Here is a 57,671-nt window from a genome sequence, read left to right on the forward strand (position 1 = left end):
GCGCTGCGCAGTTGAGAGCCCGGCCAACAGCTGATGCTCATTCTCCACGTGGCTTTCCACCGCTTTATCGATCAACGTTCTCCCTTCGGGCGTAAGCGCGACCAGCAGACTGCGCGCATCCTCCGGGTTTGGCTGGCGGCTGATAAAACCCCGTTTTTCCAGCGCCTTAAGGCGGTGCGTCATGGTGCCGGAAGTGATCATCAACGTTGAAAACAGTTGCGTTGGCGACAGCACAAACGGCTCTCCTGCTCGCCGCAGGGTCGCGAGCATATCAAACTCCCAACGCACCAGGTCGTGACGAATAAAGGCCGCTTCAATACGTGGCTCCAGCAGCATCGCGCAGCGTTTCAGCCGGCCGATTGGCCCCATTGGGCTGCAATCGAGATCGGGGCGTTCCCGTTGCCACTGTTCAAGAATGCGATCCACGGCGTCGGTCTGTGGTGATTTGTCCATTAATGCCCACCTGTCTTGATATCAAGATAATTATCGATACATACTTACGCCACAATTTACCTTGATGTGAAGATAAAATCATGGCCTTTGTTTCGCGTAACCTCGTTGTTGATTTGCTGCTGACCGCGCTGGCCCCCGCCATCTGGGGCAGCACTTATATTGTGACCTCGCAGTTTCTACCGCCGGACAGGCCGTTTATCGCCGCGCTGCTGCGGGTTCTGCCTGCCGGGATCGCTCTGCTTCTCTGGAGCCGCCGCTTTCCGCTGCTCAGCGAATGGTGGAAGCTGATCATCACCGGGATCCTCAACATCGGTGCGTTCCAGGCCTTGCTATTTATAGCCGCTTATCGTTTACCCGGTGGGCTGGCGGCGGTGATTGGCGCTATTCAGCCGCTACTGGTGATGCTATTGGCCTGGTGCGTCGATCGCCAACGATCGCCCTGGGTGGCGGTGTTGTCGGCCTGCGCCGGGATCGTGGGGATGGCGATGTTGCTGCTGTCACCGCAAACGGCGCTCGATCCGCTGGGGATCGCGGCTGCGTTCCTCGGGGCGATCAGTATGGCGCTGGGGACCTGGCTGTCGCGGCGCTGGGCGATCTCTTTGCCCGTTATTGCGCTGACCGGCTGGCAGCTGCTGATCGGCGGCATTGTTCTGGCACCGATTGCGTTGCTGGTCGATCCGCCGCTGCATCAGGTGACGCTGACTCAGGCTGCGGGTTATTTGTGGCTGTGTCTTGCCGGGGCAATGCTGGCGTATGGCCTGTGGTTTCGCGGAATCGGTCGTCTTTCTCCGGTGGCGGTATCGGCGATGAGTTTGTTGAGTCCGGTAACGGCGGTGATATTGGGCTGGATTTTCCTCGGACAGAAAATAGAGGGAATGGCGCTGGTGGGGTTGGTGATTGTGTTGTTAAGCGTGTTGTCGATTCAAAGGGCGTTATCGAATAAGAGAACGGTTGTTGGTCGGTAACCTCCCCGGAGGCGGCGCGTCGCGCCTGTCCGGGCTACCGTCCTGCAGACGGCTGGGCACTTGTAGCCCGGTCAGCGCAGCGCCACCGGGAGCTTTTCCAGATCGACAAAAACAAAAAAGCCCCATCAGGGGCTCGACATTGCTCTGTGCTTATTATGTGGCGGGAGCCAGACTTAGCCGCCTTCAGGCGACCTGTCCGGCAGCTCCCTCTGCAACCATTTGGTTATTTAGACAGCTCAGCGGTCATATGAACCTGGTTACCAGTATAAGCTTCGGTAATGTGGTAGGACGCGCCCTGGTCTTTAGCGATGGTCGCGATTTTAGCTTCTGCGTTATCCAGCGTATCTGAAGTCACGCTAACCGGCTGAGCGAAGCTAGCGAAAGAGACCAGAGACAGCATACCGGCAGCGGCAAGTAATTTTACGTTTTTCATGGTGTTTATCCTTTTAACTTTTATGGTGGAAAGCGTTGTTGCTTTCGATGGATGTATAATAAGTCTGCTAACTATAACGCGCGTTGCAAAAAGTGCGATTTAGATCACACTTTCATGACCGTAAGATGACGGTGTAATGCGCTATTTGGTTTTTATTTTCAATAAAAACAATGTGATAAATAATTTTTATGCGGTTTTTTCAGTGAGTGAAAATTTGCGTTAACGGCGAGGGTTTTCTCGATTTAGGTTATTGATTATTGTTTTTGTGAATGTATTGGCCGTTTTTTGCGCGCAACAGGGAGCCATACTTCGCCCGCCGACGAAGCATTAACCTCTGGTGCAAGCTACAGTGGCGTTCACACTGATCAAGCGAGGATGACACCATGATTGCAGTACTCTTTGAAGCCGAAGTCACGCCTGCAAAGCAGGAACGCTACTTAGCGCTGGCGGCTGAACTGAAGCCTCTGCTTTGCACCATCGACGGCTTCATCGCTATTGAACGTTTTCAAAGCCTGACGAAGACGGGGAAAATTCTGTCGCTCTCCTGGTGGCGGGATGAAGAAGCGGTGCTGGCCTGGAAACGCAACCTTTGCCATCAGGCGGCGCAGAAAGAGGGGCGGGAGAATATCTTCTCGGGCTATCAGATTCGGGTGGCTCAGGTGCTGCGCGAGTACCGCTCAGAGAATCCCGATCTTCTATAATAAAGTTGCGGTTTACCGTTGGGGAAACCAGATGAGGCGATATGTTAAAACCGGTTGAGGTAATTGAAGACGATGAGTCGCTCGCTATTGCCATGGCGGCACTGGCCTCGGCGATGGCGGATGCTTCGCGGCTGAAAATGCTCTGTGCCTTGATGGATGGTCGGGCGTGGACGGCGACCGAACTCTCCAGCGTTGCTGACATTTCCCCCTCAACCGCCAGCGCCCATCTTAGCCGTCTGGTCAGTAGCCGCTTGTTGGTATGCCTTGCTCAGGGTCGCCACCGCTACTATCGCCTCGCCGGGAGCGATGTCGCCGGACTGCTGGAGAATATGATGACTATGGCTGGCAAGCAGGCCGTGATGTTGTCCACCCGCACGCCGGTCAGTTTACGTGTCGCACGCACCTGTTACGATCATCTGGCCGGGGAGGTGGCGGTATCGCTGTATGATTTTCTCCTGCGCGAAGGTTGGATAACGCCTGATGGAACGGCCTTGACGTCCATTGGGGAGGCGCACTTTGCACGCCTGGGGATTGTGGTGACGTTGGGATCGCGGCGCAAAGCATGCTGCGGCTGCCTGGACTGGAGCGAACGGCGCTTTCACCTCGGCGGTGCGGCTGGGGCGGCGCTGTTACTGCATGGTCAGCAAAAAGGATGGTTTACCACCACGGCAGGATTTCGCGAAGTGACGATAACACCAGAAGGATGGCGTGCCTTGCACCTGCATTTTCAACTGGTGGGAAGACCGTAGCGGCAGATTTATTCAGATTGTTCTCTATGTAGATAAATAGCCTTTTATGACAAGATAAATAGCTATTTTGTTAATTCCATATCGCTTTCTCCCCTTCAATGTAAATAACAATGACTTTGTTTTTTACTATCAATTTTCGTTCATTAATAGTTGCAATCTATCTGTTACATTGATTAACACCTCATGAACAAATGTATATTTATCAGCGAAAAATAGCATTCTTTGACGCCGACAGCATCGACGAATTCTTTTATAGAATCCGTTTCTGACGCCTTAAATATTGCGGCTTCCGGTCAGTCGAAGTTTCTATTAACAGTTGCACAAGTGAGCATCGCATATCGCTTCTGACTTTTGTGCGAATTAACTGTTTGCTCATTGATACTTAATTCACTCTGACAAGGAAATGGCAATGAAAAAGGTTCTTCTCTCTGCTGCAATGGCGACTGCGTTTTTTGGTATGGCTGCGGCAAATGCTGCTGATACCAATGTAGGCGGCGGTCAGGTTAATTTCTTCGGTAAAGTTACCGACGTCTCTTGTACTGTTTCCGTAAACGGCCAGGGCAGCGATGCTAACGTTTATCTGTCTCCGGTGACTTTAACGGAAGTTAAAGCAGCTGCCGCAGATACCTACCTGAAACCAAAATCGTTCACTATCGACGTTTCTGACTGCCAGGCTGCTGATAAAACTGCACTGGATGACGTGAGCAAACTGGGTGTGAACTGGACTGGTGGTAACCTGCTGGCTGGCGCAACCGCCAAACAACAGGGCTACCTGGCGAACACCGAAGCGGCTGGCGCGCAGGATATCCAGCTGGTTCTGTCTACCGACAACGCCACCGCACTGACCAACAAAATCATCCCGGGCAGCGGTGATCAACAACCGAAAGCTGTTGGCGATGCTGCTGCCGTAGCGGATGGCGCACGTTTCACTTACTACGTTGGTTACGCCACCAGTACTCCGGATACCGTCACTACCGGCGTGGTTAACAGCTATGCGACTTACGAAATTACCTACCAGTAATATCGACTGAAAAATAAGACCGCCTCGCGCCGGGGCGGTATATACCCGTCATACTTCAAATTGCATATGCGTTGGCTACTTTCGCTCACCCCAGTCACTTACTGGAGTAAGCTCCCGGGGATTCACTCTCTTGCCGCCTTTCTGCAATTCGAATTACTTAGGGTATACAACAAATTATAAAGCGGCCACTGCTGCCGCTTATTTTTTATTCTGAGGTCAGCATGAAGCGTATTGCCCTTTTTTTCTGTTTCATTTTTAGTTTTGCGGCCCATGCCAATAATATTATTGTTAACGGCACCCGCTTTATTTATCCAGGAAATGAAAAAGAAATAACGGTGCAGCTCTCCAACACCGCCGACCGTCCGGCGCTGGCGCAAGCCTGGCTGGATAACGGTAATGCCGACGCGACGCCGGATACTATTACGACGCCATTTATTATCACCCCACCTATTTCCCGCGTTGACGCGAAAAGCGGCCAGACCCTGCGTATTAAGCTCGGCAGCAACGCGGGACTCGCTAAAGATAAAGAAACGCTGTGGTGGCTAAACCTTCTGGAAATACCGCCGGTCGAGGCGAGCCAGAAAAATGAAGGGCAAAATATTCTGCAACTGGCGATTCGTTCGCGCTTTAAATTTATTTATCGTCCCAACGGATTAGGCAACCGCGACGCGGCAGCAGAGAAATTAGTTCTTTCCGCAAATGGCAACAATTTATCCGTCAGTAATCCGACGCCTTTTTATGTCACCGTAAGCCGTATTTCCCGTGACGGCGGCAAAGCGCTAAACAGCAAAACGGTGATGTTTGCCCCGCAGTCTAGCCAGACCATCGCTCTCTCTTCCGCGGTGAACAGAGGCGAGACCCTGACCGTTAACAACATTAATGACTATGGCGCAGATGTCGCAGTGAAAGTTGCCGTCAAATAAGGGAAACGATCATGAAGCAGAGGTCAATCTGCCCGGGAAGATTAAGCACGGCCATTGCGGTTGCGCTGTGCTGCTTTCCGCCATTTTCCAGCGGAGAGGAAAACCCGGGAACGGTCTATCAGTTTAACGATGGTTTTATCGTCGGCAGCCGCGAAAAGGTCGATCTGTCGCGCTTCTCGACCAGCGCCATCTCCGAGGGCGTCTATTCACTGGACGTGTACACCAACGGCGAGTGGAAAGGTCGCTACGACCTGAAAGTCACCGCAGGTAAAGACGGCAAAATGGGCGTCTGTTACACCAAAGCGATGCTGATGCAATACGGTATCTCGCCGGAGAAGTTCAACCCGCAACTGAGCGAAAAAGAGGGCTTCTGCGGCCGTCTGCAAGAGTGGCGTAACGAAGAAAACGTCAAAGATAGCCTGATTCAGTCCTCCCTGAGACTGGATATTTCCGTACCACAAATTTACGAAGATCAGCGCCTTAAAAACTTTGTCAGCCCGGAGTTCTGGGATAAAGGCGTTGCGGCACTGAATTTAGGCTGGATGGCCAACGCCTGGAACAGCCACAGCTCATCGGCAAACAGCTCGGATAACAACAGCGCGTATCTTGGCGTCAACGCGGGTTTTTCCTGGGATGGGTGGCTGCTTAAGCACATCGGTAACCTGAACTGGCAGCAGCAGCAGGGGAAAGCACACTGGAACAGCAACCAGACCTACCTGCAAAGGCCGATTCCACAGATTAACTCGATTGTCAGCGGCGGGCAGATTTTCACCAACGGCGAGTTCTTCGACACCATCGGCCTGCGTGGGGTAAACCTGGCGACCGATGACAATATGTTCCCGGACGGCATGCGTTCCTACGCGCCAGAAATCCGCGGCGTGGCGCAAAGTAACGCCCTGGTGACGGTACGCCAGGGCAGCAATATTATCTATCAGACCACCGTGCCGCCGGGGCCGTTTACTCTGCAGGATGTTTATCCCTCTGGTTACGGTAGCGACCTGGAAGTTTCGGTTAAAGAGGCCGATGGTTCGGTCGAGGTGTTTAGCGTACCTTACGCTTCGGTGGCGCAATTGCTGCGTCCCGGGATGACCCGCTATGCGCTCTCCGCCGGTAAGGTCGATGATAGTTCGCTGCGCAATAAACCGATGCTCTACCAGGGAACCTGGCAGCACGGTTTAAATAACCTGTTTACCGGCTATACCGGCGTGACCGGCTTTGATGACTATCAGGCGTTCCTGCTGGGTACCGGGATGAACACCGGCATCGGCGCGCTGTCATTCGACGTTACTCATTCACGCCTGAAGAGCGACACCCTCGACGAGCAGGGGCAAAGCTATCGCGCCACTTTTAACCGCATGTTTACCGAAACCCAGACCAGCATCGTGCTGGCGGCTTATCGCTACTCCACCAAAGGCTATTACAACCTGAACGACGCGCTGTATGCGGTCGATCAGGAAAAGAACCGTAACAGCAACTACACCGTGTGGCGGCAGAAAAACGGTATGACCTTCACGGTTAACCAGAACCTGCCGGACGGCTGGGGCGGTTTTTATCTGAGCGGCCGGGTGGCAGATTACTGGAACCGTTCCGGAACCGAGAAGCAGTACCAGTTTAGTTACAACAACATGTACGGCCGTCTCTCGTGGTCGGTCAGCGCGCAGCGCGTCTATACCCCGGATAGCTCCGGTCATCGCCGCGACGATCGCGTTTCGCTCAACTTTAGCTATCCGTTATGGTTTGGTGAAAATCGCACCGCCAACCTGACGTCAAATACCTCGTTTAATAATTCGCGCTTCGCCAGCTCGCAGATTGGCGTCAACGGTTCGCTGGATAGCGAAAACAACCTCAACTACGGCGTGTCGACAACCACGGCGACCGGCGGTCAGCACGATGTGGCGCTGAACGGCAGCTATCGTACCCCGTGGACCACGTTGAACGGCAGCTATAGCCAGGGCGAGGGTTATCGCCAGAGCGGTCTGGGCGCTAGCGGGACGCTGATTGCTCACCAGCATGGCGTGGTGTTCTCGCCGGAAAGCGGCACCACCATGGCGCTGATCGAAGCGAAGGATGCCGCAGGCGCGATGTTGCCGGGTTCGCCGGGGACCCGCATTGACAGCAACGGCTACGCCATTCTGCCGTATCTGCGACCTTACCGGATTAACTCCGTTGAAATTGACCCGAAAGGCAGCAACGACGATGTCGCCTTTGACCGTACCGTGGCGCAGGTGGTGCCGTGGGAAGGCAGCGTGGTCAAGGTCTCTTTCGATACCACGGTGCAAAACAACATTACGTTGCAGGTGCGTCAGGCGAATGGTCAGCCTCTACCGTTCGGCGCCACGATATTTGACGCTACCGGGAAGGAAATCGGCGTGGTAGGACAGGGCAGCATGATGTTTATCAGCGACGCCAGCGCACCGAAGGCCACGGTTAAGTGGAGCGGCGGACAATGTTCGGTGGATTTGAGTCAGGAAAAAACAAAGGAAACGCTATGTCGCTAAGTAAAAAACTGACGCTTTTTATTGGCTTAATGGCGCTGGGGACGACATCGGCATGGGCATCCTGTTCGCGCCTTTCGCAGCCGACGGTGAGCCTGGATATGGTCGTCGGGCGAGTCGTTGTTCCACCGGATTTACCGGTGGGGTCAGTTATCGTTTCCCGCGACTGGACGATGTCGGCGCCGGGTGGGGCAAGCTATAGCTGTACCACCGGCAATAACCGCTTTGTGGCAAAAATCGTTGCGACCGGGGCGACCGATCTGGGGAATAAAATCTATTCCACCAACGTGCCGGGCATTGGCCTGCGTTTTAGCCGCGGCGGCGCGACGGTGAATATTATCTACCCTGATGTCTTCTCCAACTACGCCAGCAGGACCACCAGTTATTCACTGGAAGGCTCTCGCTTTACCCTTGAAGTGATTAAAACCGCCGCCGTCACCGGCAGCGGTACTCTGGCGGCGGGTAAATATACCTCTTACGACTGGGAGAGCGGCAACAACCCAATCCTGGAAACGCGCCTCAGCGCCAACGCCATCACCGTGGTTTCGCCCTCGTGTACCATTCTGAGCGGCAAAAACATGAACGTTGATGTCGGCACCATCAAGCGCAGCGATCTCAACGGCGTGGGCACTACCGCCGGGGGCAAAGATTTTAATATTGAGCTGCAGTGCAGCGGTGGCTTAAGCGAGTCGGGATACGCCAATATCCAGACTTCGTTCTCCGGCTCCCTGGCGACCGGTACGAGCTTAACCCGTGGGGCGCTGCTGAATGAAAAAGCCGGTACATCGCTTGCGAAAGGGATTGGGATTCAGGTCCTGAAGGATGGCGCGCCGCTGGAATTCAATAAGAAATACAGTACCGGGTCGCTGCGCACGCAGGAGACACGCTATATCACCCTGCCTCTCCATGCGCGGTTCTATCAATATGGGCCGACCACCAGTACCGGTGAGGTGGAGTCGCACATGATCTTTAACCTGACGTACGATTAATTCGGGAGGCGGGAATGAGTGATTCAGCACAGTATAAAAATAGCAAAAGACTCATCCAACTGACTCTGATGGGCGGGGCGCTTGTGGCCTCTTCGGCGTGGGGATTTGAGACGAATTATGAACAAGGGCGGGTAGATTTTGCCGGTCGGGTGACCGATATCTCCTGTAGCGTGGCGCTCAACGGCGGCAACAATGCGGGCAGCGGTAGCGTCTGGCTGGCGCCGGTAAGCCTTGCGGAAGTGCACGATCGCGGCGCGGGGGCATTTATGAAGCCGCAGCCCTTCACCCTGGAGTTATCGAACTGCCAGTTACGCCATGATGGCGGCGCGGCAGATGAAAATGAAATCCGCATGGTGAACGTGCGCTGGATTGACGGATTTATGGTCAATTCCGTCAGCAATGAAAATGCCGGTTATCTGGCTAATACGCGGGCGGATGGGGCCAGTCATATTTTTCTGGCGCTGGCGACCAACGATAATAATACGCTGGATAAGAGCAATAAAATTGTCCCGGCCGATCCACAGCAAAACCGGGTGCCGCTGGTGGAGAAAGCAGTCAATGGCGGCGTGTTTACGTATTATATCGGCTACGTGACGCCCGCACCCGAAAAAGCGACCAGTGGTTTGCTAACCAGTTGGGCGACCTGGGAGCTGGTTTATAATTAATTCTGCAAGTAAAAGTCGGACTGGTTTTCTCCCTCTCCCTGTGGGAGAGGGCCGGGGTGAGGGAAATACGTCTGTGCATTTTTTATAGCGTAATATCTTCTTTAACCAGTTGCTCAATGCTGACCTCTTTCCAGTAATGTCCCTGAATAGCAAACCATTCCATCCCTTGTAGCCACTTTTTATGAGCCTCAGTTTCGACACCTTCAATAATGACATTATGGTGATTACGCGAAAGAAAGGTCACCAGCGCATCCATTAAAGGCCGACCAGAATCTTTTTGCATTAAATGCCAGAAAAAGTTTTTATCAATTTTGACATAATCAAAATGATAACCGCGGATAGCGTTAATGCCGGCATAGCCAGAGCCGAAGTCATCAAGCCATAGCGAGGTGCTTTGTGGATCGCTCCAGGAGGCGAGGGCATTATTCAACAGTTTGTTGGAGTTTTCCGTGACTTCGAAATGAACGCAGCCGAGTTGTTCGACAATTTCTTTAATCTCCGGTCTTAGTAAAACGTTGAGAATATGATCATCGACATTAATTGTGGCTGAAATACCATTTTTGAGAAACCACTGCTTATGTTTTTCGATTAGTGCCAGTTGCTCCATAAATATGCTTTCTCGTAATCCCGAATTGGCATAGCGAAAGAAATTTTCAGGAGAAATAGGGATATGATCAAAACGGCTCAGACACTCAACGGCGACAAGTACGCCTTGTGGGGAGAACATTTTCTGAAAGACATAACGAACTGCTATATCGCTACGTGATAAATTATGGTCGGAAAACAGAGTTGCGTTCATTATCTCTCGTTAGAAATCAGGTCAGAGGTAAAGAGAGGATCAGATTATTATAGGTGACCTTTCTACCGATGGGAATGATTATTAAAGGCTGATTGCCAATGAATTATCGGATTTTGATTGGTCACCTGCATATTTTGTTCTCAACAATGATACATGTTGACTATTCTGGCATGCATTATCCGTGAGCTATTCATTCCGAGTTTTTTCATAATGTGAACCTTATGGCTATGCACCGTTTTATGGTCAATATTGAGAAGTACGGCGATTCTTTTATTGTTGTTGCAGGCAATAATTAACTCCAGAACCTGAAGTTCCCTGGCTGTCAGCTTTCGCTGAGTGCATAAACCCTGGCTGTCGCTGGCAGTTACAGGACGATTGATGATGGCTGAGAAATCCGATAAAGATGATTTTTCCGTCAAAATCAATAAGTTTTCCAGGTCAATAAGCTCACGACATAAGCTGGCGAGTTCGTTTTTTACAATCAGAACCCGCATTGCGCAGTGTGCAAGGTGCACGCGTAGCGTGTTGAGTAATGCGACCGTCGTGGCCACAGAGATATCCTTATGGATGAGGTTAACAATAACAGTACCCCCCAGAGGGAGATGGGCACCCGTAACAATATCCTGGAGGCTTAGGGGGGTGACATATTTCTCATTATCAACCAGGTAATCCTGGATTGATCGCCCGATAATATTGTCATCGGTGTAAAGTAATATACTTTCCAATGTCTTTAGACTCTCTTTTTTCTCTTGGCTTCCATAATCAAGTCGAGCAGCATTTTCTCTATTCTCTTCTTGTTATCAAGATGGCGAAATGTAAATTGGCAAGAAATCTGGTAGTAGCTTTCCCGCTCCTCGTTATCATCTAAAGTCACCATAACGACATTCTTTATAACCAAATCTACGGTAATCTCACCATATTCGGCGAGTGCCAGAATGGCGTTCTTGAGAACGGCATTGTGGCTGAGGAATTTCAGATTGGGGTTTTTAGTCATTAATGCGCAACCGCCGTCTGAAATGTCTTTGATCTCGAAAAGATAGTTTTCGCCATTCTTATGTCGGCCATGGCAGAAAAACTCATGTTCGTGGCGAAGACGGAACCGGGGATCGCGGCGGCGTTGCACCACCTGGATACATTCGGGTAAGGTAAATGCGACCTTATTGCATTTTCCCTCGCTATACGCATAATTTTTCTTTAACACCGCGCTGAATTCGATTTTTCCTGAATCACTATGCAAAATAAATTTAACTTTATGCCCTGGAGGGATTTTGCTGGTGGTTGAGATATGGAATTCGGCAAAATCCACGCGCGTTAGCTGAGTAATAGTACTTTTGTTATTAACAAATACTTCTATCTCTGCTTGCTTTCGGAGTTCTTCCCTGAAAATAGCAATAATTTCATACTTACTGGTCTTTATCGTTCCCTCTATCATGTGAAATCCTTGTGAAAGTTATTGTGTCTGGTTGATTTTTTTATATGGCAATACAAACATTCTGATTGTGTTAATCAGATGTTTTTATGAGCATTTGATGTTATTAGCTATCTTTATCGCTAAATTGATTTGTATAAACTTTGAATGAGATGTTGTTTTTCCTGTAATCAAGAGTTCGAAAAATTTGATGAGACAAAAACGACAGAAGCCTCCAATAAGGAGGCTTGTCAAAAAAGTATGAAACTATGCTGTATATAGGGTTATCCGTCAGAGAATAACGCTAATTTGTAGGATGTATAGTGCCTGTGGCTTTAAGGTAATTCCAGGCAAATATTAAGGAGCAGGCATCGGCAAATTTTCATTTGCCGATGCCTGAAAATCAGGATTGCGGTTGGAGGTTATCCAGAGTGGCCAGGGCATCGGCCGGCAGGATTAATTCAGCAGCGGCAAGGTTTTCCCGCAGATGTTGTAGCGAAGAGGTACCGGGGATGAGCAGGATATTCGGTGAGCGTTGTAGCAGCCAGGCCAGTGCAACCTGCATTGGCGTGGCGTCCAGAGCGGCGGCGACGTCATTAAGCTCTTGCGCCTGCAGCGGCGTGAAACCGCCGAGCGGGAAGAACGGCACCCAGGCGATATTCTGCGCTGCAAGCGCATCGATAAGCGGGTCATCCTGACGATTTGCGACATTATATTGGTTCTGCACGCAGACGATGGGCGTGAGTTTTTGGGCATCCGCCACCTGTTTGGCGGTGACGTTACTTAGCCCGATATGGCGAATTAACCCGCGCTCTTTAAGCTCCAGCAGCGTGGTTAATGGCCCTTCCAGCGAACCTTCAACCGGGCCATGAGCGCTGAGCATACTGCGCAGATTCACCACCTCCAGAACGTCAAGGCCCAGATTGCGCAGGTTATCTTCCACCGCCTGGGTCAGTTCTGCGGGGGACATCGCAGGCAACCAATTGCCTTTTTCATCACGGCGAGCGCTGACTTTGGTGACGATGCATAGCTCGTCAGAATAGGGATGTAGCGCTTTGCGAATCAGTTGATTAGTGACATGCGGGCCGTAAAAATCGGAGGTATCGATGTGATTAACCCCCGAGGCGACGGCTTCTTGCAGCACGCGGATAGCCGTCTCAGGATCTTTTGGCGGACCAAAGACGCCCGGTCCTGCAAGCTGCATTGCCCCGTATCCCAGGCGATAAACCTGACGATCGCCTAAGGTGCCGGTTCCGGATAATTTTACGCTGGACATAGAAACTCCCCCTGATGGTGTGCAGGCTCTAAGTGTATGCCCGTCAGGAGGATTGGGGAGATAAGAATATTGGCAGAAAGTGCGGCGAAAGAGAGCCTTCGCCGCACGGAGGATCAACTGAAGAACATCACCGAAACGCACAGCAAACCGATGACCAGGGTAATAAAGTTACCCACTGAGCGGTAAGGCTTTAGCGCTGGAATAAGATAGGTCGACAGGGTCGGCATGATAAACAGAATCATCGCAATGAGCGGACCGCTGATGGCATAAATCATCGAGATAGCGTTGGGATTGATAAAGCAGACGACAAAGGTCAGCGTCGAAACCAGCAGGATCGACATCGCCCGATTAAACGCGCGGCTTTTACGAATGCCAATCTGGCCGAGCGACGTCTTGACGATTTCACTGGCCCCTTCAATCACCCCAAAATAAGTGCCGAGGAACGACTTCGACATTGCCACTACCGCCACGATAATCCCGGTGACCGCCAGCCATGCCGGGGAGCCCGGCATCATCGATAACGCGGAGAGAATGGTTACCCCTTCGTTACGAGCGGTTTCAATATAGGTTGTCGGTATCGACAGCAGGCAGCTAAAAACGAAAAACAGTACGCTGGCGCAGATGAGGGTGTAGGCCACCTTCATGATTTTTTTGCATTTACCCATGGCCTGCTCGCCATATTTCTCCTGCTGGTCGATAGCAAAAGTCGAAATAATTGGCGTATGGCTAAAAGCGAAAACCATCACGGGAATGGAGATCCAGATTTGGTGGAACGTGTGCGAGGTCAGTTGCATTTGACTGGTCAGATACTCCGGCTGCCAGCTGCCAATCAGATAGATGGAGAGGAACAGGAAGCAGGCGATCAGCGGGAACACTAAAAAACCCATCACTTTGATAGTGATATGGCGGCCCATCAAAAAGATCAGATTGAGCACCAGCACCACGCTCAGGCTGAGCAGCGCGCGCACGCCTGGCGTAATGGGCACATGCCTGGCTAACTGCTCGGCCAGCGAGTTAGTGATGGCGACGGCATAGATCAGGATGACCACGAAAAAGGCGAGGAAATAGAGCCCGGTAATCAGGTTACCGATCTTTTTTCCGTAATAGTGATTAACGGCCCCGGTAATGCCAGCGCCTGGCGCGATTTTGGCGGAGAGAATGAACTGGCTCAGAGCTTTATGCGGCCAGTAAGTTAGCGGCCAGGCGACCAGTGCGGTGATGAACAGAACGATAGCGCCAGCGGATCCCAGTTGGATCGGCAAGAATAACGTGCCAGCGCCTACAGCAGTGCCATATAAGGCAAAACTCCAAAGAGTTTCTTCTTTAGACCAAATTTTAGACATTATGCGACTTTATCAACCAGAAAACGAACAAAAAGGAGTGCAATTTATCACATTTATGATTCGTCTGCGGCGATAGTTTCTGGTGGATAAATGAAGCGGCGGATCGTCGGTTAAGGTACCGGCGATCCGCCAAAAGGTTAGCTACGGGCGATAATGCGTTGCTGGCGATGCTTGAAGACGCGCTCGCGCAGCGTATCCCAGGCCCAGTTAAACGCCATGGTGTAGGGCAGGAAGAACAGCATAAAGCCGATTTCCAGCATAAATGCCTGCAACAGCGAGACGCCGAGCACCAGCGCGACGAGGGTTACACCGATGATGATAAAACCCGACTCAAAGCCGATAGCGTGTAGTGCACGGACGCGCAGGTTACGCACCACGCGCGACACCGGCCACAGGCGGTCGAAAATGGCGTTATAGATGATGTTCCAGATCATCGCGACGGTCGCCAGCAGAATACTCAGTCCGCCCATCTCAACGACCGAACGCTGCATCAGCCATGCGGCAGTAGGGGCGAGAATCAGGGTCGCGAGACCTTCAAAGCTGATCGCGTGGATGACGCGTTCCGTCAGCGTTTTACGCTGTACGTTATGTTGTTGCATGGCTTGTTACCTCTGGCCTTAATAAGAATTTACCCGGCATTTTATGGAAAAATATGATAAACAAAAGATAGTATCCATCGATAAAGTAGATAGTTCATGCGCTATTCTCCCGAAGCCTTAACCGCTTTTGTCGAAACCGTCGCCTGCGGTTCGTTTTCTGCTGCGGCGCGGCGGCTGCGGAAAAGTCAGTCCACCATCAGTACGGCGATTGCCAACCTGGAAGCCGATCTTGGCGTGACGCTCTTCGATCGCAGCTCCCGGCAACCGACGCTCACGCCGCAGGGTGAACAGGTACTGAGCTATGTCAAAGCCATTCTGGCGGCCAGCGACAGGCTGGATGAGCTGGCGATTTCGCTCTCCGGTAAAACGGAGGCACGGCTGACTTTTGTGCTTTCCGATACGCTGCATCCCGATGTGCTTGAAGATCTGCTGGCGCAGTTTGACCGCCGTTTTCCACATACCGAATTTGAGTGCCTGATTGGTGAAGATGAGGATGTTGTCGACCTGCTGCAAAAAGAGCGGGCGCAGGTGGGACTGATTGAGGCCAGGGATAGCTATCCGACGGAGATCGGCAGTATCCGCCTGCCGATGCGAACCGAAATGGCTATTTATGTCGCTCCCGATCACGCGCTGGCGGCCCGGGGCAGAGTGAGCTGGGATGAACTGCATAGCTGGCGGGAGCTGCGCTTAAGTACCTATCTGGAAAGTACTCCGGAACCGGCGCGGGGGCAGGTCTGGTCGGCCCCGAACTATCTGCTGCTGTTCAGCATGGCGGCGCAGGGGCTGGGATGGTGCATTTTGCCCTGTGCGCTGGTGGAGGAGTTTGCCGGCAGCGGCACCCTGGTGACGCTGGACGTTGCCGGCTGGCCGCGAGCGATTTCTATTGATTTACTGTGGAACAAGAAAGCGCCGCCGGGAGAAGCGGGAAGCTGGCTGCGTCAGCATCTGCAGGGGCACGGGAGCGAATAGAAAGCCTCCTTCGTAATTGCCCGGTGGCGGATTGACGTATTGTCGGTCGGGTAGGAAGCTGGGCTGGGTTTTCGTAGGTCAGGTAAGGCGCTAGCCGCCACCTGACAGAAAAGCGGGCACGATGCGTAAAACAGGTTTGTCAGCGACCCCTGGCGCTAAAATCGCCCATGATCTTTGTGATTCTCCTCACTTTTTTTAAACAATTACGAAATTTTTTGATAACAATTCACTACTATGATGCTGTTTCTTTGCGCAGGGGCGGAGCAGAGGTAGAGGATGAAAGATGTCGTAATCGTCGGCGCGTTGCGAACGCCAATAGGCTGTTTTCAGGGCACATTATCGCGCCACTCGGCGGTGGAACTGGGCAGCGTGGTGGTGAAAGCGTTAGTCGAGCGCAGCGGTGTCGATCCCCAAAGTATTGATGAGGTGATCCTCGGTCAGGTCCTGACTGCGGGCACCGGGCAAAACCCGGCGCGTCAGTCGGCTATTCGCGGTGGGCTGCCGAATACCGTTTCTGCTATTACCATCAATGACGTCTGCGGCTCCGGACTGAAGGCGTTGCACCTCGCAACTCAGGCGATTCAGTGCGGTGAAGCGGATGTGGTGATTGCTGGCGGCCAGGAGAATATGAGCCGCGCCCCGCACGTATTGACCGACAGCCGGACCGGCGCGCAGTTAGGCAATAGCCAGCTTATTGACAGCTTGGTCCACGACGGCCTGTGGGATGCGTTTAACGATTATCATATGGGCGTCACGGCAGAGAATCTGGCGCGAGAGTACGGCATCAGCCGTGAGTTGCAGGATGCATGGGCGCTCAGCTCCCAGCATAAAGCGCGGCGGGCGATTGATTCTGGCCGCTTTCGTGATGAAATTGTGCCGATAGCGACCGAGCTCAACGGCACCCCGCGGCTGGTGGATACCGATGAACAGCCACGGGTTGATGCCAGCGCCGAAGGGCTGGCCAGCCTGCTCCCGACCTTCGATCGACTGGGATCGGTCACCGCAGGCAATGCGTCGAGTATTAATGATGGCGCGGCGGCGGTGATGATGATGAGCGAAGCCAAAGCCGAGGAGCTTGGGCTGCCGATTCTGGCGCGGATCCGCGCCTTTGCCAGCGTCGGCGTCGATCCGGCGCTGATGGGGATAGCTCCGGTACATGCGACCCGCCGCTGTCTGGAGCGTGCGGGCTGGAGGCTCGATGAGGTCGATCTTATCGAAGCCAATGAAGCTTTTGCCGCCCAGGCCATTTCGGTAGGTAGGGTGCTGGAGTGGGATGAACGACGGGTAAATGTGAACGGCGGCGCGATTGCTCTCGGCCACCCGATTGGCGCATCTGGTTGTCGCATCCTGGTTTCCCTGGTACACGAGATGATTAAACGCGATGCCCGCAAAGGGCTTGCCACGCTGTGTATTGGCGGCGGTCAGGGCGTAGCGTTGGCAGTTGAACGCTAATATACCCGTCATACTTCAAGTTGCTTATGTGTTGGCTACGTGCGCTCACCCCAGTCACATAGTTATCTATGCTCCTGGGGACTTACGCCCTTGCCGCCTTTAGGCAACTCGAATTATTTAGGGTATAAGCCCATTCTGATGTGATTTTTCTAAGCCTCCCTGCGGAGGCTTTTTTGTTTTTATTATCGAGCACTTTTCCCCGCAAATTCCCTCGTAACCCTCTATTTTGTTGAGCTCGGTCACGTCTTGCTGTGCCATCTTTTTTGAAACAAATAATTACGATCTCGATCACTAAAACATTATTACTTAAAAAATAAAATGCAGTTTCATAAAAAAGAAACGATATTTTAAATTATAAGGGGTACCTCATGTTTGCAAAATCTCTGGCCCTTGCTGCACTCTGTGGCATGTCTTTCGCGGCTTCAGCTGTCACCGTCGATTTACGTCATGAATTTATCGATGGGGGGAAGTCGGACAAGAGCAACGCTGACCGCGTTTCCGTCTCCCATCGTTTCGCTAATGGTTTTGGCTTCTCCGTCGAGGCGAAGTGGAAATCAGGTGGTGATAGCGCCAGCCAGCCTTATTCTGATGTCATTGGTAATGGTCATGAAGAGACTATTAGCTGGCAGTGGAAGGCGGATAAAAACTTCTCAGTAACGCCCGGGTTTGCGATTGAAAGTAACGATAGCCGCTCAATCTATAAACCGAACCTGCGCGTACAGTACAGCTTCGATAACGGCTTCTACGTTGCTGCCCGCTACCGTTATGACTACACCCGTTATCCGGCGAATGCAGGTAAAGACGATGATAAGGTAAACCGTGGCGATGCATGGGCCGGTTACGTCCTGGGCGACTGGCGCGCTGAGCTGAACTACGTTTATGCGCGCAGTACGGAAGGTGTGAAACGTAACGACAATAAACCGTACTCTCAGGAATACAACCTCAAGGTTGCCTATAAGCTGGATAAAAACTGGGCGCCGTACGGCGAACTCGGCAACGTCGGCGTCAACGACCGCAGCGACCGCCAGACCCGTTTCCGCGTCGGTGTTGCCTACTCGTTCTAAATTAAAAAAACCTCCTCATCGTTTTCCCCGGAGCAGTCAGCCGGGGTTTTCTGTTTGTATTAACCTATCTTCCCGGAGGCGGTACTGCGCATCTGTCCGGGCTACCCCATTGGCACATAATGTAGCCCGGACAGGCGCATTGCGCCGCCTCCGGGAAGACCGCGTCTGGAAGGACCCGGGGAAAACTCCGGACATAAAAAAGCCCTCCAAAAGGAGGGCAAGGCCAGTTACAGAAACACTAACTCAAACTAAACAGTGGCTAATTCTATGCTTTCAGCATCTCAGGCTGCGACGGTAGCTTCGCGATATAAACAGCAGGCTTGCCGTCTTTATCGGAACTAAACAGAATTGCGCTATCGTCCGGCGTAAAGGATGGATGCGGATGAGTAACCTGGCGGCTATTCGCCACCGTTGCCCAGGAGGTGTCGTGGCGTGCGACGCGGAAATATGCCTGCTTCGCGACATCAAACGCGTACAGATAGGGGTCGTTATCGATAGTGTAGCCGCTGGTATCTTTCACATCGACCGGCGTACCGGAACCATCGCCCACCAGCATCGTGCCATCGAAGTTACTCATCAGATGCGAACATGCTGGCATCTGCATCACCGCTTCATTGACGCCGGTATCCGGGTTGAAGCTATAAATTGTCCGGCCCTGCTGGCCCTTCAGATAAGAAACATACATCAGCGAAGAACCGTTCGGTACCCAGAATTCATGAGTGCAGCTTTCACCTTGTGCATGCTCTTTGACTTTGCGCACGTTGCTGCCGTCTTCATTAACCATCCACATCCGCGCATCGACCAGGTCGTGCGGGCCTTCGTGGCAGAAGGCGACCGTGTTGTCATCGAAAGGACGATAAATCGGGTGACCCAGCCATTTTTTCTCTTCGTGAATCACGCTACTTTCGCCGGTTTGCAGGTCGACGCGCAGCAGGCGGCAATGGGGGCCTTTATGGAAGAAGTCGTGGAAAATCTGCCAGTCGTTGAGCGGCGTCCAGTCGCTTTTGGCAATCTCGATCCCAACCAGTTTGGTGCAATCGCTGTTTGCCACCCAGGTACCGTAGCCAACCCAATCATCGGCGACGCGATAAACTTCGCGCTCTTGCAGCGTGGTGAGATTGACTTCCAGCAGCGTGCGGTCGTTCTTCACATAATAGAGGGATTTATCATCCGGAGAGAGGAAACCACCAAAGGTGTTATCACCTGCGCCTTCCGTTAACTGTACCGCCTCGGCTTTCGCCAGATTCAACAGATAGTAGTTCCAGTGGCCATCGAACTCACCAGCAAACAGCAAATGGCTGCCATCATTGAAAAAACACTTCTGATAGAAATAGTTACGATGACAGGTTACTTCCGGTGGGGTTAAGCGGGTGATTTCTGCGCCGGTGTCCGGATCGCGGCTGACTTCATAATTCAATTTAACCCGCATGCCTTTAGCCATGATGTACTCCTTTTCCTTCCTGAGATGTCGCCAGCCTGCGTGAGCTGGTCAGTGGAAGTTGATTTAAAAGATAGGTGTCAATTTATCAAAACATCGTTTCATTATTTGTGATGGTGGACGCAATTCGCAACAACTTCCCGCGGTGGATCGCACTTTTTTGTCGCCTGTCCAGCAGATGCCGGGATCACCTTTGTTTTATGGTCGTTTTTTTATGATCTACCGTCATTTTTCAAAGGTGTTGTAACTTATTGTATTTTATTGATTTAAATTGATTTTGTTTTGCCGGTGGCGCAACGCTTCGTGATCTGTTTTGCATTTTCATGATTTACTTATCTTAAAATTGAAACAACGTTTTAATAATAATTGAAAATGACTTTAGCCAGGGCTAAGATGTGCTCACTGTAAAACGGAACTCTGTTTTATTTTTATGAGTAAATCCCTATAGAGTTCTTAAAACCATAAGGGTCTGTGCAAGCAGCAGGCTGGACCAATAGAACCTTGCCTGTGCCTACAGGCTCTGAAAGATTAAGGAACAAAGTATGATTCTCGATGCATTCTCCCTACAGGGCAAAGTGGCTGTTGTCAGCGGTTGTGATACAGGTCTGGGCCAGGGCATGGCGGTTGGCCTGGCGGAAGCCGGCTGCGATATCGTGGGTATCAATATTGTTGAACCGACGGAAACCATTGAACGCGTTACCGCGCTGGGCCGTCGTTTTCTTAGCCTGACCGCAGACCTGCGCCAGATTGACGGCATCCCGCAGCTGCTGGAGCGTGCGGTAGCTGAGTTTGGTCATATCGATATTCTGGTGAACAACGCCGGTCTGATTCGTCGTGAAGACGCTATCGAGTTTAGCGAGAAAAACTGGGACGACGTGATGAACCTGAACATTAAGAGCGTGTTCTTTATGTCTCAGGCGGCGGCGAAGCACTTTATCGCTCAGGGTAACGGCGGCAAGATCATTAATATCGCGTCCATGCTCTCTTTCCAGGGCGGGATCCGCGTGCCGTCTTACACCGCGTCCAAAAGTGCGGTAATGGGCGTGACCCGTCTGCTGGCCAACGAGTGGGCGAAGCACGGTATTAACGTGAATGCGCTTGCGCCGGGCTATATGGCGACCAACAATACCCAGCAGCTGCGTGCTGATGAACAGCGCAGCAGCGAAATCCTTGACCGCATCCCGGCAGGACGTTGGGGACTGCCGAGCGACCTGATGGGTCCGGTGGTATTCCTGGCTTCCAGCGCGTCTGATTACATCAATGGCTACACCGTGGCGGTTGATGGCGGCTGGCTGGCGCGCTAATTTTCGCCGCTTTATCAAAGAGTATGGACGATCCCCTCTCCCCTGTGGGGAGAGGGTTAGGGTGAGGGGAGAATGTGCAAAAAGCCCTCACCCCGGCCCTTATGTCTTGACCTTCTCCGTTCCGGCGGAGAAGATCCCCGACTGATCATCGGGAGGTTACCGGTGAGCATCACCCAGCCCTGGAGCCCCTGAGCCCGCGGGAGAGATTATGCCCCGGTAACCTGTTTCCCTGTCGCCTCAAGACCGAACGGTATCCTGTGCCCTGAGCACCCACATATAAGGATGGTCCGGCGATAATATTCATAAGGTTACGGAGTACCATGATGAATCTTGTCCCTGTCGGCGTTGATATCGCCAAACTCAAATTCGACGTTGCTGTCCAGCTGCCAAACCAGAAGTACAAAACCAAAAAATTCGCCAATACCCCAGCCGGATGCCGCGAATTTCTGAACTGGCTGGCGCGTTTTGGTCACTGTCACGTCTGCATGGAGGCAACAGGTTGCTACAGCACTGAACTGGCCACCCTGCTGGCCGATAATGGCTGCTGCGTCAGCCTTGAAAACCCGGCACGTATCCATGCGTTCGCAAACACTGAACTGACCCGCAATAAAACGGACAAAAGCGACGCGGCGCTGATAGCGCGCTACTGCGCTCTGTATCAGCCGGCCCCCTGGCATCCTGTGCCGCTGAGCGAACGACAACTGACGGCTCTGGTACGCCACCTGCGTAACCTGGAAGAGATGCGTCAGATGGAGGTGAACCGCCTTGAGGCGGCAGATGAAGTCATCGTTCCTTCCCTGAATGAACACGTTACGATGCTGGATGAGCTGATTGAAGAAACCCTCAATAAAATCAACCGGCATATCGATGATAACCCGGACCTGAAGCGGGACCGGGAGCTACTGAAAAGTATCCCCGGAATAGGAGACATGCTGAGTGTGAGCCTGCTGGCGTTCGCAGGAAATCTGCGACGGTTCAGCAACAGCAAGGCACTGGTGGCGTATGCTGGTTTGAATCCTCGTCGTTGTGAGTCAGGGATGTGGAAAGGGAAAAGCAGGCTGTCGAAAGTGGGCCATGCAGAGCTGCGTAGCGCACTGTATATGCCAGCGGTAGTGGCAGGAAGATGCAATAAGGTGGTGAAAAACCTGATGGAAAGGCTTGCAGCCCGGGGTAAGACAGGGAAAGAGCGAGTGTGTGCAGGAATGAGGAAATTACTGCAGCTGGCTTATGGTGTGGTGAAATCCGGGCATGAATTTAACGCTGAAATACCACTTGCCGGATAACCGGCAAGACAGTATCTCTCCCGAAGGGAGAGGGAGAAAAACGAACCCTCTTCACTTTCAAGCGCATCTGTCAGCAATCTCACCCTGCTTCGGCAGGGTTTTTTTATGTATTAACAATAATTGTCCATATCATGAAATTAGAATAGTCCATATTGTTTATTTGTTTTTTAGCTGAACATCTATGTGTAATGGGGTTTTTCGATAATGAGATGATTATTTTATGTTCTTTTGAAAGTTGAATGTCCATCACAAAACGGCTACTGGTAGCTTATTAATCCATATCTTTGGCTCGTCCTGCCTGACACCTTAGTCCGCCGATATCGTATTTTCATCACATGTCTTACTCCGTCTGGCAGGAAAAAATGGCTTCAATTAATAACGACTCTACGTTAATGCCGCGTACGCAGCGCGATACCCGGCGCATGAATCAGTTTGTTTCGATTGCCGCCGCAGTGGCGGGATTGTTGTTTGGCCTCGACATCGGGGTGATTGCCGGGGCGCTGCCCTTTATTACCGATCATTTTGTCTTATCCAGCCGCATGCAGGAGTGGGTGGTGAGCAGCATGATGCTGGGTGCCGCGATCGGCGCGTTATTTAACGGCTGGCTCTCGTTCCGTCTCGGGCGTAAATACAGTCTGATGGTTGGCGCCGTGCTGTTTGTCGCAGGCTCTATTGGCTCTGCTTTTGCGACCAGCGTCGAAATGCTGTTGGCGGCGAGGGTCATTCTCGGCGTTGCCGTAGGTATCGCCTCCTATACCGCACCGCTGTATCTGTCTGAAATGGCCAGCGAAAACGTGCGCGGCAAGATGATCAGTATGTACCAGCTGATGGTAACGCTGGGGATCGTGATGGCATTTCTCTCTGACACCGCGTTTAGCTACAGCGGTAACTGGCGGGCGATGCTTGGGGTGCTGGCCTTACCGGCGGTTGTGCTGATCATTCTGGTCGTCTTCTTGCCCAACAGCCCGCGCTGGCTGGCGGAAAAAGGGCGTCACGTCGAGGCGGAAGAGGTGCTGCGGATGCTGCGCGATACCTCGGAAAAAGCCCGCGATGAGCTGAACGAAATTCGTGAAAGCCTGAAGCTAAAACAGGGCGGTTGGGCGTTGTTTAAAATCAACCGCAACGTGCGCCGCGCGGTATTTCTCGGCATGTTGTTGCAGGCCATGCAACAGTTTACCGGTATGAATATCATCATGTACTACGCGCCGCGTATCTTCAAAATGGCCGGTTTCACCACCACCGAGCAGCAGATGGTGGCGACGCTGGTGGTTGGCCTGACCTTTATGTTCGCCACCTTTATCGCGGTCTTCACCGTCGATAAGGCCGGACGTAAACCGGCGCTGAAAATCGGTTTTAGCGTTATGGCTGTCGGCACGTTGGTGCTGGGCTACTGCCTGATGCAGTTTGATAACGGCACTGCCTCCAGCGGCCTTTCCTGGCTGTCGGTCGGCATGACCATGATGTGCATCGCGGGCTATGCGATGAGCGCCGCGCCGGTAGTGTGGATTTTGTGTTCGGAAATTCAGCCGCTGAAATGCCGCGACTTCGGTATCACCTGTTCAACCACGACCAACTGGGTGTCGAACATGATTATCGGCGCGACATTCCTGACCTTGCTTGATTCAATCGGCGCGGCGGGAACCTTCTGGCTTTACACTGCGCTGAACATCGCTTTTATCGGTGTGACTTTCTGGCTGATTCCGGAAACCAAAAACGTCACCCTGGAGCATATCGAACGTAAGCTGATGTCCGGCGAGAAGCTGCGCAACATCGGCAATTAATTACAGCGACTCGCGCGGCAGCCACGGGCTGGCAACCCGTACCGTTTCCCGATGGCTGTCGCCGTTAATGATATGCAGGGCGCTCAGGCGCCCGATGTCATAATGCGGGAGCTGTACCGTCGACAGCGGCGGTAAGAACAGATCGCCGATCCCCACCATATTATCGTAACCCACGACTGCTACATCCTGCGGAATGTGCAACCCCTGCGCCAACAGCGTCTGATAAACCATAAATGCGATACGGTCGTTGCCGCAAATCACCGAGTCGAACTGCGGCTTTTGCTGCTGAATATGCGCTAACACGACAGCGGGAATATCGCGATAGTGTTCATCGCCGTAGGCCATATAGCAGTGATCGAGCGCGTCCGGGTCAACCCCCGCTTCCCGGCAGGCGCGTTCCAGCCCCTGACGGCGGCGGACGGTTGCGAGATGGTTAGCCGGTAGATGCAGACACAGCGGACGACGGTAGCCCGCAGCCAGCAAGGCCTGCACCGCCGTGTATTGCCCTTGTTCATCATCCGGAATATAGCTGGCGACCGGATCGTGCAGGCTTTCGCAGTTCGCCAGCACGCAGGGGAGAGTCAACAGCTTGGCCGGAAGCGGCACCTGTCGCAGCCCCATAGTGGTGTAAATGATCCCGTCCGGACGGTGAGAGAGCAGCAGATCGACAATGGTTTCCGGGCTATCGTCGGAGAACATATTAACCACAAAGCTGTTCCAGCCGTGGGCACGCGCAGTTTCCTCGATAGAAAGCGTAATCTCCACCGAGAACGGCGTAGTCACGGTATCCAGCGCCAGTACCCCGATGGTGTTTGGCGTAGCGTGAGCGCCGCGGATTTTTTTCGCTGACAGATCGGGGACATAGTTGGTCTGTTCGATAGCCGCCTGGACTCGGGCCAGGGTCTCTGGTTTCAACCTTTCCGGGCTATTCAGCGCGCGGGAAACCGTCATCAGCGACACATTCGCCAGCTTTGCCACATCTTTCAGGGATGCCATATTGAGTGCTCCACCCTCTCCGTCGCAACGGGGTTTAACTAAGTTACTGATGTAAAAGGATCATACGATATTCTATCGTACACGTAGCGCGTGCGTAGGCGAGGAATATTTGATCGCGATCGCACTCTTATTATGTTAACGTTAACTTTTGTGATTAACATCATGAATCTCAGCAAAACGACATGAGTTTCGCTTTTTGTTAACGTTACCATATCAGCATTACTCCAACATGAGAATGTCATGATGAAAGCGCATCGCTCCCAAAGCTACCCGTTACTCAGTGCGTTACTGTTCTTCTTTTTTGTCACCTGGTCCTCTTCAGGCTCTCTGCTCTCTATCTGGTTGCATCAGGAAGTGGGTCTGAAACCGGGAGACACCGGTTTTATTTACGCGGTGCTCTCCGTCTCTGCGCTGTTTGCGCAGGTTTGCTACGGCTTTATTCAGGACAAGCTCGGCCTGCGTAAGAATCTGCTCTGGTACATCACCGTTCTGCTGATCCTCTCAGGCCCGGCCTATATGCTTTTTGGCTACCTGCTGAAAATTAACGTGTTACTCGGCAGTATTTTTGGCGGGATTTATATCGGCCTGACCTTTAACGGCGGCATCGGCGTGCTGGAATCTTATACCGAACGTGTAGCGCGCCAGAGCCAGTTTGAATTCGGCAAGGCGCGGATGTGGGGTTCGCTGGGCTGGGCGGTGGCGACGTTCTTTGCCGGTTTACTGTTCAACATCAACCCGCATTTAAACTTTGCGGTAGCCAGTTGCTCCGGCCTGGTGTTCTTTATTTTACTGGCGCGGCTGCGGGTTTTCTCTGCATCACAGGCGATGGATGAAGCGGTGGCTGGCGGTAAAGTGACGCTGGAGGATGCGCTGCGCCTGCTGACCCTGCCGCGTTTCTGGGCGCTGGTATTCTTTGTGATCGGCACCTGCATCTACGGCGTTTACGACCAGCAGTTTCCGGTCTACTTCTCCTCACAGTTCCCGACGCTGCAGGAAGGGAACGCGATGTATGGCTATCTGAATTCGTTCCAGGTCTTTCTTGAAGCTGCGGGCATGTTCTGCGCCCCGTGGTTGGTTAACCGCATTGGCGCGAAAAACGGCCTGATCTTCGCCGGAATGGTGATGGCGATGCGCATGGTAGCCTCCGGGCTGGTTGAAGGGCCGCTGCTTATCTCCATTACCAAGCTTCTGCACGCGGTCGAGCTGCCGATACTGCTGGTTTCTATCTTTAAATACAACAGCTTAAACTTCGATAAACGCCTCTCTTCCACGCTGTATCTGGTGGGCTTCGCCTGCACCAGCTCGGTTATCGCCACGATACTGTCGCCGCTGGCGGGCTATAGCTACGAGAAATACGGCTTTGCCCAGTCCTATCTGATTATGGGACTGCTGGTGTTCTGCACCACCTTTATCTCCATCTTCTTGTTGCGTTCCACGAAGTCCTCTTCGGACCCGCTGGTCTCGCAGCCCACCGCTATCTGAATCAAAAGAGTGAAGACTATGACGTACACAATTGCCAACGCTGAACAGGAATTACAGGCTAAACGCGAGGCGCTGAACTTGCGCTGGTATCCGCGCTACCACCTGGCCGCCCGCGCGGGCTGGATCAACGACCCGAATGGTCTGGTGTGGTTCGACGGCTGGTATCACGCTTTTTATCAGCATCACCCGTACTCGACCCAGTGGGGGCCGATGCACTGGGGGCATGCGCGCAGTAAAGATCTGGTTCACTGGGAGCATCTGCCGGTGGCGCTGGCCCCGGAAGGCCCGGAGGATAAAGACGGCTGTTTCTCCGGATCGGCGGTCGTTGATGGCGATACGCTGGCGCTGATTTATACCGGGCATAAATTCCACGGTGACGCCAGCGATGAGGCTAATCTCTATCAGGTACAGTGTCTGGCGACCAGCCGCGACGGTATTCACTTTGAGCGCCAGGGGATCGTGGTCGATACCCCGCCGGGCATGCACCATTTCCGCGACCCGAAAGTGTGGCGGGAAGGGGAGTGCTGGTACATGATCGTCGGCGCTCGCGATGGCGACACAGGGCAGGTGCGGCTGTATCGTTCTGCCGATCTGCGCCAGTGGCACGACGCGGGCGTTCTCGACGAGGCAGAGAAAGAGATGGGTTATATGTGGGAGTGCCCGGACTTTTTCACTCTCAATGGTAAACACATATTGATGTTTTCCCCGCAGGGGATTGCGGCAAAAGGCTATCAGAACCGTAACCTTTTCCAGAGCGGCTATCTGCTCGGCGACTGGCGGCCGGGGCAGGCGTTTGTTCGCGAGGGGGAATTTGCTGAGATGGATCATGGGCACGATTTTTATGCCCCGCAGAGCTTTCTCACCCCCGATGGCCGCCGTATCGTGATTGGCTGGCTGGATATGTGGGAATCGCCGCAGCCGGAGCAGCAGGATGGCTGGTCGGGTATGCTTTCGCTACCGCGCGAGCTGAGCCTGAGCGCGGATAACCGTCTGCAAATGCGCCCGGCTAAAGAGGTCGAGAGCATGCGCGGGGCCTGGTTCCCGTGGCCGGTCACAACGCTGAAAAACCAGCAGACGATGATGGTGGAAAACTGTGAAGCCATGGAGGTCATCCTGAACTGGGATTGCGCCAGCAGCAGCGCTGAGCAGTATGGCCTGAGCTTCGGCGATGGTCTGCGTATTTACGTGGACGCGCAGATGCAGCGCCTGGTGCTGGAGCGTCATTATCCGCAGTATGGTCTGTGCGGGGTACGTAGCGTGCCGTTGACCGCAGGGGCAGAGCTGAAGTTAAGGATATTCTTCGATAGCTCTTCCGTCGAAGTGTTTGTTAATGATGGTGAGGCTTGTCTCAGCAGCCGTATATATCAGGATGCAGACAATCGCGAATTGGCTTTATTTGCCTGGAGCGGTTTGGCGTTTTTAACTGAAGCGGGAGCCTGGCAACTCGAATAATCATTATTTCATTATCGTTAATAACCCGTCTTCGACGATGGGCGGGTTATTATTGTCGTGTTTTACCTATATACCCGTCATACTTCAAGTTGCATGTGTGTTGGCTGCGTTCGTTCACCCGAATCACTTACCAGAGTAAGCTCATCGGGATTCACTCTCTTGCCGCCTTCCTGCAACTCGAATTATTTAGGGTATAAATAAAAACTTAATTTAATAAAAGGGTTTGCCGATGAATAAAATCTGGGTCGGGTGTTTTCTGACGTCTTTATTTACCCCTCTGGCTAATGCGCAGGAGCCATTAACACTCGAAGAACGGCTGGCGCAAATGGAGCAACGGCTGAAAGCGACGGAACAGCGGGCATCCAGCGCGGAGGCGGAGATCCGAGCGCTAAAACGTCAGGAGACGCAAACGGCGGTGGCCAGTACCGCACCCGCTAAGCCCACTTTGCAGCTTAATGATTATGGTGAATTAAAATTCTATGGCGACGTTGAATTTAATATGGACGGCGCCAGCCGCACCGGTAGTTTAACGTCGGTGAAAACCAGCGCTAATAAAAACTGGGCACCGGGAGATAAAGAACGTTGGGATATTAACGGACGTATTCTTCTGGGCTTTGATGGATTACGCAAAGGCGCTAACGGGAGATATGCTGGATTCAGCGTCCAGCCGCTGGCGGATATGAATGGTAAAATGAATCTTGATGACGCGGCATTTTTCTTTGGTCAGGAGAGTGACTGGAAAATAAAAATTGGTCGCTTCGAAGCTTACGATATGTTCCCGCTGAATCAGGATACCTTTATTGAATATTCCGGCAATACGGCGAACGATCTGTATAGCGATGGTTATGGCTATATTTACATGATGAAAGAGGGGCGCGGGCGTAGCAGCAGCGGCGGTAACTTCCTGCTGAGTAAAAACCTTGATAATTGGTACTTTGAGGTTAATACGCTGGTGGAAGACGGTAGCTCTCTGTTTGTCGACCAGAATTATCATGGCAACGCGCTGGATAACCGCAAAAACGTGGTTTATGTGCGCCCGGTGGCGGCGTGGCAGTCGGGTGCGTGGTCGGTAGCTGCGGCGATGGAGAGTAACCTCGTCAATAACGCCTACGGTTATCAGAATCAAAACGGTCGCTGGGTCGATCAGTCCAGCCGCACCGGCTACGGCATGACGCTGAGCTGGAATACGCTGAAAACCGATGCCGAGGATGGGGCGGTGGTAAATCTGAGCACCGCGTATCTGGATGCGGCGGATGAAAAGGATTTCAGCGCCGGTATCAATGCGTTATGGCACCGCGTGGAGCTGGGCTATATCTATGCGCATAATAAAATCGACAGGTTTAATATGTCCGGTGTCAGCGCGGAATGTGACGGCGATTGCGCGATCCTGACGCCGGGGCGCTACGACATCCATACTATTCACACCTCATGGCTGCTGCCGGATATTATGGATATGCCGAACTTTAATATTTACCTCGGAGCCTATGCGTCGTGGCTGGATTCGTCGGCGGCGAAAAGCGGCAATACCGATGAACGTTACGGTGCTCGGGTGCGGTTTAAGTATTTCTTCTGACCGGTTTTCCCGGGTTGCGGCGTAAACGCCTTACCCGGGCTACCCCATCGCAAGCTTGCGGCGGACCCGTAGCCCGGGCAAGGCGCTTTGCGCCGCCCCCGGGATCAGGATGCTGAGTGGCTGAATGTCCCGGAGGCGATGCTGCGCATCTGTCCGGGCTACCCGTTTTTAGCCGTCTGCGGTCCCGTAGCCCGGGCAAGGCGCTTTGCGCCGCCCCCGGGATCAGGATGCTGAGTGGCTGAATGTCCCGGAGGCGATGCTGCGCATCAGTCTGGGCTACCCGTTTTTAGCCGTCTGCGGTCCCGTAGCCCGGGCAAGGCGCTTTGCGCCGCCCCCGGGATCAGAATGCAGAGTAGCTGAATGTCCCGGAGGCGATGCTGCGCATCTGTCCGGGCTACCCGTTTTTAGCCGTCTGCGGTCCCGTAGCCCGGGCAAGGCGCTTTGCGCCGCCCCGGGATCAGAATGCAGAGTAGCTGAATGTCCCGGAGGCGATGCTGCGCATCTGTCCGGGCTACCCGTTTTTAGCCGTCTGCGGTCCCGTAGCCCGGGCAAGGCGCTTTGCGCCGCCCCGGGATCAGAATGCAGAGTAGCTGAATGTCCCGGAGGCGATGCTGCGCATCTGTCCGGGCTACCCGTTTTTAGCCGTCTGCGGTCCCGTAGCCCGGGCAAGGCGCTTTGCGCCGCCCCGGGATCAGAATGCAGAGTAGCTGAATGTCCCGGAGGCGATGCTGCGCATCTGTCCGGGCTACCCGTTTTTAGCCGTCTGCGGTCCCGTAGCCCGGGCAAGGCGCTTTGCGCCGCCCCGGGATCAGAATGCAGAGTAGCTGAATGTCCCGGAGGCGATGCTGCGCATCAGTCCGGGCTACCGGCCCACAGCCGGGGACGTTGCCGAGCGACTACACCTCAGCCAGATACAGCGCGGGCATGCCTTCTTTATCGGAAGTAAACAGCACCCAGCGGTTATCTGGTGAAAATGACGGATGCGGATGCGTTGCCTGACGCTCGCCTTCGATGACTTTCCAGGTCGAATCATGACGGCAAATCGCTTTTTGCTCACCGCTACGAATATCAAATACCCAGATAAACGGATCGTTAAGCTGAATATCATCGGTGCTGTGCGGCGCGCCGTCGCCGGTCACCAGAGAACCATCATGATTGCTCATCAGATGTGAACAAGGGGGGATCGCCATCAGTTGTTGGTTTTCCAGCGTTACCGGATCGGCACGATACAGATAACGATGCGGATCGTTTTCCTGATGCGCGACGTAGTAAAGCGCGGAACCATCCGGCACCCAGAACTCATGGGTAAAACTCTCTCCCGGTTGGTGTTGGCGAACTTTACGCATATTGCTGCCGTCAGCGTCGATAAGCCACATTCTGGCATCGATCGCATCGCGCGGGCCTTCGTGGCAGAAGGCGATGGTGTTGTCATCAAACGGACGATAAATCGGATGGCCGAGCCAGCGTTTTTCCTGCAATACCACTCGCTGTTCACCGCTGCGCAGATCGATATTAATCAGACGACATTCCGGTTCGGTAAAGTAAAAGTCGCGGAACTTGCTCCAGTCGGTCAGCGGCTGCCAGTCGCTTTTTTTGATTTCAATTCCCACCAGCTGGCTGCAATCGCTATTAGCAACCCAGGTGCCGTAAGCGACCCACTCGTCGTCCACCTGATAAACAACCTGTTCTTCCAGCGTCGCCAAATCCACGCGGCGCAGCTGTTGGTTGTTTTTGACATACCACAGCGCCTGGTCATCCGCAGAAAGAAAACCGCCGAAGGTATTATCGCCCGGCCCGTCGGTAATCTGAGTGGCCTGCTGGGCGGCGATATCGAGTAAATAGTAGTTCCAGTGGCCTTCAAACGCGCCGCCGAAAATCAGCTTGCTACCGTCCCGGGTAAAGCATTTTTGATAGAAGTAATTGCGGTGACAGATAACATGCGATGGCGTCATCCGGATCACCTGGTGACCGGTTTCGCTGTCCTGCGTGGTCCGAAAGTTCAGCGGGATGATTTTGCCTTTCATGATTGACTCCTTGCTAAAAAAATACCCCGCAGCCAGGGCTGCGGGGTAGGTACGGATAACGAGCCGTTAGCGCATCGCGCGGCGCAGGATACGGTCAGACTGACGCTGGAAATCCGCAGCCGTTTCTTCGACCGTTTTCTGTCCGTAATCGATGTACTGCAGAGAGGTGCCGAACTGGGCAACGATCTGCGGGTCATCGAAGTATGGCGACACGGAAAGCTTAGTTGGCAGGGACTGGGCCAGTCTCAGGCCAGATACCGCCGGATCGTCGGCTTTAATGGTGCCGTCTTCGGTCAGGTATTGCACCGCCACTTTGCTCAGCGGTACGCCGCGCTCCAGGCCCAGGGTATCAACCCCTTCCTTGCTGTTCAGCAGGAAGTTAATGACTTTCGCCGCTGCTTCCGGGTTTTTGGTCGATTTACCGATGGAGAGCATCTGTGCTGGTTTAAAGAACAGACCCGCGTCGGTAGCGCCCGGCAGCATTGGATAGTTACCCAGATCCAGCTTCGCTGGCGGCTTCAGGTTGTCGGAGTATTTGTTGATGGTGGAGTTCCACATATAGGTCCCCGCCCACTCGCCCTGAATCCACGGCTTCATTTCATACATATTGCTCTTGCCGAACGAGGCGTAGTACTTGGTGTCCGGCATCACGTGGCTGTCGATAAGCTTTTTATACATCTGGAAGAATTCAACCCACTGCTCTTTGCTGTAGGAGAACTTCTTGGTTTTTTCGTCGATAGCCGGCTGGTTATATTTCTGAATCATATATGAATTCAGCAACGCCAGGGTGTCCTGATGCTCCAGCACCACCGGGTAATACTGTTTACCCAGCTTGCTTTCGAAGGTTTTGCCCGCCGCCATCAGTTCGTCCCAGGTTTTCGGGTACTCGACGCCAGCTTTTTTCCAGGTCTCATCGTTGAAGTAGAACACGCGGGCGGTGACGGAAATGGGAATACCGTTAAGCTTGCCGTCCACCGTGGTGGTTTGCAGCTCTTTGGCATCGAACTGGCTCAGGTCGATAACGTCCTTCATCTTATTCAGATCGTAGAAGCCTTCGCCGTTTTTCGAGAAGATCGGCAGCCAGTTCCAGTTGGTCTGCATCACGTCAGGCTCGGTGCCGCCCGCGATCTGCGTGGTCAGGCGCGAAAGGTGACCGTCCCAGCCGGTATATTCCGCTTTGACGTTGATGTCTGGATTCTGTTTGTGGAACTCCTCCAGCGCCTTCAGGGTGACCTGATGGCGGCCGTTGCCGCCCCACCATGACATACGCAGGTCGACATCCTTCGCCATTGACGGTAACGCGGTAAGGCCCAGAGTTGCGGAGATTACGGCGCTTAAAAGCACTTTTTTCATTTTAATACTCCAGTGTTCACAGAGAGATGTTCTGTTCGGTTTTAGCGTCAAAGATATGGCACTTATTCATATCAAACTTAAAGTACACCTTACGATGAAGTCCTTTGGTGATCATGGGCTTAGCTTCATCAGAAGGAATTCGTGCAGTCAGTTCATACTCGCCAACTTTCAGGTAAATGAAGAATTCATGTCCCATGTTTTCGGCGCGAACCATTTCACCAATACAACCGCCTTCAGCGAACGGCTCATCGGAGAGCGAGACAAAATCAGGGCGAATACCATAGAACATATCCTGACCGGCGTAGCTGGCGACTTTCTCTTTTAGCGCGGCGCTTAACGGCATGGTCTGATTGCCAATAGTCAGGGATAGCTGGCCATTATCTTCTGTCAGTTTGCTGGCGCGGATGTTCATTTCCGGCGAGCCGATAAAGCCGGCCACAAACATGTTCTTCGGTTTGTGGTAGAGGTTGTCCGGGGTATCCACCTGCATGATATGACCCAGCTTCATTACGCAAATGCGGTCGCCCATGGTCATCGCTTCGGTCTGATCGTGGGTCACGTAAACCGTGGTCGCCGGTTTACCGGATGCCTTCAACTGCTTATGCAGGTCAGAGATACGAATACGCATCGAAGCACGCAGCTTGGCATCCAGGTTAGATAACGGTTCATCAAACAGGAACACGTCTGGCTTTTTCACAATCGCACGGCCTACGGCCACACGCTGAGCCTGACCACCGGAGAGCTGGCGCGGTAGTCTGTCCAGCAAATCGTCCAGCTCGAGGATTTTTGCCGCTTCGTTAACCTGGGCTTCGATCTGCGCTTTTGGCAGCTTGCTTAACTTCAGGCCAAAGGCCAGGTTTTCACGCACGGTCATGTGTGGGTAGAGCGCATAGTTCTGGAACACCATCGCAATCCCGCGCTCTTTTGGCGCGAGGTTGTTAACGATTTTTTCACCGATGCGTACTTCGCCGCCGCTGATGGTTTCCAGGCCAGCCAGCATGCGCAGGGTGGTTGACTTGGCGCAGCCGGATGGTCCGACGATCACCATGAATTCACCTTCAGCGATTTTCAGGTCGATAGCATGTACCGCTTTGAAGCCGTTGGAGTAGACCTTTTCCAGTTTGTTGAAAATAACTTCAGCCATGATATTTCCCTCTTAACCTTTAATTCCGCTGCTGGTAACGCCTTGAACAAAGTAGCGTTGTGCCAGGAAGAACACGATGATGGACGGCAGAATGGAGATGCTCGCCATTGCCAGAATTTCGTTCCACGGAGCGCCTTCCGTGACGTCGATGGACATTTTCAGCGCCAGTGCGATTGGATACTTGTCGACGCTGTAGACGTAAATCAGCGGGCCGATAAAGTCGTTCATTGACCACATGAACTGGAACAGCGCCACTGAGATAATCGCCGGTTTCAGAATCGGTACCACCACGTACCACAGCACCTGGAAGGAGTTGCAGCCGTCAATTTGCGCTGCTTCCTCCATGTCGCGCGGAACGCCGCGCAGGAACTGAATCAGCATGAACACGAAGAACCCTTGGGTGGCGAAAGCCAGCGGCAGGTACAGCGGCAGATAGCTGTTCAGCATGCCCATTTCACGGAACATCAGGTACTGAGGAATCAACAGCACGGTGCTTGGCAGCAGCATGGTGGTGATAAGCGTCGCGAACCAGAACTTCTTCCACGGGATCTCGAAGCGGGCAAAGCCGTACGCCACGATGGTGGAGGAGATAATGGTCAACAGTACTTTCGGGATCACATACTTGAAGGTGTTCAGCATGTAGTGGCCGAAGTTGTACTCGGTGCCGGTTTTCCAACCGTTGATAAAACCATCCCAGGTCGCGTGGGCTGGCCACAGACTCAGGGTGGTGAAGATCTCGTGGTTCGGTTTGAACGACGCCGAGAACATCCATACCAGCGGGTAGAGCATCAGCAGGCCAACGAACAGCAGGATCACATAGCGGATACTGGCGTTGATTTTCTCACGACGCAGAGTCCGTGCGACTTCACGTTCGGCAATGTCCCTTGCTTGCGAGATTTGTTGGATATCAGCCATTTTTGCCTCCCTTATCGGCGGAGTAGAACACCCAATATTTCGAAGACTTAAACGCAATGGCGGCAAAGACCGCGACGACCAGGAACAGCACCCATGCCAGCGCCGCGCCGTAACCCATATCGAAGTACTTAAATGCGGTGTCGTAGATGTAGAGCGAGAACAGATAGGTGGAGTAGGTTGGGCCGCCGCCGGTTATGACGTACGGGCCGGTAAACTCCTGGAACGCCTGAGTGGTCTGCATGATGAAGTTGAAGAAAATCACCGGTGTGATCAGCGGCACCGTGACCTTCATAAACATCTGCCATTTTGAAGCGCCATCGATCATTGCCGCTTCATATTGAGATTGTGGAACGTTCTGCAAGGCGGCAAGGAAGATAACCATCGCTGAACCGAACTGCCAGACGCGCAGCAGGGTGACGGACATCAGCGCCAGCGAAGGCTCGCCGAGCCAGTTAACCGGGTCGAAGCCGAGCACGCCGATAAAGCTGTTCAGCAGGCCATCGATGGCAAACAGTGCGCGCCACAGAACGGCAATGGCGACTGAGCTGCCGAGAATCGAAGGAATGTAGTAGGCGGTACGGAAAAAACCGATGCCGCGCAGTTTAAAGTTGAGGACGAAAGCAATCCCCAGCGCGAAAGCCAGTTTTAACGGGATGGTTAAAAAGACATACGCAAACGTCACGCCCATGGATTTCCAGAAGAGGCTATCTTCGGTCAGCATGTAGCGATAGTTTTCGATGCCGTTAAACACCGGTGGACTCATCAAATCGTACTCAGTGAAACTGAGGAAGAAAGATGAAACAAAGGGAAAGGCGGTGAAGATTATCAACCCTATGATATAGGGCGATATCCATGCCAATCCCAGCATTCTGTTTTCATTCATACATACCTACCTGGCTTACGAGTTTGTAATACGGATTCGGGTTTAGTGCCTTTCCCGCGAGGAGTGTCGCCGGAAAGTTAATGCGTTCCTGGTATGTCAGCGATGAGTCATCCCTTGTTAGCTTTGAGTTTCTGAGCTCTTTTCACTCTAAAGTCCCTACAGAGCATGTGTTTTTTGATTTTGCCTTACCTGGTGTCCTGATTTTGTAAAACACCGTTTTAAATTTATTTTATTGCGATTTATTACAGAGTCATTCAGTTCATCTCGGAAATGTGATCAAAGTCGAAACGATGTTTCAAAAAATGCGAGTGCGCGCATTTTGCAGAGGTGGCGGGGAATTGAGAAGGGGGGTGAAAATGAGAGCTGAGGCTGGTCTGGCGGGGTTAATTGCTTTGCTAATGATTGTTATTGAACATACTTTATGACAATTATTTTTGGCGGAAAAGTTCAGAAAATGGTGGGCATGCGAGGCATGCCCTGGTGAGGGGAAACTATTTTTGCAGAAAATCCTGGCGGACGGGGGTAAACGTATCGAGCAGCGTCCCCGGCTTCAGGCAGACACAGCCGTGCATGATTTCCGGTTTCTTGTAGAGCGTATCGCCCGCGCTAACCACGTGCTTTTCATCACCAATGGTGAATTCAAACTCACCGGAGAGCACATAGGTGAGCTGCTCGTGAGGGTGGTTATGCATTGGCCCGATGGCGCCCGCTTCGAAGTTCACCTCGACCGCCATCATCTTGCCATCATGCGCAAGAATGCGGCGGGTGACGCCATTGCCCAGATCTTCAAGGGTGGTCTCTTTATGAAAAATAAACATCCGCTGATCCTGTAGTTAAATGAAACGTTGTTTTATTTAATTTATCCTACAAAAAACCAAAAGGAAACGATCGTCAGGAGAAGGTGGAAAGTTGATCACAAGTTTGGTTCACTGAAGGACTTCACATAAGGAGCGAATGATGAAAACGATTGGCCTGTTGGGTGGGATGAGCTGGGAATCGACGATTCCCTACTATCGCCTGATTAACGAAGGTATCAAAGCGCGCCTGGGCGGTCTGCACTCCGCCAGCCTGCTGCTGCACAGCGTGGATTTTCATGAAATCGAGGCCTGCCAGTCCTCGGGCGATTGGGATCGTGCGGGCGAGATCCTGGCACAAGCGGCTTTCGGGCTACAGCAAGCGGGGGCCGAAGGCATCGTGCTGTGTACTAACACCATGCATAAGGTTGCCGAAGCCATTGAAACGCGCTGCGACGTGCCGTTCCTGCATATTGCCGATGCCACCGGGCGAGCGATTACCGCCAAAGGCCAGAGCCGCGTCGCCCTGCTTGGAACGCGCTATACCATGGAGCAGGATTTTTATCGCGGCCGCCTACAGCAGCAGTTCGCCATCGACACGCTGATTCCTGAAGCTGAAGACCGTGAACGTATCAACCAGATCATCTTTGATGAACTGTGCCTGGGAACCTTTAGCGCAGAATCACGTGACTACTATCTGCAGGTCATTGATGCCCTGGCTGAGCAGGGAGCTGAAGGCGTGATTTTCGGTTGTACCGAAATCGGTCTGCTGGTACCCGCAGAAAGCAGTCCGCTGCCAGTGTTTGATACCGCGGCGATTCATGCGGCGGATGCGGTTGAGTTTATGCTTTCGTAAGCACCGCTTCGAGCGGGGTCAGGATGCGCGGCAGGCTATTTTGCAGATGCAGAGCGAAAGCATCGACCAGCGCAGAACCGGGGCGGTGCAGTGGGCGAACCAGGCTGACGGTAAACGGCACTTCAATACTAAAGCGGCGCACCACTACCCCGTTTCCTGCGTAATCAAGCGCAGTTAACGGGTTGACGACGGATATACCGACCCCCGCGCGTACCATTGCGCAAATTGAGGCCGCGCTGTGCGTTTCGACGACCATTCGCCGTTTGACTTGATGATCGAGGAATAAAGCATCCAGTAATTGACGGTAGCTATCCGTTCGCGACAGGCTGATATAGTTTTCGCCGTGAAAATCCGCAGGCGTCAGCTCTTGTTTAGCGGCAAGCGGGTGGCCTTGCGGCAGTACGCACACTTCATTTAGCGTTAGTAGCGGCGTGCGCTCGGTTCCGGCGGGGGTATGCAGGGTTTCGGTCAGACCAAGATCGTGACGCTGAGCCGAAAGCCACTCTTCCAGCAGCGGCGACTCCTGGGGGACGATTTGCAGACTGACGTCCGGATAGCGCGCCAGAAAAGGTTGTAGCAACAGGGGTAAAAACGACTGGGAAAAAACCGGTAAACATACTACCGACAGCTCGCCCTGGCGGAATTCGCGCAGGCTTTCCGCCGCGCTGACGATTCTGTCGAGGCCATACCACGAGCGCTGCACTTCTTCAAACAGGCGTAGCCCCTGAACCGTTGGCTGCAGGCGACCGCGGGCGCGGGCAAACAGCTTCAGGCCCAATACCTTTTCAAAGCGCGCCAGCTCGCGGCTGACGGTCGGCTGCGAGGTATGCAGCATCCGCGCGGCTTCCGTCAGATTGCCGGTGGTCATTACCGCATGGAAAATTTCAATATGGCGCAGGTTTACGGCGGGCATGGGGGTTCCTCAAGTGACGTGAACTATATCATTTTTGCATAGACTGGCAATAAAACGATATTTTTTATTCCTTACAGGCTGTGGCGTAATCGTAAAAAAACACAAACAACGCACACACAGCACCGGAGTTCCTTATGCCACGCTCGCTTTACGCTACTGATACCGATCTGACCGCAGAGAACCTGCTGCGGTTGCCTGCCGAATTCGGCTGCCCTGTCTGGGTCTACGACGCGCAGATTATTCGCCGTCAGATTGCCCAACTGAGTAAGTTCGACGTCGTGCGTTTTGCGCAGAAGGCCTGTTCAAATATTCATATTCTGCGCCTGATGCGCGAACTGGGCGTTAAAGTGGATTCGGTGTCGCTGGGCGAGATCGAGCGCGCGCTGGCGGCGGGATATGATCCGCACCAGCATCCGGAAGATATCGTTTTTACCGCTGACCTGATTGACGATGCAACGCTGGCGCGGGTGAAAGAGTTGCAGATCCCGGTCAACGCCGGGTCTATCGACATGCTAAGCCAACTGGGTGAAGTCTCTCCGGGCCACCGCGTCTGGCTGCGCGTGAATCCAGGCTTCGGCCACGGTCACAGTCAAAAAACCAATACCGGCGGCGAAAACAGTAAACACGGGATCTGGTACAGCCATTTACCGGCGGCGCTGGAAGTGATGCGCCGCTACCAGCTACAGCTGGTGGGTATTCATATGCATATCGGTTCCGGCGTCGATTACGGCCACCTGGAACAGGTATGCGGCGCGATGGTGCGTCAGGTTATCGAGTTCGGCCAGGATCTGCAGGCGATCTCTGCCGGCGGTGGATTGTCGATCCCCTACCATGAAGATGAAGAGGCGATCGATACCGATCACTACTTCGGATTGTGGAATGCGGCGCGCGAGCAGGTGGCGAAGCATTTGGGTCATCCGGTGAAACTGGAAATCGAGCCGGGTCGCTTCCTGGTGGCGGAATCCGGGGTGCTGGTTTCTCAGGTTCGCAGCGTGAAAGAGATGGGCAGTCGCCACTTCGTGCTAATTGACGCCGGTTTCAACGATCTGATGCGTCCGTCAATGTACGGCAGCTATCACCACATCACCGCTCTGGCTGCTGATGGCCGCGACCTTAGCGCTGCTGGGGAGATTAAAACCGTGGTTGCCGGGCCGCTATGCGAATCGGGCGACGTCTTTACCCAGCAGGAAGGGGGAAAGGTAGAAACGCGGTTGCTGCCAGCGGTAGTACCGGGCGATTACCTGGTGCTGCACGACACCGGCGCTTACGGCGCATCGATGTCTTCTAACTACAATAGCCGTCCGCTGTTACCTGAAGTGCTGTTCGACAACGGCAAAGCGAGGCTGATCCGTCGTCGTCAGACGATTGAAGAGCTGTTGGCGCTTGAGCTGCTGTGAGTTGATGTGAAGGCGTTTTGCCCATAGTGCCCGCGTTTCTGTCGGGTGGCGGCTGACGCCTTACCCGACGGGGATTGTGAATTTTGTAGGCCCGGTAAGGCGTTAGCCGCCACCGGGCAATTGCAACTTCAGCTAATTACTTGTAATACGGCCCGGTCGTCACCGATTCGCGCAGCACCAGCGTACCGGTAAACGGTGGGATCGTCTCAATCGGCTGATCGTTCGCCAGCTTGATCGCCTGATCGATAGCGGTGGTTATCATGTTATCGATCGGCAGATAGACCGTGGACAGCCCCGGTTCCAGCCATTTTGCGCTCGGCGCGTCATCGAAACCGAACAGCGAAATATCCTGCGGGATCCGCAGCCCCGCCTGATACAGCGCCTTCGAAGCGCCCAGCGCCATATCATCGTTACAGGAAAACAGCGCGCTAAACGGCGTCTTCTCTTCTAACAGTTCACGGCACAGCTCATAACCGCGGGTCATGGTGGAATCGCCGTACTTCACTTTGGCCGGATCCCACTCGATACCGTGTTTTTTCAGCGCATTACGATAACCTTCCAGACGGGCTTTACCCGTCGGCGTGTGCATCGGCACGGTAATACAGGCGATATCGCGATGACCCTGGGTAATCAGGTACTCAACGGCCTGAAACGCCGCGTCCTGTTGTTCGAAGAACACGCAGATCTCTCGCGCCTGGCTGACGTCGCGGTTAATGACCACCAGCGGCATGTCGATGGACTCAATCAGCGACATGATTTTCTTTTCGCTCATATGGCGGGTGTAGAGCACGATGGCGTCGCACTGACGATCGGCCAGCATCTGCACCGCTTCTTCTTCACGCTCCGGCGCATCGTGGCCGTCGGTGACGATCAGCTGTTTGCCCCAGGCCTCCGTTTGTCGGGATGCCTGCTGTAGCAAGCGTCCGAAATAGAAGCCATCGAAGGTGGAGACCACCAGACCGATGCTGTTGCTCGTGCGGTTCGCCAGCGAGCGGGCGAGAAAGTTAGGCCGATAGCCCAGCTCTTCCATCGCTTTAAAAACCTGTTGGCGGGTGCTCTCTTTCACCTGACCTGTGCCGTTCAACACGCGGGAAACCGTCGCTTTAGAGACGCCTGCGCGAATTGAGACATCCAGCATTGTTGCCATTGTTACGATTCCTGATATCACGTGGTAACGCGCAGTTTATCACAGACATTCAGGGGGATATGGCCTCAAGGCAGCGTAAAAAACTATCGCGATCACGCTTTTACAGGAATTGATCGTCTGAAAAAATCAAATGGCAAATGCGGTATGCCAATTTTGCGTTATTTGGAATACCAGTAGAGAGGTTGCGAGCTTAGTCACAGAACTTTTTCTCACCAGTGATTATTTTTGGTATGCCAATAGGTGTTTGGCTGTACACCTGGTGCGCTAAAAGCCCTTAAACCTGAGGTATCCTCTATGGCATTGCAGGACAAATTGATCGACTCTCTGGGGAGTTTCGCCACGAAATTCAACAGCTATCGCTACATCATGGCAATAAAGTCCGCCTTTATTACCCTGATGCCAGTGATCATTGTCGGTGCCTTTTCGGTGCTGATCTCCAACATGGTGCTGGATCCTAAAAACGGACTGGCCAGTTTTCAGTCGCTCTCTTTTCTGGCGGCGCTAAAACCGATCACCAGCGCGATTAACTACGCGACGCTTAACTTTCTCAACATCGGCGCGGTCTTTCTTATCGGTATCGAGCTCGGGCGGATTAACGGCATCAAGAGCCTGTTTCCTGGGCTGCTGGCGGTAATCTGTTTTATCTGCGTCACGCCGACCACCGTTGAAATGATGGTCGACGGGCAAATGCATGAAGTGAAAGATGTGCTGCTGCGCCAGTTCTCCGATACCCGCAGCCTGTTCCTCGGCATGTTTATCGCCATTCTGTCGGTGGAGATCTACTGCTGGCTGGAAGGGCGTAAGGGGCTGAAGATCAAGATGCCGGATACCGTACCGCCCAACGTATCGGCGTCGTTTTCCGCTCTGATCCCATCAATTATCACCACTACGCTGATTGCCACCTTTGGCTTTATTTTTCATCAGACCACCGGCATGTATCTCTATGACGCGGTTTATCAAGTGGTGCAGCAGCCGCTGGAGCGGGTGGTACAAAGCCTGCCGGGGATCCTGTTGCTGATGTTCGTTGCGCAGCTGTTCTGGGTTATCGGCATCCACGGTAACCAGATGATCAAACCGATCCGCGAGCCGCTGCTGCTGGGGGCGATCACCGTCAATATGAGCGCCTTTGAGCAGGGCAAAGAGGTGCCGAATATCATTACCATGCCGTTCTGGGATGTTTATATGAGCATCGGCGGTTCAGGGCTGACGATTGGCCTGCTGATTGCGGTGATGATCGGCACGAAACGCAAAGAGATGAAGGAGATCGCCAAACTGTCGATTGGTCCAGGACTGTTCAATATCAACGAGCCGGTGATTTTCGGTATGCCGATTATGCTCAACCCGATCCTCGCGATCCCCTTTATTATCACTCCGCTGGTGACCGGTAGCACCGGCTACTTTGCGACTGCCGCCGGTTTTGCTGGTAAAGCGGTGGTGATGGTGCCGTGGACCACGCCGCCGCTGATTAATGCCTGGCTCTCTACGGCGGGCTCGATGGGCGCGGTGGTCACGCAGCTTATCTGCATCGTAACCGCGGTGCTTATCTACCTGCCGTTCGTCAAAATTGCCTCCCGCCGTGCGGACACCGCTCAGCGCCAGGCGGAAAACGCGCAGGTCAGCCAAAACGCATGAGGACACTATGAGTACAGTAAGGATGGCGATCCCCCACGACTTTATCCTCGGCGCTGCCGCTTCGGCGTGGCAAACCGAGGGCTGGAGCGGCAAGCAAGAGGGCCAGGATTCCTGGCCGGATCTCTGGTACAAGAACGACCGCCACGTCTGGCATAACGGCTATGGTCCGGCGGTGGCGACCGATTTTATCAACCGCTTTCGCGAAGATGTACAGTTGATGAAGCTGGCGGGTCTGACTCATTACCGGACCTCAATCAACTGGTCGCGTTTTCTCACCGACTATGAAAACGTCACTGTCGATGAAGCGTATGCGACGTATTACGACCAGCTTTTCGATGAGCAGCTGGCGAACGGCATTGAGCCGATGATCTGCCTTGAGCACTATGAACTCCCGGGCTATCTGCTGGAGCAGTACGGCGGCTGGGCATCGAAAAAAGTGGTGGAGCTGTTTGTGCAGTACGTAGAGAAGGTTTTTGCCCGTTATCACCACAAGGTGACGCGCTGGTTTACCTTCAATGAGCCGATTGTGGTGCAAACCCGGGTTTACCTGGACGCGCTGCGCTGGCCCTACGAACAGAACACCGGTACCTGGATGCAGTGGAATCACCACAAAGTGCTGGCGACGGCGAAAGTGGTCAGGCTATTTCGCGAGAAGGGCTATCGCGGCACGGTAGGTTGTATTCTCAATCCGGAGGTCACTTATCCGCGTTCCAGAGCGCCCCATGACGTGCGCGCCGCCGAAATCTACGATCTGTTTTATAACCGGGTATTCCTCGATCCGCTGGTTCACGGCGAATACCCGCAGGAGCTGTTTACCCTGCTCGAACAGCATGATGTTGCCTGGGATTATTGCGCGGAAGAATTAGCGGTTATCCGTGAAAACACCGTCGATGAGTTGGGGATTAATCTCTACTACCCACATCGCGTTAAGGCGCCGTCGCGCGCCTGGCACCCGCAAACGCCGTTCCATCCGGCTTATTATTATGAGCCCTTTGAACTTCCGGGGCGGAAGATGAACAACTCCCGCGGTTGGGAAATCTATCCGCAAATCGTTTTTGATATGGCGATGCGCATCAAACAGGATTATCGCAATATCCCGTGGTTTGTGGCGGAAAGCGGTATGGGCGTGGAAAACGAAGGGCAGTTTCGTAACAGCGAAGGCACCATCGCTGACGACTACCGCATTCGATTTATCAGCGAGCATCTGTGGCAAACCCTGCGCGCGCGCGAAGCGGGGGCCAACTGTCACGGCTATATGCTGTGGGCGTTTACTGACAACGTTTCGCCGATGAACGCCTTTAAGAATCGCTACGGTCTGATTGAAATCGATCTGCAAAATAACCGGGCGCGACGACCGAAGGCTTCCGCCAGCTGGTTCCGTCAGTTGCGTGACAGTCGTGAGTTAACGCTGGATATTGACGATGAGTGGCGCTAGCCGGGCTTAAATTTTGCTAAGATAGCGCCGATATTGACTCGCAGGCTCAAAACGCACAGGTGATATTGTGGAGAAGGCTATCATTCCGCCGGAAAAGAAACCCTACCAGGAAATTGGTGATGATTTACGCGCACAGATTGCGCAGGGGCGCTATCCCATCGGGTCGCGCCTGCCGCCGGAACGCAATATTGCCGAAACCTATGGTGTGAGCCGGACGATCGTGCGTGAAGCGCTGCTGATGCTGGAGCTGCAGGGGACTGTCGATATTCGCCAGGGCTCTGGGGTGTACGTTATGCGCATCCCGCATGAGGACGATAGCGAGGAAGAACAGATGCTGAGCAGCGACGTAGGGCCGTTTGAAATCCTGCAGGCCCGCCAGCTGCTGGAGAGCAATATCGCCGCTTTTGCCGCCAAAATGGCCACCCGCGCCGATATCGATAACCTGAAAAGGATTATTGAACAGGAGCAGCGGGCTATCGCCGCCAATGATACCACCCAGGATAACGCCCGACTGTTTCACCTGGTGCTGGCCGGGGCGACGCAAAATCAGATGCTGCTGGCGACGGTTGAGCGCATCTGGCTGCAAATGGACAGCAGCCCGCTGTGGCAGCAGTTCAACGTGCATATCGCCAGCCGCGCTTATCGCCTGAAGTGGCTCGGCGACCGGCAAACGCTCCTCGCCGCCCTGCGCCGTCGCGACGTGATGGGGGCCTGGCAGGCGATGTGGCAGCATCTCGAAAATGTGAAAAATAGCCTGCTGGAGCTTTCTGATGAAGACGCGCCGGACTTTGACGGCTATCTGTTTGAGTCGGTGCCGATTTTTCAGGGAAAGCTGGTGTGATTATTCAGCCTCTTTACGCCGGGGCGCAGCACGCCGCACAGGTGACGGAGTGGCTGTGGCAGGCGTTTGGCGGCGATACGCTGCCGCAGGCATTTTTCGCCAGTATTGTTGAACACAGCCAGATGCCCGACGCGCTGCCTATCACTTTTATTGCTGTCGAAGATGGGAAACTGCTGGCAACCGTCGGGTTATGGCGCTGCGACTTGATCAGCCGTCAGGACCTGTATCCGTGGATGGCGGCGCTGTACGTTGCGCCAGAGGCGCGGGGGAAGGGGTTGGCAGGAAAACTACAGCAGTACGTTATCGAATATGCCCGGACGCAGGGTTATTGCGAGCTGTTTCTCTACTCCGCTTGTCGCGATTTTTATGAGCGTTTTGGCTGGCAATACATCGGCGAGGGCCTGGATTATCCGGCCACCGCCGTCAGTTTATACCGCTACGATTTGTCGCCATCAAGCGGCGCGATCACCGAATGACGGCGGACCAGCGTCGGGCTGAAAAGGTGGGTAATTTCCGGTGCTGGACGATGTTCCGCCAGCGCTAGCGCCAGTTCGGCAGCCTGAGTCGCCATGGTCACTATCGGGTAGCGCACGGTGGTCAGACGCGGGCGCACGTAGCGCGAAATCAGCACATCATCAAAGCCAATCAGCGAAATCTCACGCGGTACATCAATACCGTTATCGTTTAACACACCCATCGCACCAGCGGCCATTGAGTCGTTATAGCAGGCCACGGCGCTAAAGTTTCTCCCGCGGCCCATCAGCTCGGTCATCGCCTGCTCGCCGCCGCTCTCGTCGGGTTCAGCGAACGTCACCAGCCGGTCGTTGCACGGCAGACCGCTCTCTTTTAAGGCATCGTAATACCCTTGCAGACGATCTTCGGCATCAGAAATGGCGTGGTTGGAACACAGGTAGCCAATGCGAGTGTGCCCTTGTTGAATCAGATGGCGGGTCGCCAGCCATGCGCCGTAGCGGTCGTCCAACGCCACGCAGCGCTGCTCGAAGCCGGGTAAAATACGGTTGATTAATACCATGCCGGGAATTTGTTTCATCAGCGAGGCCAGTTCGTCATCAGGGATGATTTTGGCGTGAACGACCAGCGCGGCACAGCGATGGCGAATCAGTTGTTCAATCGCCTGGCGCTCTTTATGGACGCTGTGATAGCCGTTACCGATCAGCAAAAAATTGCCGGTATTGTAGGCCACCTGTTCGACGGCCTTGACCATCGCGCCGAAGAAGGGGTCGGAAACATCACCCACCACCAGGCCGACGGTTTCCGTTGACTGCTGCGCCAGCGCGCGGGCATTGGCGTTTGGATGATAATTTAACGTTTCCATTGCCGCGCCTACCGACTGGCGAGAGGCTTCGCTGGCTTTTGGTGAGTTGTTGATAACGCGGGAGACGGTAGCGACAGAAACTCCTGCGAGTCGGGCTACATCCTTTATAGTCGCCATACCAGGCCTTTTAGGGTAAACGCTTACATATCGGTTATGTTACGGGAAAGTGCGGCAGATTCAAGGCTCGGTACTATTGGGTTAGCGCAATTGTGATGCAGATTAGCCTTGCTGGTGAAAAAGTTACCCACAGGCATTCTGACGAATGATACAGGAAGGGATAATTCACACCTTTGCTTACACTTTGCGATTAGCTGTTGCGAATGTTCGCTGGTTTACCCATTCAGGGCATTGATATTCTGGTTATCCCAGAGGTATTGATAGGTGGAGTCGACTTCAGGTTGACTACTCTAATTACACCAGCCTGCGCAGATGCGCAGGTTTTTTTTTGCCCGCCGTTAGCCATTGTTACAGTTACCGAAAATAGCAATAACTGGTTGCACTTAGGCTCATTCCCTTGCGTTTTATGACTGGTATCGGCGGGTGAAAAAACGAGACAATCAGGATCCCAGAGGTATTGATAGGTGAGTTTTTTAAGTACGCTTTTCGTACTGATTATCTTGCACCGACCTGCGCAGATGCGCAGGTTTTTTTTACCCTGAATTCCGTTACCTGTACTGCATTTCCCATGCCTTCTCGTGTAACCTGCTTTGACTGATTAACCGGTCAAACGGAGTTGTTATGCTTTTAGGATTTTTTAGACTGCTATTCAAAGGATTGTACCGGGTAAAGCTAACCGGTGACACGCAGGCGCTGTACCAGCAAAAGGTACTGATTACGCCAAACCACGTCTCATTTCTTGATGGCGTACTGCTGGCTCTCTTCTTGCCAGTGCGCCCCGTCTTTGCGGTGTACTCCTCGATTACCGATCGCTGGTTTATGCGTGCGCTAAGGCCAATTATTGATTTCGTCCCGCTGGACCCGACCAAACCGATGTCAATCAAGCATCTGGTGCGCCTGATTGAACAGGGGCGTCCGGTGGTGATTTTCCCGGAAGGGCGGATCTCGGTGAGCGGCTCGTTGATGAAAATTTATGACGGCGCAGCCTTTGTGGCGGCGAAGTCGCAGGCGACGATTGTGCCGCTGCGAATCGAAGGTGCTGAACTCACGCCCTTTAGTCGCCTGAAGGGGTTGGTTAAGCGCCGCCTGTTCCCGCGTATTCAACTGCATGTGCTGCCGCCGACGCATCTGGTGATGCCGGATGCGCCGCGCGCCCGCGACCGGCGTAAAATCGCCGGTGAAATGCTGCATCAAATCATGATGGAAGCGCGGATGGCGGTGCGCCCGCGCGAAACGCTGTATGAGGCGCTGCTGGCGGCTCAGGACCGTTACGGTGCGCGCAAAAACTGCGTGGAAGATATTAATTTTCAGCCTGACACCTACCGTAAGTTGCTGACCAAAACGCTGTTTGTGGCGCGTATTCTGGAAAAATACAGCGCGCAGGGCGAAAAAATCGGCCTGATGTTACCGAATGCCGGGATTAGCGCGGCGGTGATCTTTGGCGCTGTCGCCCGTGGGCGCATTCCGGCGATGATGAACTACACCGCCGGGATAAAAGGCCTGAGCAGTGCGATTACCGCTGCGGAAATCAAAACCATCTTTACTTCCCGTACCTTCCTCGACAAAGGCAAACTCTGGCATCTGCCGGAGCAACTGACTCAGGTGCGCTGGGTATTCCTCGAAGATTTAAAAGGTGACGTCACCGCTGCCGATAAACTGTGGATTTTCAGTCGTTTGCTGATGCCGAAGCTGGCGCAGGTTAAGCAGCAGCCGGAAGACGCGGCGATGGTCCTGTTTACCTCTGGCTCGGAAGGTCACCCGAAAGGTGTGGTGCATAGCCACAAGAGCCTGCTGGCCAACGTTGAGCAGATTAAAACCATCGCTGACTTCACCGCCAACGACCGCTTTATGTCGGCATTGCCGCTGTTCCACTCATTTGGTCTGACGGTAGGCTTGCTGACGCCGTTGTTTACCGGCGCAGAAGTCTTTCTCTATCCCAGCCCGCTGCATTATCGCGTGGTGCCGGAGCTGGTGTACGACCGCAACTGTACGGTGCTGTTCGGTACCTCGACATTCCTCGCCAACTACGCCCGCTTTGCCAATCCGTATGATTTTTATCGCCTGCGTTACGTTGTCGCGGGGGCAGAGAAGCTGCAGGAAAGCACGAAGCAGATCTGGCAGGACAAGTTCGGCCTGCGCATTCTTGAAGGCTACGGTGTCACAGAATGCGCGCCGGTCGTATCGATTAACGTGCCAATGGCGGCGAAAGTGGGCACCGTTGGCCGCATTCTGCCAGGCATGGACGCCCGTCTGCTGGCGATGCCTGGTATTGAAGAGGGGGGCCGTTTACAGCTCAAAGGCCCGAATATCATGAAAGGCTATCTGCGGGTAGAAAACCCTGGCGTGCTGGAAGCACCGACGGCGGAAAATCAGCACGGCGAAGTGGAAACCGGCTGGTATGACACCGGGGATATCGTCGGCTTTGATGAGCAAGGCTATGTGCGAATTCAGGGCCGTGCCAAGCGCTTTGCCAAAATCGCCGGTGAGATGGTGTCGCTGGAGATGGTCGAGCAGCTGGCGCTGGCGATTTCACCGGACAAAATGCACGGCACGGCGATTAAACAAGATGCCAGCAAGGGCGAGGCGTTGGTGCTGTTTACCACCGATAATGAACTGAATCGTGAAAAACTGCTGCGCTATGCCCGTGAACACGGCGTGCCGGAGCTGGCGGTACCGCGCGACATTCGCTGGCTTAAGCAGCTCCCGTTATTGGGCAGCGGCAAGCCGGACTTTGTCACCCTCAAAGGTATGGTAGAACAGACGGAACATTCCCATGAGTGAGTCAGTACACACTAACAATTCGCTGTACTCGAAAGGGATGGTGGCGGTTATCTGCGCCCAGTTTCTCTCGGCATTTGGCGATAACGCGCTGCTGTTCGCTACCCTGGCGCTGATGAAGCAGCTGTTCTACCCGGAGTGGAGTCAGCCGGTATTGCAGATGCTGTTTGTGGGCGCTTACATTCTTTTTGCGCCATTTGTCGGGCAGTTTGCCGATAGCTTCGCTAAAGGGCGGGTGATGATGGTCGCTAACGGGCTGAAGCTTATCGGCGCAGGCTGCATCTGCTTCGGCGTGAACCCGTTTATTGGCTACACGTTAGTGGGCATTGGCGCAGCCGCCTATTCTCCAGCCAAATACGGTATCCTCGGCGAGCTGACGACCGGTGATAAGTTAGTGAAAGCTAATGGCTTGATGGAGTCTTCAACCATTGCGGCGATACTGCTTGGCTCAATGGCCGGTGGTGTTCTGGCGGACTGGCATGTTGTTGCGGCGCTCAGCGTCTGCGCGGTGGTGTATGCCGGAGCGGTGGTGGCCAACCTGTGGATCCCGAAGCTGCCCGCGGCGCGTCCAGGGCAGTCATGGCGCTTTAAGCCGATGACTCACAGTTTCTTTAGCGCCTGCACCACGCTATGGCGCAACAGCGAAACCCGCTTTTCGCTGGTGGGTACCAGCTTATTTTGGGGCGCGGGCGTTACGCTGCGCTTCCTGCTGGTGCTGTGGGTGCCGGTGGCGCTGGGGATCACCAGCAACGCGATGCCGACTTATCTCAATGCGATGGTGGCAGTAGGGATTGTGCTGGGTGCCGGTGCGGCGGCGAAGCTGGTGACGCTGGAAACGGTGTCCCGCTGTCTGCCTGCCGGTTTCTTAATTGGCGTTGTCGTGGTCTTCTTTGCCATTCAACACGCCTTGTTACCGGCGTTTGGCTTGCTGTTGCTGCTCGGCGCGTTCGGCGGTTTCTTTATCGTACCGTTGAATGCGCTGCTCCAGGAGCGCGGGAAGCATACGGTTGGCGCAGGTAACGCGATCGCGGTGCAGAACCTCGGCGAAAACGTGGCGATGCTGCTGATGCTGGGCCTCTATTCCCTGGCGGTGAGCATCGGTATTCCGGTTGTCGGCGTAGGGATTGGCTTCGGCGTGGTGTTTGCCCTGGCTATCGCCGCCCTGTGGATTTGGGGCCGGCGTAAATAATCTCCCGGAGGCGGCGCGTTGCGCCTGTCTGGGCTACAAAACCGCACGAACGTGTAGCCCGGACAGATGCGTAGCATCGCCTCCGGGAAAAAAAACTGCGCGGTTCTGGAATTTTGTAGCCCGGGTAAGGCGTTTACGCCGCGACCCGGGGCTTTCCTGTCTTACGGTGCCGGGTAGGTATAAACCTGATGCACCGCTTCAATCTCCGCTAAAACCTCTGCGCTGAGCTCCAGATGGAGGCTCTCGACGTTAGTCTTAAGCTGCTCCATGGTCGTCGCCCCAAGCAGAGTGCTGGCGACAAACGGTTGGCGACGCACGAAGGCCAGCGCCATCTGAGCCGGGTCAATATTGTGACGCTTAGCGATATCGACATAGGCTGCCACCGCTTTCTGCGTCTGCTCTCCGCTATAGCGCGTAAAGCGGCTGAACAGCGTATTGCGCGCTCCGGCCGGTTTCGCGCCATTAAGGTATTTCCCGGTCAGCGTACCGAACGCCAGACAGGAATAAGCCAGCAGCTCGACACCTTCATATTGACTCACTTCCGCCAGGCCCACTTCATAGCTGCGGTTCACCAGACTGTACGGATTCTGGATGGTTACAATGCGCGGCAGGTCGTGTTTGTCAGCCAGGTGCAGATAACGCATCACGCCAAACGCCGTTTCGTTAGAAACGCCGATATAGCGAATCTTCCCGGCGCGCTGGAACTCAGCGAGCGCCTCCAGCGTATCCAATAGAGTGACGACCGGAGCGGAGTCGGTCCAGGTATAGCCCAGCTTGCCAAAACAGTTGGTTGGGCGCTGTGGCCAGTGGACCTGGTAGAGGTCGAGGTAATCGGTTTGCAGGCGCTTCAGGCTGTCGTGTAGCGCCTCGCGGATGTTTTTACGATCCAGCTTATGGTCAGGACGAATGCTGCTGTCGTTGTTGCGAGAAGGGCCGCTAACTTTAGAGGCGATAACCAACTTCTCGCGATTGCCGCGCTTAGCCAGCCAGTTACCGACGTAGGTTTCCGTCAGGCCCTGGGTTTCCGGACGAGGCGGGACGGGATACATTTCAGCGACATCAATCAGATTGATACCCTGACTGACGGCGTAATCGAGCTGCTCGTGTGCGTCGGCCTCGCTATTCTGCTCACCAAACGTCATTGTGCCCAGCCCCAGCGTGCTGATTTCAAGAGAACTGTGTGGGATACGGTGATACTGCATAGCCAGCTTCCTTTTTTATCTACAAGGTCAGGCGTTCCCCGACAAAGGAATATAAAAATGGCAGAGGGGGAGAAAAAGAGGAAGTAAAAAGATCAAAAAAGCCGGGCTTGCGAAACGTAGCCTGATTTATCCCTGTGGATGCATCAGATTTTCCCGACTCTTTTTTGAAAACTGAAGGATGTTGAAGAGGCAGCGCAGCCACGCGATGAATGACAAGCTGCTGGTCAACTAAATACCTTAACGTTTAATAATCTGGGAAACGTCATCACGATTGATCTGCATTTTGTTACCTTGCTGATCTTCGTAACTGATTAGACCGGTATCATCATCTACTGCGGGTTTACCATCAGTCAGAATCATACGACCATCTTTGGTCGCCATCACGTAATCGCTGCTGCAACCGGAAACCGAGAACGCTAGTCCTACGGCGGAAATCAATACTGCCCATTTTTTCATTGTTGTTACCTCTATTATTTATGGCCGCACCTCGTACCAGTATATTAATAGCCTGATTTGTGAGACATAAAAAGCAGTTAAGTCTTAAAAAAGGATTGCAGCCCGTTTCAGGGCTGCATTTTAGCGGGTTACAGCGGTTTTTTTTTATTTCGCAGCAGGTTGAGGCTTTCAACCGCAATGGAAAAGAACATCGCGAAATAGATGTAACCTTTCGGCACGTGCACGTCGAAACTTTCGAGCATCAGCGTGAAGCCGACGAGAATCAAAAACGACAGCGCCAGCATTTTGACTGAAGGGTGGCGGTCAACAAAATCGCCTATCGAACGAGCGGCAAACATCATCACCAGCACCGAGATAATGACCGCAGCCATCATAATAAACAGATGATCCGACAGCCCAACGGCGGTGATCACCGAATCGAGGCTGAAAATAATATCCAGCAGCATAATCTGCACAATCGCGCCCATAAATGAATGGACGTTGGTTTTCAGCCCTTCCTCTTCCCCTTCGATCGATTCGTGAATCTCTTTACTTGCCTTCCAGATAAGGAACAGCCCGCCGAGCAGCAGAATCAGATCGCGAAAAGAGACCTCCTGGCTGAACACAGTAAACAATGGATTGGTGAGCTTGACGACCCATGCGATTGACGCCAACAGCGCCAGACGCATGATCATCGCCCCCATTAACCCGATGCGGCGGGCATGAGCCCGTTGCGCGGTGGGGAGTTTTGCGACAACCAGAGAGAGGAAAATAATATTATCGATCCCAAGCACTATCTCCAGCAGCGTCAGCGTACCAAGCGCCAGCCAGGCGTTAGGATCGGTTACCCATGCAAATAACATCGTTCAAAGTCCTGCAAAATAGAAAGATGCAATTATATGCAACCATTGCGGCAGAACAAAAAATTAATCATCTTCTGGTCGTTATTTAGAGGAGAGAAGGAAATGGCGGGCCAGCAGGGCGGCGGTGAAATTTTTCTTTAGATAAAACCCGCGCGGTAGAGTAAGGATGGGCTCGCCGTGAGTACCGATGGCTTCGGTTAGCGCTTTACTGTTCGCGGCTTTTGGACGCAACTGCAGTACTTCGCCATGGCGAGCGGTGATACGCTCAACCTGCCCCAGAACGATCAGGTCCATTAACTCTTCCCAGTCCATGCGCAGCTGGCGATCTTCCTCTTCGCTCGGGCTCCACAGCAGCGGCGCTCCGACGCGGCGCTCGGCAAGTGGGATCGTGCGCGCGCCTTCAACGGGTACCCACAATACGCGCTTAAGCTTATGGCGCACGTGGCTACTCTCCCAAGTGACGCCGCTATTGCCGGTAAGCGGTGCAACGCAGACGAAGGTGGTCTCCAGCGGACGGCCCTGAAAGTCGACCGGTATCGTTTTAAGCTCAACGCCCAGCGCGGCAAAATCCTGCTCGGGTTTACTGCCCGCGCTGGCTCCTAGCCAAATCTCCAGCAGAATGCCGATCCACCCTTTATCACGTTTTAAATCGCGTGGGATCGGAATGCCCGCCAGTGCGGCCAATTCACCTAACGAATAACCTGCTAACTGCTGCGCCTGGGCCAGCAGTTGCTCCTGGCTTTGCGGTGGTGATGGGAGCGGCGCAATGGTTGGCATAACATGAAACCTCTGTCTAAAAAATGAGCGGTAATTTCATCCGTTGTGGATAGAGTTTACCTTTTCTGGGGTAAGTATGACAATGTGATGATTCGTATGACTTTTTTTTCTATTTTTTACCGCTTTAAAAATTGTTAAAACGAGTTTTCCAGAACTGGTCACTGGCAATGAACAGGATCTTACACCATGTTATCCACAGAAAACTGGGATAACTGGGGAAAAGCCCCACTACTGTTTCCATTTACAGCCTTGACGTGCGGGTAAAATCGAGTTTTTAGACGAAATATGCTCAGTTGGCTTGCTTAAGCTGTGGATAAAACCAACATTGCTCGATCTTTCATCAGTTCCAGGATCTCATATGTGATGATCATCACGTTATGCTATGGTTTATGAAAGTTTTTCATTATAACTTAATGAAAAACATGTCATTATTTATTTGTGTTATCACTACGCCGTTCGGATTACTCCGGGTTTTCCCTGGTTAATTCCATACTTCTTCACAACTCTATCCACAGAAAAAGTGAATAAAATCGCCCGATGATGGCTGTCGCTGTTTATAACTCGGGGTATTACTGTGAGTTATTCAAATGTTATTCGATCTCATCGTGCTAACAGAGTGGTTTACCGTTTCCAGCGAGTGTGAAACAATCATTCACATTGAAGCTTATTTTGAGGTAGTCCGGTGATTGATGACGATGGCTACCGCCCAAATGTCGGCATTGTAATCTGTAATCGCCAGGGCCAGGTCATGTGGGCCAGGCGCTATGGTCAGCACTCGTGGCAGTTCCCGCAAGGGGGCATTAATCCAGGAGAATCAGCAGAGCAAGCGATGTATCGGGAATTGTTCGAAGAAGTTGGGTTAAGCCGCAAAGATGTGCGGATCCTGGCTTCAACCCGTAACTGGTTGCGTTACAAATTACCTAAGCGTTTGGTGCGTTGGGACACAAAGCCGGTATGTATCGGCCAGAAACAAAAGTGGTTTCTCCTGCAATTGATCGGCAGTGATGCGGATGTCAATATGCAAACCAGCAGTACACCTGAGTTTGATGGCTGGCGATGGGTAAGTTACTGGTACCCGGTACGCCAAGTGGTGTCGTTTAAGCGCGACGTTTACCGCCGGGTGATGAAAGAGTTTGCCAGCGTCACTATGGCGCTAGCGGAGAGCGCGCCTAAGCCGCAAAGCGCGCCTGCATATCGACGTAAAAGAGGTTAAGCCACGCACATTATGCTCACTCGGTTGCGAGAAATAGTCGAGAAGGTCGCGAGTGCGCCGCGTTTAAACGAGGCGCTGGATATCCTGGTAACCGATATCTGCGCCGCGATGGAGACGGAAGTCTGTTCGGTTTATCTGGCTGACAACGACCGACGCTGCTATTACCTGATGGCGACTCGCGGGTTGAAAAAGCCCCGCGGGCGCATTGTTGCGCTCGCTTTTGATGAAGGCCTGGTCGGTCTGGTTGGCCGACTGGCGGAACCCATTAACCTTGCCGACGCGCAAAAGCACCCCAGCTTTAAATATATTCCTGCGGTAAAAGAGGGCCGTTTTCGCGCCTTCCTTGGTGTACCGATCATCCAGCGGCGTCAACTGCTGGGGGTACTGGTAGTACAGCAGCGCGAGCTGCGTCAGTTCGATGAAAGCGAAGAGTCTTTTCTTGTCACTCTGGCCACGCAAATCGCCGGCATTCTCTCTCAATCTCAACTGACCGCGTTGTTCGGTCAATATCGTCAGACCCGCATCCGCGCGCTGCCCGCTTCATCGGGCGTCGCGATTGCCGAAGGCTGGATGGACGTCAGCCTGCCGTTGATGGAGCAGGTCTACGAAGCCTCGACGCTCGATACGGCTTCCGAGCGCGAACGGCTGACCGGCGCGCTGGAAGAGGCAGCTAACGAATTTCGTCGCTACAGCAAGCGCTACTCTGCCGGGGCGCAGAAAGAGACAGCGGCAATCTTTGACCTCTATTCACACCTGCTTTCCGATGCGCGCCTGCGCCGTGAGCTGTTCGCCGAAGTCGATCAAGGCGCGGTGGCTGAGTGGGCAGTGAAGAAGATTATCGAGAAGTTTGCCGAACAGTTTGCCGCGCTCAGCGATGGTTATCTGAAAGAGCGCGCGGGCGATCTGCGTACGCTAGGCCAGCGGCTGCTTTTTCACCTTGATGACAGCATTCAAGGTCCGAATACCTGGCCAGAGCGCATTGTGCTGGTGGCCGATGAGCTGTCGGCGGCGACTCTGGCGGAAGTTCCCCAGGAGCGTTTAGCGGGCGTGGTCGTTCGCGACGGCGCGGCGAACTCACATGCTGCGATTATGGTCCGTGCGCTGGGCATTCCGACGGTGATGGGGGCGGATATTCAGCCTTCGCTGCTGCACGGACATACCCTGATCGTCGACGGCTATCGCGGCGAGCTGCTGGTTGACCCAGAGCCGGTGCTGCTGCAAGAGTATCAGCGCCTGATCAGCGAAGAAAACGAGCTCAGTCGCCTGGCTGAAGACGATCTCGAGCGCGCATCCGAACTGAAAAGCGGTGAGCGGGTAAAAGTGATGCTCAACGCGGGCCTGAGCCCTGAGCACGAAGAAAAACTTGGCAATTTTGTCGACGGCATTGGTCTGTATCGCACCGAAATTCCCTTTATGTTGCAAAGCGGCTTCCCCTCTGAAGAGGAGCAGGTTGCGCAGTATCAGGGTATGTTGCAGATGTTCAACGAGAAATCGGTAACCCTGCGCACGCTGGATATCGGGGCGGATAAACAGCTGCCATATATGCCGATTAGCGAAGAAAATCCGTGCCTTGGCTGGCGTGGCATTCGGATCACGCTCGATCAGCCGGAGATCTTTTTGGTTCAGGTGCGCGCGATGCTGCGTGCCAACGCGGCGACCGGCAATCTCAGCATTTTGCTACCGATGGTCACCAGCCTGGATGAAGTGGATGAGGCCCGCCGTCTTATCGATCGCGCCAGCCGTGAAGTGGAAGAGATGATCGGTTATGCCATTCCACGTCCGCGTCTTGGCGTGATGCTGGAAGTTCCCTCGATGGTCTTTATGCTGCCGCAACTGGCCAGCCGCGTCGATTTTATCTCCGTTGGCACTAATGACCTGACGCAGTATCTTCTCGCCGTGGATCGTAACAATACCCGAGTCGCCAGTATGTACGATAGCCTGCACCCGGCGGTACTGCGGGCGCTGGCGATGATTGCCCGTGATGCCGAGCGTTTTGGTATCGACCTGCGTCTTTGCGGGGAAATGGCGGGTGATCCGATGTGCGTGACGATCCTGATTGGTCTTGGTTATCGCCATCTGTCGATGAACGGTCGTTCGGTGGCAAGGGTGAAATACCTGCTGCGCCGCATTGATATCAACGAGGCTCAGGAGCTTTCTCACCGCAGTCTGGAAGCGCAAATGACTGCGGAAGTTCGCCACCAGGTTGCCGCCTTTATGGAGAGACGCGGTCTCGGCGGCCTGATTCGCGGTGGCCGCTAGCTACAGGTTCGAGCGGCCTGAGGGTTTGTAGCCTGGACAGGTGCGCAGCACCGCCTCCGGGAAATGCCTCGACGCTCATTCGCATTCGTATACATATCTTTTACATGTCCGGCGCGGATCGTCCTTAACGCTTATGCTATCATTCGCAGCCTTTGGAGCGCCCGTTTTTGACGGGCGCGAACGATAACCGCTGTCCACTTTCGGCGGAATAACAAGTGTTTATGGTGACAGATGAATAGTGGCTACCTGCATTTTCCGGAGTTTGATCCGGTAATATTTTCCATTGGACCGCTCGCCCTCCACTGGTACGGCATGATGTACCTGGTCGGGTTTATTTTTGCGATGTGGTTGGCCACCCGTCGGGCCAATCGTCCGGGCAGCGGTTGGACGAAAAACGAAGTTGAAAACCTGCTGTATGCCGGGTTCCTCGGGGTCTTCCTCGGTGGTCGTATTGGCTATGTATTTTTCTATAACCTGCCGGTATTCCTCGACGATCCGCTCTATCTGTTCCGCGTCTGGGACGGCGGGATGTCCTTCCATGGCGGCCTCATCGGC

At 53.6% G+C, this 57,671-nt stretch carries 52 protein-coding genes and 1 pseudogene (2 of these 53 only partly in view); 29 read left to right on the plus strand and 24 right to left on the minus strand.

Annotated elements, in window-relative coordinates; all coding sequences use genetic code 11:
- Nucleotides 1–453, minus strand: partial view of a MarR family winged helix-turn-helix transcriptional regulator gene (locus AC07P6_RS05265; RefSeq protein WP_478315776.1) — the 5' portion only. It extends 54 nt beyond the left edge of the window; the window shows 453 of its 507 coding nt (coding positions 1–453); it begins with the start codon at nucleotides 451–453; the stop codon falls past the left edge of the window.
- Nucleotides 454–533: 80 nt separating this feature from the next.
- On the opposite strand from AC07P6_RS05265, the gene AC07P6_RS05270 reads away from it, so the two are divergent.
- A complete protein-coding gene (locus AC07P6_RS05270; protein WP_478315778.1) occupies nucleotides 534–1,418 on the plus strand; it encodes an EamA family transporter in 885 nt (294 codons plus the stop codon).
- Between the two features lie 223 nt (nucleotides 1,419–1,641).
- Here AC07P6_RS05270 and AC07P6_RS05275 read toward each other — a convergent pair whose 3' ends face one another.
- Nucleotides 1,642–1,851 (minus strand): YdgH/BhsA/McbA-like domain containing protein, encoded by a 210-nt coding sequence (locus AC07P6_RS05275; RefSeq protein WP_181484981.1) that lies wholly within the window; start codon nucleotides 1,849–1,851, stop codon nucleotides 1,642–1,644.
- 383 nt (nucleotides 1,852–2,234) lie between these two features.
- On the opposite strand from AC07P6_RS05275, the gene AC07P6_RS05280 reads away from it, so the two are divergent.
- From AC07P6_RS05280 to AC07P6_RS05310, 7 genes are all read left to right on the plus strand, one after another.
- Nucleotides 2,235–2,552, plus strand: coding sequence for an antibiotic biosynthesis monooxygenase family protein (locus AC07P6_RS05280; RefSeq protein ID WP_478315779.1), 318 nt, complete (start codon nucleotides 2,235–2,237; stop codon nucleotides 2,550–2,552).
- Nucleotides 2,553–2,593: 41 nt separating this feature from the next.
- Entirely contained in the window at nucleotides 2,594–3,301 is a 708-nt protein-coding gene (locus tag AC07P6_RS05285) for an ArsR/SmtB family transcription factor (protein WP_434661643.1), read from the plus strand.
- A gap of 409 nt (nucleotides 3,302–3,710) precedes the next feature.
- Nucleotides 3,711–4,322 (plus strand): fimbrial protein, encoded by a 612-nt coding sequence (locus AC07P6_RS05290; protein WP_434661644.1) that lies wholly within the window; start codon nucleotides 3,711–3,713, stop codon nucleotides 4,320–4,322.
- Between the two features lie 221 nt (nucleotides 4,323–4,543).
- Nucleotides 4,544–5,245 carry a fimbrial biogenesis chaperone gene (locus tag AC07P6_RS05295; RefSeq protein WP_112217404.1) on the plus strand — a complete coding sequence of 234 codons (702 nt, stop codon included), beginning with the start codon at nucleotides 4,544–4,546 and terminating at the stop codon, nucleotides 5,243–5,245.
- A gap of 11 nt (nucleotides 5,246–5,256) precedes the next feature.
- Nucleotides 5,257–7,743, plus strand: a complete 2,487-nt coding sequence (locus tag AC07P6_RS05300) for a fimbria/pilus outer membrane usher protein (RefSeq protein ID WP_182234756.1) — start codon at nucleotides 5,257–5,259, stop codon at nucleotides 7,741–7,743.
- Entirely contained in the window at nucleotides 7,734–8,729 is a 996-nt protein-coding gene (locus AC07P6_RS05305; RefSeq protein ID WP_434661647.1) for a fimbrial protein, read from the plus strand. The genes AC07P6_RS05300 and AC07P6_RS05305 overlap by 10 nt, the downstream gene beginning before the upstream one ends.
- Before the next feature lie 14 nt (nucleotides 8,730–8,743).
- Nucleotides 8,744–9,394, plus strand: a complete 651-nt coding sequence (locus AC07P6_RS05310) for a fimbrial protein (RefSeq protein WP_112217401.1) — start codon at nucleotides 8,744–8,746, stop codon at nucleotides 9,392–9,394.
- 82 nt (nucleotides 9,395–9,476) lie between these two features.
- Here the strand turns inward: AC07P6_RS05310 and mrkJ are convergent, their stop codons facing one another.
- From mrkJ to AC07P6_RS05340, 6 genes are all read right to left on the minus strand, one after another.
- Nucleotides 9,477–10,193 (minus strand): cyclic-di-GMP phosphodiesterase MrkJ, encoded by a 717-nt coding sequence (gene mrkJ / locus AC07P6_RS05315; RefSeq protein ID WP_181484988.1) that lies wholly within the window; start codon nucleotides 10,191–10,193, stop codon nucleotides 9,477–9,479.
- A 140-nt stretch (nucleotides 10,194–10,333) separates the two neighbouring features.
- Nucleotides 10,334–10,918: a helix-turn-helix transcriptional regulator gene (locus tag AC07P6_RS05320; RefSeq protein WP_478315780.1), complete on the minus strand. Its 585-nt coding sequence runs from the start codon at nucleotides 10,916–10,918 to the stop codon at nucleotides 10,334–10,336.
- A 5-nt stretch (nucleotides 10,919–10,923) separates the two neighbouring features.
- Nucleotides 10,924–11,625 carry a flagellar brake protein gene (locus AC07P6_RS05325; RefSeq protein WP_112213990.1) on the minus strand — a complete coding sequence of 234 codons (702 nt, stop codon included), beginning with the start codon at nucleotides 11,623–11,625 and terminating at the stop codon, nucleotides 10,924–10,926.
- Nucleotides 11,626–12,004: 379 nt separating this feature from the next.
- On the minus strand, nucleotides 12,005–12,877 hold the full coding sequence (locus AC07P6_RS05330; protein WP_434661649.1) for an aldo/keto reductase family oxidoreductase: 873 nt from the start codon (nucleotides 12,875–12,877) through the stop codon (nucleotides 12,005–12,007).
- Between the two features lie 113 nt (nucleotides 12,878–12,990).
- The gene (locus AC07P6_RS05335) at nucleotides 12,991–14,220 is read right to left on the minus strand and encodes an amino acid permease (protein WP_182234745.1); all 1,230 of its coding nucleotides are present in this window, start codon (nucleotides 14,218–14,220) and stop codon (nucleotides 12,991–12,993) included.
- Nucleotides 14,221–14,357: 137 nt separating this feature from the next.
- Complete coding sequence (locus AC07P6_RS05340; RefSeq protein ID WP_182234743.1) at nucleotides 14,358–14,819, minus strand: multidrug/biocide efflux PACE transporter; 462 nt, start codon at nucleotides 14,817–14,819, stop codon at nucleotides 14,358–14,360.
- Between the two features lie 96 nt (nucleotides 14,820–14,915).
- On the opposite strand from AC07P6_RS05340, the gene AC07P6_RS05345 reads away from it, so the two are divergent.
- The 3 genes from AC07P6_RS05345 to AC07P6_RS05355 all read left to right on the plus strand — a co-directional run bounded on the left by AC07P6_RS05345 (nucleotide 14,916) and on the right by AC07P6_RS05355 (nucleotide 18,304).
- Nucleotides 14,916–15,788, plus strand: a complete 873-nt coding sequence (locus tag AC07P6_RS05345; protein WP_304253400.1) for a LysR family transcriptional regulator — start codon at nucleotides 14,916–14,918, stop codon at nucleotides 15,786–15,788.
- A 276-nt stretch (nucleotides 15,789–16,064) separates the two neighbouring features.
- A complete protein-coding gene (locus tag AC07P6_RS05350; protein WP_182234739.1) occupies nucleotides 16,065–17,240 on the plus strand; it encodes an acetyl-CoA C-acetyltransferase in 1,176 nt (391 codons plus the stop codon).
- 368 nt (nucleotides 17,241–17,608) lie between these two features.
- The gene (locus tag AC07P6_RS05355) at nucleotides 17,609–18,304 is read left to right on the plus strand and encodes an oligogalacturonate-specific porin KdgM family protein (protein WP_182234737.1); all 696 of its coding nucleotides are present in this window, start codon (nucleotides 17,609–17,611) and stop codon (nucleotides 18,302–18,304) included.
- Nucleotides 18,305–18,569: 265 nt separating this feature from the next.
- Here AC07P6_RS05355 and AC07P6_RS05360 read toward each other — a convergent pair whose 3' ends face one another.
- Complete coding sequence (locus AC07P6_RS05360) at nucleotides 18,570–19,745, minus strand: oligogalacturonate lyase family protein (RefSeq protein WP_110276420.1); 1,176 nt, start codon at nucleotides 19,743–19,745, stop codon at nucleotides 18,570–18,572.
- A gap of 539 nt (nucleotides 19,746–20,284) precedes the next feature.
- Here AC07P6_RS05360 and kduD point away from each other — a divergent pair.
- From kduD to araE, 3 genes are all read left to right on the plus strand, one after another.
- A complete protein-coding gene (gene kduD / locus AC07P6_RS05365; RefSeq protein WP_110276421.1) occupies nucleotides 20,285–21,046 on the plus strand; it encodes a 2-dehydro-3-deoxy-D-gluconate 5-dehydrogenase KduD in 762 nt (253 codons plus the stop codon).
- A 320-nt stretch (nucleotides 21,047–21,366) separates the two neighbouring features.
- Complete coding sequence (locus AC07P6_RS05370; protein ID WP_478315120.1) at nucleotides 21,367–22,329, plus strand: IS110 family RNA-guided transposase; 963 nt, start codon at nucleotides 21,367–21,369, stop codon at nucleotides 22,327–22,329.
- A 362-nt stretch (nucleotides 22,330–22,691) separates the two neighbouring features.
- Nucleotides 22,692–24,110: an arabinose-proton symporter AraE gene (araE, locus tag AC07P6_RS05375; protein WP_181484998.1), complete on the plus strand. Its 1,419-nt coding sequence runs from the start codon at nucleotides 22,692–22,694 to the stop codon at nucleotides 24,108–24,110.
- On the opposite strand, the gene AC07P6_RS05380 is transcribed toward araE, so the two are convergent.
- Complete coding sequence (locus AC07P6_RS05380) at nucleotides 24,111–25,106, minus strand: LacI family DNA-binding transcriptional regulator (protein ID WP_478315783.1); 996 nt, start codon at nucleotides 25,104–25,106, stop codon at nucleotides 24,111–24,113.
- Nucleotides 25,107–25,346: 240 nt separating this feature from the next.
- Here AC07P6_RS05380 and AC07P6_RS05385 point away from each other — a divergent pair, with 240 nt between their 5' ends.
- The 3 genes from AC07P6_RS05385 (at nucleotide 25,347) to AC07P6_RS05395 (ending at nucleotide 29,613) form a co-directional block, all read left to right on the plus strand.
- Nucleotides 25,347–26,588, plus strand: a complete 1,242-nt coding sequence (locus AC07P6_RS05385) for an MFS transporter (RefSeq protein ID WP_304253395.1) — start codon at nucleotides 25,347–25,349, stop codon at nucleotides 26,586–26,588.
- An 18-nt stretch (nucleotides 26,589–26,606) separates the two neighbouring features.
- Nucleotides 26,607–28,040 carry a glycoside hydrolase family 32 protein gene (locus AC07P6_RS05390; protein ID WP_478315784.1) on the plus strand — a complete coding sequence of 478 codons (1,434 nt, stop codon included), beginning with the start codon at nucleotides 26,607–26,609 and terminating at the stop codon, nucleotides 28,038–28,040.
- 229 nt (nucleotides 28,041–28,269) lie between these two features.
- Nucleotides 28,270–29,613, plus strand: a complete 1,344-nt coding sequence (locus tag AC07P6_RS05395) for a carbohydrate porin (protein WP_478315785.1) — start codon at nucleotides 28,270–28,272, stop codon at nucleotides 29,611–29,613.
- Nucleotides 29,614–30,509: 896 nt separating this feature from the next.
- On the opposite strand, the gene AC07P6_RS05400 is transcribed toward AC07P6_RS05395, so the two are convergent.
- The 6 genes from AC07P6_RS05400 to AC07P6_RS05425 form a co-directional block, all read right to left on the minus strand.
- Nucleotides 30,510–31,640, minus strand: coding sequence for an oligogalacturonate lyase family protein (locus AC07P6_RS05400; protein WP_478316943.1), 1,131 nt, complete (start codon nucleotides 31,638–31,640; stop codon nucleotides 30,510–30,512).
- 63 nt (nucleotides 31,641–31,703) lie between these two features.
- Complete coding sequence (locus tag AC07P6_RS05405; RefSeq protein WP_182234727.1) at nucleotides 31,704–32,990, minus strand: ABC transporter substrate-binding protein; 1,287 nt, start codon at nucleotides 32,988–32,990, stop codon at nucleotides 31,704–31,706.
- 16 nt (nucleotides 32,991–33,006) lie between these two features.
- Entirely contained in the window at nucleotides 33,007–34,134 is a 1,128-nt protein-coding gene (locus tag AC07P6_RS05410; RefSeq protein ID WP_182234725.1) for an ABC transporter ATP-binding protein, read from the minus strand.
- A gap of 12 nt (nucleotides 34,135–34,146) precedes the next feature.
- A complete protein-coding gene (locus AC07P6_RS05415; protein WP_110276430.1) occupies nucleotides 34,147–35,049 on the minus strand; it encodes a carbohydrate ABC transporter permease in 903 nt (300 codons plus the stop codon).
- Complete coding sequence (locus AC07P6_RS05420; RefSeq protein ID WP_416868918.1) at nucleotides 35,042–35,932, minus strand: carbohydrate ABC transporter permease; 891 nt, start codon at nucleotides 35,930–35,932, stop codon at nucleotides 35,042–35,044. Before AC07P6_RS05420 ends, AC07P6_RS05415 begins: the two co-directional genes overlap by 8 nt.
- Before the next feature lie 491 nt (nucleotides 35,933–36,423).
- Nucleotides 36,424–36,750, minus strand: coding sequence for a cupin domain-containing protein (locus tag AC07P6_RS05425; RefSeq protein ID WP_004853896.1), 327 nt, complete (start codon nucleotides 36,748–36,750; stop codon nucleotides 36,424–36,426).
- Between the two features lie 139 nt (nucleotides 36,751–36,889).
- On the opposite strand from AC07P6_RS05425, the gene AC07P6_RS05430 reads away from it, so the two are divergent.
- Nucleotides 36,890–37,582 (plus strand): aspartate/glutamate racemase, encoded by a 693-nt coding sequence (locus AC07P6_RS05430; RefSeq protein WP_434663963.1) that lies wholly within the window; start codon nucleotides 36,890–36,892, stop codon nucleotides 37,580–37,582.
- Here the strand turns inward: AC07P6_RS05430 and AC07P6_RS05435 are convergent.
- Nucleotides 37,569–38,495: a LysR family transcriptional regulator gene (locus AC07P6_RS05435; RefSeq protein ID WP_182234721.1), complete on the minus strand. Its 927-nt coding sequence runs from the start codon at nucleotides 38,493–38,495 to the stop codon at nucleotides 37,569–37,571. The two genes, AC07P6_RS05430 and AC07P6_RS05435, sit on opposite strands and share 14 nt — an antisense overlap.
- A gap of 134 nt (nucleotides 38,496–38,629) precedes the next feature.
- Between AC07P6_RS05435 and lysA the strand changes: the two genes are divergently transcribed.
- Nucleotides 38,630–39,892, plus strand: coding sequence for a diaminopimelate decarboxylase (gene lysA, locus AC07P6_RS05440; protein WP_478315787.1), 1,263 nt, complete (start codon nucleotides 38,630–38,632; stop codon nucleotides 39,890–39,892).
- A gap of 136 nt (nucleotides 39,893–40,028) precedes the next feature.
- Here lysA and AC07P6_RS05445 read toward each other — a convergent pair whose 3' ends face one another.
- Entirely contained in the window at nucleotides 40,029–41,030 is a 1,002-nt protein-coding gene (locus tag AC07P6_RS05445; RefSeq protein ID WP_182240523.1) for a LacI family DNA-binding transcriptional regulator, read from the minus strand.
- A 303-nt stretch (nucleotides 41,031–41,333) separates the two neighbouring features.
- Here AC07P6_RS05445 and AC07P6_RS05450 point away from each other — a divergent pair, with 303 nt between their 5' ends.
- The 4 genes from AC07P6_RS05450 (at nucleotide 41,334) to AC07P6_RS05465 (ending at nucleotide 45,423) form a co-directional block, all read left to right on the plus strand.
- Nucleotides 41,334–42,671, plus strand: a complete 1,338-nt coding sequence (locus tag AC07P6_RS05450) for a PTS sugar transporter subunit IIC (protein WP_478315789.1) — start codon at nucleotides 41,334–41,336, stop codon at nucleotides 42,669–42,671.
- Nucleotides 42,672–42,678: 7 nt separating this feature from the next.
- Entirely contained in the window at nucleotides 42,679–44,106 is a 1,428-nt protein-coding gene (locus tag AC07P6_RS05455) for a glycoside hydrolase family 1 protein (RefSeq protein ID WP_478315790.1), read from the plus strand.
- 67 nt (nucleotides 44,107–44,173) lie between these two features.
- Entirely contained in the window at nucleotides 44,174–44,947 is a 774-nt protein-coding gene (locus AC07P6_RS05460) for a GntR family transcriptional regulator (RefSeq protein WP_304253383.1), read from the plus strand.
- Nucleotides 44,944–45,423 (plus strand): GNAT family N-acetyltransferase, encoded by a 480-nt coding sequence (locus AC07P6_RS05465; RefSeq protein ID WP_478315791.1) that lies wholly within the window; start codon nucleotides 44,944–44,946, stop codon nucleotides 45,421–45,423. The genes AC07P6_RS05460 and AC07P6_RS05465 overlap by 4 nt, the downstream gene beginning before the upstream one ends.
- Here the strand turns inward: AC07P6_RS05465 and galR are convergent.
- Complete coding sequence (gene galR, locus AC07P6_RS05470) at nucleotides 45,384–46,400, minus strand: HTH-type transcriptional regulator GalR (RefSeq protein WP_112213968.1); 1,017 nt, start codon at nucleotides 46,398–46,400, stop codon at nucleotides 45,384–45,386. The genes AC07P6_RS05465 and galR overlap by 40 nt on opposite strands.
- 621 nt (nucleotides 46,401–47,021) lie before the next feature.
- Here galR and aas point away from each other — a divergent pair.
- A complete protein-coding gene (gene aas / locus AC07P6_RS05475) occupies nucleotides 47,022–49,181 on the plus strand; it encodes a bifunctional acyl-ACP--phospholipid O-acyltransferase/long-chain-fatty-acid--ACP ligase (RefSeq protein ID WP_182234701.1) in 2,160 nt (719 codons plus the stop codon).
- The gene (gene lplT, locus AC07P6_RS05480) at nucleotides 49,174–50,367 is read left to right on the plus strand and encodes a lysophospholipid transporter LplT (protein ID WP_110276443.1); all 1,194 of its coding nucleotides are present in this window, start codon (nucleotides 49,174–49,176) and stop codon (nucleotides 50,365–50,367) included. The genes aas and lplT overlap by 8 nt, the downstream gene beginning before the upstream one ends.
- A 161-nt stretch (nucleotides 50,368–50,528) precedes the next feature.
- Here lplT and AC07P6_RS05485 read toward each other — a convergent pair whose 3' ends face one another.
- The 5 genes from AC07P6_RS05485 to AC07P6_RS05505 all read right to left on the minus strand — a co-directional run bounded on the left by AC07P6_RS05485 (nucleotide 50,529) and on the right by AC07P6_RS05505 (nucleotide 53,843).
- Nucleotides 50,529–51,569, minus strand: coding sequence for an NADP(H)-dependent aldo-keto reductase (locus AC07P6_RS05485; protein WP_182234697.1), 1,041 nt, complete (start codon nucleotides 51,567–51,569; stop codon nucleotides 50,529–50,531).
- 237 nt (nucleotides 51,570–51,806) lie between these two features.
- Nucleotides 51,807–52,025, minus strand: coding sequence for a YgdI/YgdR family lipoprotein (locus tag AC07P6_RS05490; protein WP_004867116.1), 219 nt, complete (start codon nucleotides 52,023–52,025; stop codon nucleotides 51,807–51,809).
- A gap of 128 nt (nucleotides 52,026–52,153) precedes the next feature.
- Complete coding sequence (locus AC07P6_RS05495; RefSeq protein WP_110276445.1) at nucleotides 52,154–52,867, minus strand: TerC family protein; 714 nt, start codon at nucleotides 52,865–52,867, stop codon at nucleotides 52,154–52,156.
- 81 nt (nucleotides 52,868–52,948) lie between these two features.
- Nucleotides 52,949–53,644, minus strand: a complete 696-nt coding sequence (gene mutH / locus AC07P6_RS05500) for a DNA mismatch repair endonuclease MutH (RefSeq protein ID WP_182234695.1) — start codon at nucleotides 53,642–53,644, stop codon at nucleotides 52,949–52,951.
- Between the two features lie 124 nt (nucleotides 53,645–53,768).
- Complete coding sequence (locus AC07P6_RS05505) at nucleotides 53,769–53,843, minus strand: hypothetical protein (RefSeq protein ID WP_275944292.1); 75 nt, start codon at nucleotides 53,841–53,843, stop codon at nucleotides 53,769–53,771.
- Between AC07P6_RS05505 and AC07P6_RS05510 the strand changes: the two are divergent.
- The 4 genes and pseudogenes from AC07P6_RS05510 to lgt all read left to right on the plus strand — a co-directional run.
- A pseudogene (locus AC07P6_RS05510) lies at nucleotides 53,831–53,902 on the plus strand (hypothetical protein); the annotation flags it as partial. The gene AC07P6_RS05505 and the pseudogene AC07P6_RS05510 sit on opposite strands and share 13 nt — an antisense overlap.
- A 424-nt stretch (nucleotides 53,903–54,326) precedes the next feature.
- The gene (rppH, locus tag AC07P6_RS05515) at nucleotides 54,327–54,857 is read left to right on the plus strand and encodes an RNA pyrophosphohydrolase (protein ID WP_112213962.1); all 531 of its coding nucleotides are present in this window, start codon (nucleotides 54,327–54,329) and stop codon (nucleotides 54,855–54,857) included.
- A 12-nt stretch (nucleotides 54,858–54,869) separates the two neighbouring features.
- A complete protein-coding gene (gene ptsP / locus AC07P6_RS05520) occupies nucleotides 54,870–57,116 on the plus strand; it encodes a phosphoenolpyruvate--protein phosphotransferase (protein ID WP_181485015.1) in 2,247 nt (748 codons plus the stop codon).
- Nucleotides 57,117–57,347: 231 nt separating this feature from the next.
- Nucleotides 57,348–57,671 carry the 5' portion of a prolipoprotein diacylglyceryl transferase gene (lgt, locus tag AC07P6_RS05525; RefSeq protein WP_110276449.1) on the plus strand. 552 nt of this gene lie beyond the right edge of the window, so the window shows 324 of its 876 coding nt (coding positions 1–324); it begins with the start codon at nucleotides 57,348–57,350; the stop codon falls past the right edge of the window.

The sequence above is a fragment of the Klebsiella sp. GFKo11 genome (assembly GCF_056490265.1).

Coding starts and splice junctions, on each gene's coding strand:
- AC07P6_RS05270 (WP_478315778.1), top strand. CDS start 534: ATGGCCTTTGTTTCGCGTAACCTCGTTGTTGATTTGCTGCTGACCGCG.
- AC07P6_RS05280 (WP_478315779.1), top strand. CDS start 2,235: ATGATTGCAGTACTCTTTGAAGCCGAAGTCACGCCTGCAAAGCAGGAA.
- mrkJ (WP_181484988.1), bottom strand. CDS start 10,193: ATGAACGCAACTCTGTTTTCCGACCATAATTTATCACGTAGCGATATA.
- AC07P6_RS05410 (WP_182234725.1), bottom strand. CDS start 34,134: ATGGCTGAAGTTATTTTCAACAAACTGGAAAAGGTCTACTCCAACGGC.
- AC07P6_RS05335 (WP_182234745.1), bottom strand. CDS start 14,220: ATGTCTAAAATTTGGTCTAAAGAAGAAACTCTTTGGAGTTTTGCCTTA.
- AC07P6_RS05345 (WP_304253400.1), top strand. CDS start 14,916: ATGCGCTATTCTCCCGAAGCCTTAACCGCTTTTGTCGAAACCGTCGCC.
- AC07P6_RS05485 (WP_182234697.1), bottom strand. CDS start 51,569: ATGCAGTATCACCGTATCCCACACAGTTCTCTTGAAATCAGCACGCTG.
- mutH (WP_182234695.1), bottom strand. CDS start 53,644: ATGCCAACCATTGCGCCGCTCCCATCACCACCGCAAAGCCAGGAGCAA.
- AC07P6_RS05405 (WP_182234727.1), bottom strand. CDS start 32,990: ATGAAAAAAGTGCTTTTAAGCGCCGTAATCTCCGCAACTCTGGGCCTT.
- galR (WP_112213968.1), bottom strand. CDS start 46,400: ATGGCGACTATAAAGGATGTAGCCCGACTCGCAGGAGTTTCTGTCGCT.
- AC07P6_RS05415 (WP_110276430.1), bottom strand. CDS start 35,049: ATGGCTGATATCCAACAAATCTCGCAAGCAAGGGACATTGCCGAACGT.
- AC07P6_RS05275 (WP_181484981.1), bottom strand. CDS start 1,851: ATGAAAAACGTAAAATTACTTGCCGCTGCCGGTATGCTGTCTCTGGTC.
- lplT (WP_110276443.1), top strand. CDS start 49,174: ATGAGTGAGTCAGTACACACTAACAATTCGCTGTACTCGAAAGGGATG.
- AC07P6_RS05380 (WP_478315783.1), bottom strand. CDS start 25,106: ATGGCATCCCTGAAAGATGTGGCAAAGCTGGCGAATGTGTCGCTGATG.
- AC07P6_RS05295 (WP_112217404.1), top strand. CDS start 4,544: ATGAAGCGTATTGCCCTTTTTTTCTGTTTCATTTTTAGTTTTGCGGCC.
- AC07P6_RS05370 (WP_478315120.1), top strand. CDS start 21,367: ATGATGAATCTTGTCCCTGTCGGCGTTGATATCGCCAAACTCAAATTC.
- AC07P6_RS05450 (WP_478315789.1), top strand. CDS start 41,334: ATGGCATTGCAGGACAAATTGATCGACTCTCTGGGGAGTTTCGCCACG.
- AC07P6_RS05490 (WP_004867116.1), bottom strand. CDS start 52,025: ATGAAAAAATGGGCAGTATTGATTTCCGCCGTAGGACTAGCGTTCTCG.
- AC07P6_RS05285 (WP_434661643.1), top strand. CDS start 2,594: ATGTTAAAACCGGTTGAGGTAATTGAAGACGATGAGTCGCTCGCTATT.
- lysA (WP_478315787.1), top strand. CDS start 38,630: ATGCCACGCTCGCTTTACGCTACTGATACCGATCTGACCGCAGAGAAC.
- AC07P6_RS05420 (WP_416868918.1), bottom strand. CDS start 35,932: ATGAATGAAAACAGAATGCTGGGATTGGCATGGATATCGCCCTATATC.
- AC07P6_RS05430 (WP_434663963.1), top strand. CDS start 36,890: ATGAAAACGATTGGCCTGTTGGGTGGGATGAGCTGGGAATCGACGATT.
- AC07P6_RS05290 (WP_434661644.1), top strand. CDS start 3,711: ATGAAAAAGGTTCTTCTCTCTGCTGCAATGGCGACTGCGTTTTTTGGT.
- AC07P6_RS05350 (WP_182234739.1), top strand. CDS start 16,065: ATGAAAGATGTCGTAATCGTCGGCGCGTTGCGAACGCCAATAGGCTGT.
- AC07P6_RS05325 (WP_112213990.1), bottom strand. CDS start 11,625: ATGATAGAGGGAACGATAAAGACCAGTAAGTATGAAATTATTGCTATT.
- AC07P6_RS05360 (WP_110276420.1), bottom strand. CDS start 19,745: ATGGCTAAAGGCATGCGGGTTAAATTGAATTATGAAGTCAGCCGCGAT.
- AC07P6_RS05425 (WP_004853896.1), bottom strand. CDS start 36,750: ATGTTTATTTTTCATAAAGAGACCACCCTTGAAGATCTGGGCAATGGC.
- AC07P6_RS05390 (WP_478315784.1), top strand. CDS start 26,607: ATGACGTACACAATTGCCAACGCTGAACAGGAATTACAGGCTAAACGC.
- AC07P6_RS05355 (WP_182234737.1), top strand. CDS start 17,609: ATGTTTGCAAAATCTCTGGCCCTTGCTGCACTCTGTGGCATGTCTTTC.
- ptsP (WP_181485015.1), top strand. CDS start 54,870: ATGCTCACTCGGTTGCGAGAAATAGTCGAGAAGGTCGCGAGTGCGCCG.
- AC07P6_RS05455 (WP_478315790.1), top strand. CDS start 42,679: ATGAGTACAGTAAGGATGGCGATCCCCCACGACTTTATCCTCGGCGCT.
- AC07P6_RS05385 (WP_304253395.1), top strand. CDS start 25,347: ATGATGAAAGCGCATCGCTCCCAAAGCTACCCGTTACTCAGTGCGTTA.
- AC07P6_RS05435 (WP_182234721.1), bottom strand. CDS start 38,495: ATGCCCGCCGTAAACCTGCGCCATATTGAAATTTTCCATGCGGTAATG.
- AC07P6_RS05330 (WP_434661649.1), bottom strand. CDS start 12,877: ATGTCCAGCGTAAAATTATCCGGAACCGGCACCTTAGGCGATCGTCAG.
- AC07P6_RS05310 (WP_112217401.1), top strand. CDS start 8,744: ATGAGTGATTCAGCACAGTATAAAAATAGCAAAAGACTCATCCAACTG.
- kduD (WP_110276421.1), top strand. CDS start 20,285: ATGATTCTCGATGCATTCTCCCTACAGGGCAAAGTGGCTGTTGTCAGC.
- AC07P6_RS05305 (WP_434661647.1), top strand. CDS start 7,734: ATGTCGCTAAGTAAAAAACTGACGCTTTTTATTGGCTTAATGGCGCTG.
- AC07P6_RS05395 (WP_478315785.1), top strand. CDS start 28,270: ATGAATAAAATCTGGGTCGGGTGTTTTCTGACGTCTTTATTTACCCCT.
- aas (WP_182234701.1), top strand. CDS start 47,022: ATGCTTTTAGGATTTTTTAGACTGCTATTCAAAGGATTGTACCGGGTA.
- AC07P6_RS05340 (WP_182234743.1), bottom strand. CDS start 14,819: ATGCAACAACATAACGTACAGCGTAAAACGCTGACGGAACGCGTCATC.
- AC07P6_RS05300 (WP_182234756.1), top strand. CDS start 5,257: ATGAAGCAGAGGTCAATCTGCCCGGGAAGATTAAGCACGGCCATTGCG.
- AC07P6_RS05445 (WP_182240523.1), bottom strand. CDS start 41,030: ATGCTGGATGTCTCAATTCGCGCAGGCGTCTCTAAAGCGACGGTTTCC.
- araE (WP_181484998.1), top strand. CDS start 22,692: ATGGCTTCAATTAATAACGACTCTACGTTAATGCCGCGTACGCAGCGC.
- AC07P6_RS05495 (WP_110276445.1), bottom strand. CDS start 52,867: ATGTTATTTGCATGGGTAACCGATCCTAACGCCTGGCTGGCGCTTGGT.